General features: G+C 50.1%; 43 protein-coding genes and 3 pseudogenes (2 of these 46 running past the window's edge). 14 read left to right on the top strand and 32 right to left on the bottom strand.

What is annotated here, in order from left to right:
* Positions 1-375, top strand: the end of a protein-coding gene (locus tag SynBIOSE41_RS00750; RefSeq protein ID WP_186539258.1) for an iron uptake porin. 1,299 nt of this gene lie to the left of the window's left edge; only the last 375 of its 1,674 coding nucleotides appear in the window; its start codon lies beyond the left edge, outside the window; its stop codon occupies positions 373-375.
* Positions 376-781: 406 nt separating this feature from the next.
* The gene (locus SynBIOSE41_RS00745; RefSeq protein ID WP_186539257.1) at positions 782-2,722 is read left to right on the top strand and encodes a LysR family transcriptional regulator; all 1,941 of its coding nucleotides are present in this window, start codon (positions 782-784) and stop codon (positions 2,720-2,722) included.
* On the opposite strand, the gene SynBIOSE41_RS00740 is transcribed toward SynBIOSE41_RS00745, so the two are convergent.
* Genes SynBIOSE41_RS00740 through SynBIOSE41_RS00725 form a run of 4 tightly spaced genes read right to left on the bottom strand, consistent with a single transcriptional unit; the run spans position 2,712 to position 6,985 of the window.
* Positions 2,712-3,716 carry a YeiH family protein gene (locus tag SynBIOSE41_RS00740; RefSeq protein WP_186539256.1) on the bottom strand — a complete coding sequence of 335 codons (1,005 nt, stop codon included), beginning with the start codon at positions 3,714-3,716 and terminating at the stop codon, positions 2,712-2,714. The genes SynBIOSE41_RS00745 and SynBIOSE41_RS00740 overlap by 11 nt on opposite strands.
* A 60-nt stretch (positions 3,717-3,776) precedes the next feature.
* Positions 3,777-4,559 (bottom strand): ABC transporter ATP-binding protein, encoded by a 783-nt coding sequence (locus tag SynBIOSE41_RS00735; RefSeq protein ID WP_186539255.1) that lies wholly within the window; start codon positions 4,557-4,559, stop codon positions 3,777-3,779.
* A gap of 10 nt (positions 4,560-4,569) precedes the next feature.
* A complete protein-coding gene (locus tag SynBIOSE41_RS00730; protein ID WP_186539254.1) occupies positions 4,570-5,439 on the bottom strand; it encodes an ABC transporter permease in 870 nt (289 codons plus the stop codon).
* Between the two features lie 52 nt (positions 5,440-5,491).
* Positions 5,492-6,985 (bottom strand): nitrous oxide reductase accessory protein NosL, encoded by a 1,494-nt coding sequence (locus SynBIOSE41_RS00725; protein WP_222930562.1) that lies wholly within the window; start codon positions 6,983-6,985, stop codon positions 5,492-5,494.
* A 528-nt stretch (positions 6,986-7,513) separates the two neighbouring features.
* Here SynBIOSE41_RS00725 and egtD point away from each other — a divergent pair.
* Entirely contained in the window at positions 7,514-8,485 is a 972-nt protein-coding gene (gene egtD, locus SynBIOSE41_RS00720) for an L-histidine N(alpha)-methyltransferase (RefSeq protein WP_186539253.1), read from the top strand.
* Between the two features lie 98 nt (positions 8,486-8,583).
* Complete coding sequence (locus SynBIOSE41_RS00715) at positions 8,584-9,069, top strand: hercynine metabolism protein (protein ID WP_186539252.1); 486 nt, start codon at positions 8,584-8,586, stop codon at positions 9,067-9,069.
* Positions 9,070-9,081: 12 nt separating this feature from the next.
* Here the strand turns inward: SynBIOSE41_RS00715 and SynBIOSE41_RS00710 are convergent, their stop codons facing one another.
* The 7 genes from SynBIOSE41_RS00710 to SynBIOSE41_RS00680 form a co-directional block, all read right to left on the bottom strand.
* Positions 9,082-9,345: a hypothetical protein gene (locus SynBIOSE41_RS00710; protein ID WP_006042532.1), complete on the bottom strand. Its 264-nt coding sequence runs from the start codon at positions 9,343-9,345 to the stop codon at positions 9,082-9,084.
* Between the two features lie 68 nt (positions 9,346-9,413).
* The gene (gene lysS, locus SynBIOSE41_RS00705; protein ID WP_186539251.1) at positions 9,414-10,883 is read right to left on the bottom strand and encodes a lysine--tRNA ligase; all 1,470 of its coding nucleotides are present in this window, start codon (positions 10,881-10,883) and stop codon (positions 9,414-9,416) included.
* Positions 10,884-10,969: 86 nt separating this feature from the next.
* Entirely contained in the window at positions 10,970-11,779 is an 810-nt protein-coding gene (gene rpaB, locus SynBIOSE41_RS00700) for a response regulator transcription factor RpaB (RefSeq protein ID WP_186539250.1), read from the bottom strand.
* A gap of 122 nt (positions 11,780-11,901) precedes the next feature.
* Positions 11,902-13,209, bottom strand: coding sequence for a sugar ABC transporter substrate-binding protein (locus SynBIOSE41_RS00695; RefSeq protein WP_186540639.1), 1,308 nt, complete (start codon positions 13,207-13,209; stop codon positions 11,902-11,904).
* Positions 13,206-13,709, bottom strand: a complete 504-nt coding sequence (locus SynBIOSE41_RS00690; RefSeq protein WP_186539249.1) for a rod shape-determining protein MreD — start codon at positions 13,707-13,709, stop codon at positions 13,206-13,208. The genes SynBIOSE41_RS00695 and SynBIOSE41_RS00690 overlap by 4 nt, the downstream gene beginning before the upstream one ends.
* Positions 13,710-13,712: 3 nt before the next feature.
* The gene (gene mreC, locus SynBIOSE41_RS00685; protein WP_186539248.1) at positions 13,713-14,456 is read right to left on the bottom strand and encodes a rod shape-determining protein MreC; all 744 of its coding nucleotides are present in this window, start codon (positions 14,454-14,456) and stop codon (positions 13,713-13,715) included.
* 5 nt (positions 14,457-14,461) lie between these two features.
* A complete protein-coding gene (locus tag SynBIOSE41_RS00680; RefSeq protein ID WP_066910291.1) occupies positions 14,462-15,514 on the bottom strand; it encodes a rod shape-determining protein in 1,053 nt (350 codons plus the stop codon).
* 152 nt (positions 15,515-15,666) lie between these two features.
* Here SynBIOSE41_RS00680 and SynBIOSE41_RS00675 point away from each other — a divergent pair, with 152 nt between their 5' ends.
* Positions 15,667-16,047 carry a single-stranded DNA-binding protein gene (locus SynBIOSE41_RS00675; RefSeq protein ID WP_066910231.1) on the top strand — a complete coding sequence of 127 codons (381 nt, stop codon included), beginning with the start codon at positions 15,667-15,669 and terminating at the stop codon, positions 16,045-16,047.
* Positions 16,048-16,074: 27 nt separating this feature from the next.
* Here SynBIOSE41_RS00675 and SynBIOSE41_RS00670 read toward each other — a convergent pair whose 3' ends face one another.
* The 5 genes from SynBIOSE41_RS00670 to ahcY all read right to left on the bottom strand — a co-directional run bounded on the left by SynBIOSE41_RS00670 (position 16,075) and on the right by ahcY (position 22,431).
* Positions 16,075-16,734, bottom strand: coding sequence for a DedA family protein (locus tag SynBIOSE41_RS00670; protein ID WP_066910234.1), 660 nt, complete (start codon positions 16,732-16,734; stop codon positions 16,075-16,077).
* Positions 16,735-17,198: 464 nt separating this feature from the next.
* Positions 17,199-17,651 carry a hypothetical protein gene (locus SynBIOSE41_RS17900; protein WP_255475886.1) on the bottom strand — a complete coding sequence of 151 codons (453 nt, stop codon included), beginning with the start codon at positions 17,649-17,651 and terminating at the stop codon, positions 17,199-17,201.
* 583 nt (positions 17,652-18,234) lie between these two features.
* A complete protein-coding gene (locus SynBIOSE41_RS17895; protein ID WP_255475885.1) occupies positions 18,235-18,666 on the bottom strand; it encodes a glucosyltransferase domain-containing protein in 432 nt (143 codons plus the stop codon).
* A gap of 254 nt (positions 18,667-18,920) precedes the next feature.
* The gene (locus tag SynBIOSE41_RS00660) at positions 18,921-20,414 is read right to left on the bottom strand and encodes a hypothetical protein (protein WP_186539246.1); all 1,494 of its coding nucleotides are present in this window, start codon (positions 20,412-20,414) and stop codon (positions 18,921-18,923) included.
* A 586-nt stretch (positions 20,415-21,000) separates the two neighbouring features.
* A complete protein-coding gene (gene ahcY / locus SynBIOSE41_RS00655; RefSeq protein ID WP_186539245.1) occupies positions 21,001-22,431 on the bottom strand; it encodes an adenosylhomocysteinase in 1,431 nt (476 codons plus the stop codon).
* A 24-nt stretch (positions 22,432-22,455) separates the two neighbouring features.
* Between ahcY and tsaE the strand changes: the two genes are divergently transcribed.
* Positions 22,456-22,959, top strand: a complete 504-nt coding sequence (gene tsaE, locus SynBIOSE41_RS00650; RefSeq protein ID WP_255475884.1) for a tRNA (adenosine(37)-N6)-threonylcarbamoyltransferase complex ATPase subunit type 1 TsaE — start codon at positions 22,456-22,458, stop codon at positions 22,957-22,959.
* A 41-nt stretch (positions 22,960-23,000) separates the two neighbouring features.
* Here the strand turns inward: tsaE and SynBIOSE41_RS00645 are convergent, their stop codons facing one another.
* The 9 genes and pseudogenes from SynBIOSE41_RS00645 to SynBIOSE41_RS00605 form a co-directional block, all read right to left on the bottom strand.
* Entirely contained in the window at positions 23,001-24,035 is a 1,035-nt protein-coding gene (locus SynBIOSE41_RS00645) for a carbohydrate kinase (protein WP_186540629.1), read from the bottom strand.
* Between the two features lie 73 nt (positions 24,036-24,108).
* Positions 24,109-25,320, bottom strand: coding sequence for an 8-oxo-dGTP diphosphatase MutT (gene mutT, locus SynBIOSE41_RS00640; protein ID WP_186539244.1), 1,212 nt, complete (start codon positions 25,318-25,320; stop codon positions 24,109-24,111).
* Between the two features lie 425 nt (positions 25,321-25,745).
* On the bottom strand, positions 25,746-28,313 hold the full coding sequence (locus SynBIOSE41_RS00635; protein WP_186539243.1) for a tetratricopeptide repeat-containing sulfotransferase family protein: 2,568 nt from the start codon (positions 28,311-28,313) through the stop codon (positions 25,746-25,748).
* Positions 28,314-28,439: 126 nt separating this feature from the next.
* A pseudogene (locus tag SynBIOSE41_RS18275) lies at positions 28,440-28,766 on the bottom strand (hypothetical protein); the annotation flags it as partial.
* Positions 28,767-30,173: 1,407 nt separating this feature from the next.
* Complete coding sequence (locus SynBIOSE41_RS00625; protein ID WP_186539242.1) at positions 30,174-33,548, bottom strand: class I SAM-dependent methyltransferase; 3,375 nt, start codon at positions 33,546-33,548, stop codon at positions 30,174-30,176.
* Between the two features lie 126 nt (positions 33,549-33,674).
* A pseudogene (locus tag SynBIOSE41_RS18270) lies at positions 33,675-34,001 on the bottom strand (hypothetical protein); the annotation flags it as partial.
* 758 nt (positions 34,002-34,759) lie between these two features.
* Positions 34,760-35,212: a sulfotransferase gene (locus SynBIOSE41_RS00615; RefSeq protein ID WP_255476079.1), complete on the bottom strand. Its 453-nt coding sequence runs from the start codon at positions 35,210-35,212 to the stop codon at positions 34,760-34,762.
* A 10-nt stretch (positions 35,213-35,222) separates the two neighbouring features.
* Entirely contained in the window at positions 35,223-35,513 is a 291-nt protein-coding gene (locus SynBIOSE41_RS00610) for a sulfotransferase (RefSeq protein ID WP_186539239.1), read from the bottom strand.
* Between the two features lie 391 nt (positions 35,514-35,904).
* Positions 35,905-39,357: a tetratricopeptide repeat-containing sulfotransferase family protein gene (locus SynBIOSE41_RS00605; RefSeq protein WP_186539238.1), complete on the bottom strand. Its 3,453-nt coding sequence runs from the start codon at positions 39,355-39,357 to the stop codon at positions 35,905-35,907.
* A gap of 1,423 nt (positions 39,358-40,780) precedes the next feature.
* Between SynBIOSE41_RS00605 and SynBIOSE41_RS00600 the strand changes: the two genes are divergently transcribed.
* From SynBIOSE41_RS00600 to SynBIOSE41_RS00590, 3 genes are read left to right on the top strand one after another with little or no spacing between them, the layout of a single operon-like run.
* A complete protein-coding gene (locus SynBIOSE41_RS00600) occupies positions 40,781-41,944 on the top strand; it encodes an efflux RND transporter periplasmic adaptor subunit (protein ID WP_255475883.1) in 1,164 nt (387 codons plus the stop codon).
* Positions 41,945-41,951: 7 nt separating this feature from the next.
* On the top strand, positions 41,952-45,245 hold the full coding sequence (locus tag SynBIOSE41_RS00595) for an efflux RND transporter permease subunit (protein WP_186539237.1): 3,294 nt from the start codon (positions 41,952-41,954) through the stop codon (positions 45,243-45,245).
* On the top strand, positions 45,208-46,215 hold the full coding sequence (locus SynBIOSE41_RS00590; protein ID WP_186539236.1) for an alpha/beta fold hydrolase: 1,008 nt from the start codon (positions 45,208-45,210) through the stop codon (positions 46,213-46,215). Before SynBIOSE41_RS00595 ends, SynBIOSE41_RS00590 begins: the two co-directional genes overlap by 38 nt.
* Here the strand turns inward: SynBIOSE41_RS00590 and SynBIOSE41_RS00585 are convergent.
* The 3 genes from SynBIOSE41_RS00585 to mgtE are packed head-to-tail and all read right to left on the bottom strand — an operon-like array spanning position 46,160 to position 50,514.
* Positions 46,160-47,881, bottom strand: coding sequence for a methyltransferase domain-containing protein (locus tag SynBIOSE41_RS00585; protein ID WP_186539235.1), 1,722 nt, complete (start codon positions 47,879-47,881; stop codon positions 46,160-46,162). The two genes, SynBIOSE41_RS00590 and SynBIOSE41_RS00585, sit on opposite strands and share 56 nt — an antisense overlap.
* A gap of 52 nt (positions 47,882-47,933) precedes the next feature.
* Positions 47,934-48,992 carry an RpoD/SigA family RNA polymerase sigma factor gene (locus SynBIOSE41_RS00580; protein WP_255475882.1) on the bottom strand — a complete coding sequence of 353 codons (1,059 nt, stop codon included), beginning with the start codon at positions 48,990-48,992 and terminating at the stop codon, positions 47,934-47,936.
* A 52-nt stretch (positions 48,993-49,044) separates the two neighbouring features.
* The gene (mgtE, locus tag SynBIOSE41_RS00575) at positions 49,045-50,514 is read right to left on the bottom strand and encodes a magnesium transporter (RefSeq protein WP_186540624.1); all 1,470 of its coding nucleotides are present in this window, start codon (positions 50,512-50,514) and stop codon (positions 49,045-49,047) included.
* 74 nt (positions 50,515-50,588) lie between these two features.
* Between mgtE and SynBIOSE41_RS00570 the strand changes: the two genes are divergently transcribed.
* Positions 50,589-51,068 carry a glutathione peroxidase gene (locus SynBIOSE41_RS00570; protein ID WP_186539234.1) on the top strand — a complete coding sequence of 160 codons (480 nt, stop codon included), beginning with the start codon at positions 50,589-50,591 and terminating at the stop codon, positions 51,066-51,068.
* Here the strand turns inward: SynBIOSE41_RS00570 and SynBIOSE41_RS00565 are convergent.
* The 4 genes from SynBIOSE41_RS00565 to gyrB are packed head-to-tail and all read right to left on the bottom strand — an operon-like array spanning position 51,043 to position 54,139.
* Entirely contained in the window at positions 51,043-51,447 is a 405-nt protein-coding gene (locus SynBIOSE41_RS00565; protein WP_114990274.1) for a CrcB family protein, read from the bottom strand. The two genes, SynBIOSE41_RS00570 and SynBIOSE41_RS00565, sit on opposite strands and share 26 nt — an antisense overlap.
* Positions 51,440-51,811 (bottom strand): CrcB family protein, encoded by a 372-nt coding sequence (locus SynBIOSE41_RS00560; RefSeq protein ID WP_186539233.1) that lies wholly within the window; start codon positions 51,809-51,811, stop codon positions 51,440-51,442. Before SynBIOSE41_RS00560 ends, SynBIOSE41_RS00565 begins: the two co-directional genes overlap by 8 nt.
* Positions 51,812-51,833: 22 nt before the next feature.
* Positions 51,834-52,172, bottom strand: a complete 339-nt coding sequence (locus SynBIOSE41_RS00555) for an SH3 domain-containing protein (RefSeq protein ID WP_186539232.1) — start codon at positions 52,170-52,172, stop codon at positions 51,834-51,836.
* Complete coding sequence (gyrB, locus tag SynBIOSE41_RS00550) at positions 52,172-54,139, bottom strand: DNA topoisomerase (ATP-hydrolyzing) subunit B (RefSeq protein ID WP_186539231.1); 1,968 nt, start codon at positions 54,137-54,139, stop codon at positions 52,172-52,174. Before gyrB ends, SynBIOSE41_RS00555 begins: the two co-directional genes overlap by 1 nt.
* A 117-nt stretch (positions 54,140-54,256) precedes the next feature.
* Between gyrB and miaA the strand changes: the two genes are divergently transcribed.
* The 4 genes and pseudogenes from miaA to cysE form a co-directional block, all read left to right on the top strand.
* A complete protein-coding gene (gene miaA / locus SynBIOSE41_RS00545; RefSeq protein ID WP_255476078.1) occupies positions 54,257-55,189 on the top strand; it encodes a tRNA (adenosine(37)-N6)-dimethylallyltransferase MiaA in 933 nt (310 codons plus the stop codon).
* Between the two features lie 53 nt (positions 55,190-55,242).
* A complete protein-coding gene (gene infC / locus SynBIOSE41_RS00540) occupies positions 55,243-55,905 on the top strand; it encodes a translation initiation factor IF-3 (protein ID WP_066911332.1) in 663 nt (220 codons plus the stop codon).
* A 438-nt stretch (positions 55,906-56,343) separates the two neighbouring features.
* Complete coding sequence (locus SynBIOSE41_RS00535) at positions 56,344-57,333, top strand: GntR family transcriptional regulator (RefSeq protein WP_186540623.1); 990 nt, start codon at positions 56,344-56,346, stop codon at positions 57,331-57,333.
* A 63-nt stretch (positions 57,334-57,396) separates the two neighbouring features.
* Positions 57,397-57,671 (top strand): annotated as a pseudogene (gene cysE, locus SynBIOSE41_RS00530) (serine O-acetyltransferase) (its annotated part continues 481 nt past the right edge of the window); the annotation flags it as partial.

Here is a 57,671-nt window from a genome sequence, read left to right as displayed (position 1 = left end):
ATTTCAATAGGTTGGTCGATAAACACAGTCAATGGCAAAAGAATTGTTGATGGAACATACACCAACTCACAGAGCTGGTTCACAGGCCTGAAGTGGGAAGATGCGCTTATGGACGGTAACGCCCTTGGCATTGCTGTTGGCCAGCCGACCTTTGCCACAGCTCTCGAAGGCAGTGATACAGCATTCGATGGTAACTATATCTTCGAACTCTACTATAATTTTCAAGTCACGGATAATATAGCTGTAGCACCAGCTCTTTTTTATCTATCAAGGCCAATGGGGCAAAACACACAAAATCTAATTGACAATGGAGCTGGCTATGACGGACGATTTAACGTGTTTGGAGGTTTAATACAGACAACTTTTAAATTCTGAACAATCACCAATTAGGCCTCTTCGATGGGGCCTTTATTATTGCAAAAAAATCAATCAAGTGCAAACCAATCATACAAACCATAAACAATTGTTGAAATACCTAAGAAGACAAGTAATTAAGGCTCTCAAATTACAGACTGCAACCCTAAACACAAACCCTACGCGAGCCAAATGAACAATAAACTAATTCTCAAAACTTATTAAATATCTCAAAAGATAACTCAGCTGGCAACCTGCAACTGCTCAAAAAGGAGTTCAATCAATTTTAACCTTAACATCAGAGTACTTACGAAGTAATTCAAACCTGAATTGGCTTTCCTAATCCCTGCGCGTCAAATCATGATTGGTATCATTCGACACCCAAACAGTGATCGTAGTTACATATATTAGTAAAAATGGTTTGACGATGGACCTCTCTCAAATCAAGGCATTTTTAGCTGTTTCCGAATTTGGTAGCTTCACAAAAGCTGCAAAATTTTTACACCTGAGTCAACCCTCAATAAGCCTGAAGGTCATAGCACTCGAGAAACACTTAAAAACAACACTAATTCATCGCGAAAATAATAAAATTCACCTCTCAGAGTCTGGTCGTTATGCACAAGAGAAGCTGGAGCATGTCGTCAAACAAATTGAGGAGTTAGAGCATTACTTTGACAACCAAGAAAAACAAAATAAACTTAATTACACTATATATCACGAATCTGACGTTAGCATGAGCGCTCTTAAACAGGTCATATTACATATAGAGTCAACACTTGGCGAAGAAATAACAACTCACACATTTCAATGCAATAGCGAACAGGAAATTATTGATCTATTAAAAAAAGACACCAATGCCTTTGGACTCTCGAGATACAAAACCGATTCCAATGAAATTAAATCTCGCTTGATAACCGATGAAGAGTTTATGCTTGTATATTCAGATGATGATTTAAGCAACAAAGAATCTATTGATCTATGCGAGTTGCTTTCGAAGAGAGTATTTCTTCCGGAACTGCATTCTGAAAGCTTGCATTTGCTCGAAACAAGAATTAGACCATTTGGACTCGATATTACTGATTTCACAAAACGTTCCCACGTCTCGGAAAAACTGATGGAAGAACTAATTAGGGATGCTGGCGGAATAGGCATCAAGCTATGCAATACAAAAGTACCGAGCAATTGCAAACGCATTAGAGTTAATGAACTGTCAACGCCATATGGACTATTTTTACTCGCTCATAAAGGGAAACAAGGTGAACAGCCAAATAGTAATGATCTCGTATTCAGTGCAGATCTGAACTATCAATTCGAAGATAATTACCCACCGATTCTGCCAAGGCTTAGTAAGGCTTCTCAAAAACAAAGTAATTCACCAATTACTGTCAAACATTCAGAAAATAAGGTCTTAAAAATTGGAATTCAAAATAGAACTATTCAAACGGTGGTTTCGGGAAGAGCCATTCAAAAGCTTGGGCTTCTTGACTCTTTTATTGCGGAAATTAGCGACAGCTCTCAAAACCAGTTCTCAACAAAATGGATAGATTACAAATCAGCAGCTCCAATGCTTAAAGGTCTCAAGGAATCAGAGTTAGATATTGCAATCATAGGAGATTACGCGATTAGTCATATGGCTACAAATCAATCATATAACGATGAGAACGGGCCGATACTTATAAGCTTTGTGAGCATCAATCCTTACGGAAGTGGATCGAGTTTGCTTATTCGCAAGGATATTAAAGAAACCGAATTAAAAAACCTTAAAAATAATATAATTGCTGTGCCTTTTTTGTCTACGGCTCATGGAAGTCTTCTTTACAATTTAAATCAGAATAATATACTCAGTTCAGCAAGATTAATAAATATAAGTCTTGAGAACCAGAAAACTCCTTTTGATAATTCTATGGATGCTGGAGCAGTGGCATGTTTTACACCATTCGATCATATCATCTCAGCGGAACATCACTACCAAAAAGTAGAAGATGAAGTATCAACACCATTTGCATTTTATGGCGTTGTTGCAAGACGACAATTTGCTGTTCAACAACCTGATATAGTTATTGCATTTCTCAAATCAATGCTATGTTCAAATTATTGGTTTAAAAACACAACTTCATCGATTCAACATCTTAGCCGATGGACTGGTGTAGATATGTTCCATATTAATTACATCTTAGGGGAGCGTCATGGGAAAGACGGACATTATCAACCTGACATGAAGATTAGAGAAGATTGGATTGAAGAGTACACCGAAAAAATATTTATAGAAAACCAACGCAATAAATCAACAGTATCTAAAAGAAGTAGTATAGTTCAGACAGAATACCTTGATTCAGCAATGCGTGATCTAGGCATGACTAAATTCTAATTATAAAATATGAGGTAAATACTAATTGCAATGCCGTAAAAATAGCGAATATAATAGCCCGGCAATCACTTCGACTGAGATCAAAATTACATAAATATCCAATTGCAAACATAGCCAAGGACAAAGAGAATTTGGAAACTTGACCTAACAATGGTCTCAATTGAGAAAATACGGTATATAGAGAAAATTCAGGACCGTAAAGAATACCACTTAAATCAATCATTAGAGAAATGAAAGAAAGCATCAAAAATACGATCAAAAATCTGGGGAAAGTTCTAAGAAAAGAGTTTAGAGAAAATTGATATTTTCTAGCTTTTTTGGAATCAGAATATTCTATGGAATTTGGAGATGATAAAATTTTCAATAAAAACATTACTGGCAATAACATTATAATTCGTATAGATTTTATCATTAATGCAATGTCGGTTGATTCAGTCGAAAAAATAGAAGCACTTGCAACTACTTGTGCTGTAGATTGTAAGGATGAACCTGCCCAGACTCCAAAAGCTTCTGAAGAGAGATTAAGCAAATCTGCAAAGAATGGCAATAGAATCATCAATATAAAACCAATTAATGTGTTAATCCATATTGCTTTGGCAATATCTTTTTTTTCACCATTAAAGATCTGAGACGCAAATGATATAGCAGCTGGTCCACATATACAATTACCTGCTAAAAGCCATAACATGAAGGAGTTGTCAAGTTTAAGGAATCGGTTAACAACAGTTCCAACGACACATGTGAGAAAAATGCAAAACAAAAGAGATACAATTGTATGCCATGAAATAGCTAATAAATCAGATAAGACAAATTGAGCGCCCATCAGGGATAATGCAAAAGAAAGCGCTCGTGAAGATAACCAATCTGACTGACCAATCCAGGTTGAACGGCCATCAAGCGAATTACGAAATAAAAAACCTGCTACCAAAGACAGAAGGATTGGTTGCAAAAAAATTGATGATAATAGAGATTTTTTAATAGATGGATCTGGCAAAAAAATGAAGACAAAAAGATTAAAGACAATCCCTACAACTAAAAAATACATTATAATTGATTACGCCGCGATCATTAATTTGTCAGTCTCCTCGCGTATCGTACGAAGAATTCTGAGCTTAATATCTCTAAACTCATCTAAAAAAGTTGAATCAGCCGAGCGCGGCCTCTTTAGCGAAACATCAAATATTTCCTTAATATGGCCAGGATTAACTCCCATAACAACAATTCTGTCGGCCAACAAAACAGCCTCATCAATGTCATGAGTAACGAATATAATAGTTATACCTACTTTCGCCCATATACTCAATAACATCTCTTGAAGTATTATCCTTGTTTGAGCATCTACAGCTCCAAATGGTTCGTCCATCAATAAGACTTTTGGATTTGTAATTAAAGCTCGAACAATGCTGCCACGCTGTTGCATACCACCTGAGAGTTCGTGTGGAAAATTCTTTTTATAACCTATAAGGCCTACTAAGTCTAAAAAATGTTCTACTTTGATGTTAATTTGTTCCTTTGATAATCCCTGTATTTTCAACCCATAACCAACATTCTGATCTAATGTCATCCAGGGCAACAGTGAATTCTTTTGAAAAACAAAGCCGCGGTCAGGACCAGGTTTTGAAACAGGTTTGTCGTTAACAGTAATAATACCGCATTCTGGCCTATTAAATCCCGCAATTGCATTTAGCAACGTAGATTTTCCGCATCCAGAAGGTCCTAATAAACAGACAAATTCACCTGGTTGAATGCGCAGATTAATATTCGAAAGAACGCAGCGCCGTGAGTTTTTATCTCCAAAGAACTTACTTAGCTGCGTGATTTCAAGAAGATTAGACATTGGAAGAAAATCAGAGGGTACCTTTTGTAATTTGACGCCAAGGCATCATTTGATTAGTAAAGTATTGAATCAATTGAGAAGAAAATGCTCCTAATAGTCCAATTAAAATCATTCCCATGACAATGGGAGGATATTCAGAAATGACATAAGATTCCCAAGTTTTGTAACCTATGCCATATTTACCGGCAATAATTTCTGCGGTTACAAGGCAAAACCAAGCATTTCCCATACCAATTACAAGACCAGCACTTATACCGGGGAGCGATGATGGGATAATGATATCTCTAAAAAGCTGATAATACGATGCACCTAAACATTGTCCTACTCTAATCATTAATAAATCAGACAGCGATGACTCTACTGATTTTTGAGTGCTGACAAGAATAGGATAAAATGCTCCAACAAAAGTAATGTAAAACATCCCTATTTCTGCATTTGGAAACATTAGAATAGCTAGAGGTATCCAAGCAACAGCAGGAATTGGACGTAAGAGCTCTAAAGGAGTTGCCACTAGTTCCTCAACTAAATGGGATGAACCAATCAGCAAACCAATTGCAATGCCTAATATTGAACCTGCAGTAAAACCACAAATAACTCTGAAGATGCTTGATCTTAAATGTATCCAAGGGTTGGCTTGTACAAAGGAAACAAATGCAGAAACAACTTCCGTAGGTGCTGGCACGAATTGAAAGTTAATGATGAAATTAATTTTCAAAACACTTAAGATTTGCCATAAACAAAGAAAGAAAACTAATGACAAGGTTCGACGGCTCAGTGAACCACCGTGGTTTGTCAGGAAGCGACGAAATGATTTTCCTCGCTTCCTGACAGTGACTGTTGAAGGTTCGTGGGAAGTACCTGAAGACGCGGTGACTGCCATGAAATTTAATCGAAGATTTGTTAGTGAAGCTCTAAACTATTTCCTCCTATACTCATCCAAGTGATTGAAGCTGAGCGAAATCGATTACCTTCCCTCCAGATTTCTGGGCATATGCATCAGCATCATCCTTCAACAAAAATGCAGTAACCTCGCCATCGTTTTCAACAAAAAACGCTGTGTTTGCAAATAGTTTCCAACCTTTATTCATGTCATGAACAAAAACAACACTTGGGGTCTTACCATTTTTCTCAAATTCCTTTAGAGCCTTCACCATGCTGACAGGGCTTGAATAGTTCTGAACTTTTTCTTCACCCTCAATCCAAATTTGACCAGCATTCTTTGGATTAGTTATTGGAGTATTATCAAAAGCATCAGAACCTGATATCTGATAATTCTTACCTTTTTCAATCTGCGCATCAACAGAAGAATTTAGTTTTGCTGCTGCATTTTCTAAATAAGTGTTATCAATCCAACCACGTACATCTGATGGTTGAATGTTTTCGTTTTCAATTTTGCCCAAGCTTTTTAAAGTTGCAATACTGTTTTCAAGTGCTTGAAGCTGGACTTCTTCTATTTCTGGAGAAAGATATTGCAGCCCAGATGGTCCCAAAAACATATAGACGACTTCCTTATCAATGCCAGACCATTCCTCAATCTGCGCCGAAATTATTTCAGGACTATCAAAAAATTTATTATTTGCCACAAGAACTGACTCCATAAAAGCTGTAACTACTTCAGGACAAGCTTTTGCAAAATCTTCACGTACAGTTATGCCGTGAAGGGTTGGAACACCCGTCTGAGCTCCATCAAATATTTTTTTTGCAAAACCCCGGTAAGGGAAAAGCTCGCCAAAAGGAACGAAGTCCCCATGCGCTTCAATTTGATTTTTTTGGAGAGCAGAACCCCCAACAGCTGGAGCTTGGCTTATGAGGGTGAGATCTTTTTCAGTATCAATACCTTCATCTTTTAAAGCTTTCAGAACCATTCCATGAGCTGCTGAGCCGAAAGGCACAGAAACAGTTCCACCCTTTAAATCCTTCAAGCTTGTTGCTTTGCTATCGACTGGGACTACTACAGCATTGCCTGCACCATTAGGACTATATGCCAGAGTGCCGATATAGACAGTTTTAGTATCGCCTGATCCTTCCCTGCCTTTAATGAGATTAATGACAGCAGGGAAATCCCCCATCAGGCCAATTTGAATTTGTCCAGCCATCATTTTGTTTGTAATTGGAGGACCTGATGTATAACTCGACCATTCAATATTATAATCTAGATCTTTGTATTTTCCATCTTTAGGCAGCTTATCCTCAAAGAATTTTAATTCTCGAACTGTAGCGCCACCAACCGCTGTATTAATAACTTGGTCTTGTGTACCAATATGGATGTTTTCACACATTGATGCGTCAGACGTATCTTTAGAAACTGAAGAATTATCAGTTCCAGCACAGCTAATCAATGTGGAACCTACCAATCCAAGAGAAGCCAAGCGGCCAAAACCCTTGAGGAAAGTTTTGCTGGTAGCGGAAGAAGATCTGTGAATCATTGTCGATATAAGTTCAATTCAATCATTCAATCCAGAAATCTTAAACGCTGTAGCTATTGCTACAGAGATGACTTGCCTCCATGAACGAACTCAATGGGAAAACTGACTATTAATAACCTCAATGACGAACTAGCGTATACCTTATGGATGAAATTTAAATCATTCCGAAAAATTTTCAAGGTAAAATATTTTTAGCTTTTATGTACATTTCGCGCTAGCCCTCATTTTAACGCATAATTTAACCATTTAACATTATGACCACTCGAGCGGTATTTCGACTGATCCAAGCAATCCATGTCGTTGGTTAATTCATTTGAAAACCCTGATGAGAGCAGTGTCATGAGCAAAGTGAATGCTTACAAGCAACAGCTCTTTTGCAGCAATTAAAAACATATTACCATAGGAACTAATTGAAACGACTTACAAGCAAACTTTTCAATTCATACACCGCAGGCAATCCCGCGATAATCAGCGAAACTAGTTAACTTCTGCCAGCTGGTAGCTGGCGGGTGTTCTACGCCTGGCCCAATGACAACACAAACGCCTGCGCGTCCTCAACTGATCGACCTGCATCCACCCAATGCAGATATGCAACGGCTTGTGCATAACGGTCTACAACGCGAACCCCGCCAGCTACCAGCATGGTTTCTGTACGACAACGTGGGATCGCGACTGTTTGACCAGATCTGCGAGCAACCGGAGTACAGCCTCACCCGAACAGAAATCAGCCTGCTGGAGTCATCAGCAGCAGACATCGCCCGTGCCATTGGATCAGGGGCGATCGTTGAATTCGGAGCAGGCAGCGCCCGCAAGGTGGGACCACTGCTGGAAGCGATGCAACCTTCCGCCTATGTGGCTCTCGACATCAGCGCGGACCACCTGCGCCAGTCGATGGCGTCACTTCAGGCCCAACATCCCAGCATGCCAATGCTGGGAATCTGCTGCGATCACAGTCAGCTCGATGCTCTTCCAGACCATCCATTGATCCGTGGGGAAAGGCGAGTGGGGTTCTTTCCTGGTAGTTCCCTCGGCAACTTCACTCGCGACGAGGCCATTGCGCTGCTGCGCAGATTCAGGCGACTGCTCGATGGGGGACCGCTGTTGCTGGGACTTGATCAGCCCAAATCAAGGTCCAGGCTGGAGGCCGCCTACAACGATGCAGCAGGGATCTCCGCCGCCTTCGCCCACAACCTGCTGCAGAGACTGAACAATGATTTAGGCGCCGACTTCAATCCAGACAATTTCCTTTACGAGGCTGTCTGGCAGGAGACAGAGAGCCGTGTGCGCATGGCCCTGATCAGCGAAGTCAATCAAACGGTCTCGGTGGGTGGTGAACCATGGACCTTCAGCCCGGGACAGCCCCTTGTGACCGAATACAGCGTCAAATACTCAGCAGAGATGGCCCGTGAACTGGCCAAAGACGCAAGCTGGCACTGGCGCCACCGCTGGCACGATCCTGCCGATGACCTCTCCCTGCACTGGCTGGAAGCTGCAGACTGAGCAGAGACCCGTCAAGCCCTGATCAGCAGCATGAACGTGAGCAACCACTCGCCTTCCGCGGGCACGCATGGCGACTTCAGAGCAGGCAGGGATCTCTGATGTCGCTTACATGGCTGGATCAGCTTGAACGGAACCTGGAAGAGCGGTTGGATGCATTTCTGCGCTCCAATCCCAACCAGGACCGCCTCGTGCGGGAGCAACATCTGCAGGATCGACAGCGCGATCTGAACAGTCGACGCGATCAGATGCAGATCCAGGCGAAAGACCTACGACGCCAGCTGCTTTCACTGGCAGAACAGGTTCAGGCCTGGGGAGAGCGCACCAAGAAGGCTCGCAACGCCGGAGCTGATGACCTGACATTGCGCGCTGAAAAGCATGTGAACAACCTGATGGATCAGGGCAGGGATCTCTGGAACGAGCTGGATGAGCTGGGTCGGAATTTCCGAGACCTCGATCAACAGATTTCCAATCTCAATCAGAAGGCTTCACAGCAACGCGGACGTCGCAGCCTGGATGAAGACTGGGCCTTGTTTGAAGCCCACCAGGAATTGGAGGACCTGAGACGTCGCCAGGGACTCAGCTGATCCAGAGTGCAATCAGGCCTTGGGAGCCGGCGGCTCAAGACTGACGTTCTCGGGCGGTGGAGTCGGATCAGGATCAGCAATCAGCATGTGCTGAAGAACGATCTCAGGACGCTCGCTGTCACGCCAGCGAATGCGATAGGCGGGCATCTTTGTGCCTCGGCTGGTGGTCTGCTCAACGGGCTCCATCACCCAGCCGCGTCGGGAGCGCCCCTGGGGATTGCGCTTGACCACCGCATCGGCGTGCTTGAAGCGGAAACCTACGCGCTCACCACTCATTGGAAAGGGACCATGCCACTGTGTTCCATTATCCACCCTGAGGGCACAAGGCAACCTCCCCCTCACATTCAAATCTCGGGGCGGAGCAGCGGGAAGGCAATCACATCGCGGATGGAGGGGCTGTCCGTGAGCAGCATCACCAATCGATCGATGCCGATGCCAAGGCCACCCGTAGGAGGCATACCCACCTCCAGAGCATTGACGAAATCCTCATCCAAACCCTGCGCTTCCAGATCGCCAGCAGCTTTGCGCTGCTGCTGTATTTCCAGGCGCTGACGCTGATCGACAGGATCAGTGAGCTCACTGAAAGCATTGGCATGCTCTCTGCCGACGATGAACAGTTCAAAACGTTCAACCAACCCAGGCTTGCTGCGATGCGGACGAGCCAGAGGCGAAATCTCCAGGGGATAATCCATCACGAACGTGGGCTGGATCAAGGTGGGCTCCACCGCCTGTTCAAACGCCTCATTCAGAAGGCGTCCCACCGAATCGGCCAACGCAGGAACATGCAGACCCTTGGTCTCCATAGCCGCTGCGGCTTGCTCCCGAGTGCTGAAGCCATGGAAATCAAGGCCGGTGGCGTCCTGCACCAACTCATGCATGGTTGCCCGCCTCCAGGGAGGGGTCAGATCAATCTCGGTGCCCTGATAGGTGATGGTCTGACAAGCGCAAACCTCCTGGCAGACAGCACTGATCATCTGCTCCGTGAGCTCCATCATCCCCAGGTAATCGGAGTAAGCCTGGTACACCTCAACTGTGGTGAATTCAGGGTTGTGTCGAGTGCTGATGCCCTCGTTGCGGAAGATCCTGCCGAGCTCGTACACACGCTCAAAGCCCCCCACCACCAGCCTCTTGAGGTGCAGTTCAGTGGCGATTCGCAACGTCAGTGGCAGGTCCAGAGCGTTGTGATGCGTTTCAAAGGGCCGCGCATCAGCCCCACCAGGCTGGCTCTGGAGAACGGGTGTCTCAATCTCCAGGAAGTCGCGATCATCCAACCAGCGTCTGATGGCGCTCACTGTTAACGCACGCCGCCGGAACGTTTCCCGCGCCTGAGGGGTCACGATCAGGTCGAGATAGCGTTGCCTGTAGCGCTTTTCCACATCGGCAAGGCCATGCCACTTATCAGGCAAAGGCTGCAGCGATTTGGTGAGCATGGTCCACTCGGCCACTTTCACCGAAAGCTCACCGCGATCGGTTCGGCGCAGGATGCCACGCACACCGATCAGATCGCCTGCATCCACAAGCGCCGTGATCTGTGCAAATGACTCACCCAGAGTCGACTTCTCCAGAAACAGCTGGATCGTGCCGGTCTCATCAGACAGGGTGAAGAAAGCCAGTTTGCCCATCACCCGTCGAGTCATCACCCGACCCGCAACGGCCACCTTGAGATCCCGCTCTTCCCCCTTGGGTAGGTCAGCATGGGCATCCTGCAACTGAGCCATTCGATCGGTTGGATCGAAATGGAGGGCATAGGGCTCCATACCCTGTTCTCTGAGGGCATGCGCCTTCTCCAAACGGGTCTCTCGCAGTTCAGACACGGCACAGAACCTCACTTGGGCGCCATCCTGCCGCTCGATGGTGCCGACAAGCGAGCAATCGGCGTCAGAACATCAACAGGAGGATCTCAACTGGCTATGGCAGCAGGAGCGTTATCGCCCATTCTCTGAGAGGAGTAACCGATGCCGCGCACGGTGAGAATCAGTTCAGGGTTGCGAGGATCCGGTTCAAGCTTGCCGCGCAGGCGCGCAACATAAACGTCAACCACTCGCAGGTCCGCAGCACGACGCGGCGGGTAACCCCAGAGCTGCTCAAGAATTTCGGCACGAGGAACAACCCGCCCTGGTTCCCTGAACAAAAGCTCCAGAAGACTGAATTCGGTGTAAGTGAGTGAAATGCGCTCACTGCCACGAGTCACCTGACGTCGATTGGTGTCCACCACAAGGTCACCGACGCGAACAACGCCCTGACCTGTGGGCAGTTCCCGAGGTTCAGCTGCAGCTGAACCTCGGCCCACGCGACGGAGAATCGTGGCAATCCTGGCTTCCAGTTCCTTGGGGCTGAAAGGTTTCGGCAGGTAGTCATCTGCACCGAGGTCAAGACCAGCCACTCGCTCGGAGATGGCTTCAAGTGCCGACAGGAAAATGATCGGCACACAGGACTCAGCCCGAAGACGTCGACAAACCGCGAAACCATCCAGTTTCGGCAACATCACGTCGAGAACGACGAGGTCAGGCGATTCGCGATGGAAGACCTCCAGTGCCTCCTCACCATCCTCTGCACAGACAACGCGATATCCGGCTAACTGAAGTCGCATCACCAGGACACGACGAACAGCTGGCTCGTCATCCACAACGAGCAAAGTGGCTTTGACAGACTCTGGAGCTCCCTTGAGAGACCCATCGCCATCAAATTGGTGGGATGGGGCTTCGGGCATACACTCCATCGGGTAAGAATTGCAACCCTACCGTTCGACGGGAACCGATCGAGCTCTGGGATCCAAACCGGGAAGAGGTTTTCGCTTCTTTTAAGAATTGAAGCAGTGGCCAACCCTTGATTTCAGGGCCAACGGGCACTGGCGTAACGGTTCCATTGCTGCTCAGCTTCAAGCACGGCCTGATCACTGCTGATCTGGCCCAACATGGCCCGCTGCAACTGGGTGTAGATGATGCTCTGCAGACGCTTCACCCCAGGGGTCGCAGGCACAAGCACCCGGGCACTGTTCAAGGTCTCAGCCGACAACAAACGCGCATCACGGATTTGCGCTTCGGCCGCATCGGATGGCTGCTCCGCCTCAAGCTCCGCACGAACAACCGCCAATGCCTCCAGAGAAGACGGCAGCACTCTTGCCTCGCGGGCGAAACGAGCCTGATTGGTTCCGTTGGTCAGAAACAGGGCCAGTTCAACAGCAGCATCGGCATGCTGACTCTGACGAGGCACGGCCAGGGTCATCAAGGCCACATTGGCCGTACCGTCCGAGCCGGTCAGAGGGGGCTGAGGCGAGGTCACAGCTGCCACACCAGGGGCATTGGTCTGAATGCTGCGCAGAAACTCCGCACCACTGGCGAGCAATGCAAGTTCACCGCTCTGGTACAGCTCGACGGCGCGCCGTTGGCCCTGACTCACCACTTCCCGAGGCAACAAGCCGTCGCGATACAGATCCGTCCAGAAAGCAAAGGCCTTGCGACCGACCGGCGTGTTGAACGCGGCTCTCTGACGGGCGTCAAGAAGGCTCACACCCATCTGCACGAACGACTCCAGAAGCTCTGCGGAATCGTCGGGAACAACGGTGACAAAGAGACCGTAACGACCGGTGCGCTCTCGAATACTGCGGGCATAGTCAGGCACCTCCTCCCATCGACGCGGAGCCCTGGCGATGCCGGCCTGACGCAGCAGGTCATTGTTGACCAGGCTTAAACGGACGGTCAGATACCAGGGGATGGCGATCTGACCCGCCTCAGAATCCCTGGCTGCCTCCCAGACCGATGGCAAATAGCTCTGCTGTGCATCAGGCGGCAGTAGGGGTGTGAGATCGGTCAGGCCTCCCTTGCTGGCCAGATTGGCCGCAAAAGGGGGATTGAGGTTCACCACATCAGGAGCGGTGCGTGCAAACACTGCCGCCAGCAGCTTGCGCTCCACCGATCCCCAGGGAAGGTCTGTCCATCGCACCGGCGCCTCTGGATGGAGGGTGTCCCAGGCCCCGAGCACGTCGTCCATGTACGGATTGAACTTTGGAGCAAGCTGCAACGTCCAGAGCTGGAGAGTCCCCTCGGGAGCCGAACTGGGTCGACAGCCCCAGATGAACACCGACAGTCCGGAGAGAGCCAGGCCGGCAAGAAACCGGCGCCGACGCAAAGAAACAATCATGCTGGTGCTCGACGACGCCACAAAAGCAACTGCCAGGATCCGACCAACGGTGCCAGCAGTCCAGTGATCAAAGCCTGGGCGAGGGTGGTGTGCAGCGCCCATGACTGGATCAGTCCAGCGGATGGTCCCAGCACCAGCCACTGGAGCCACAAAGACAGACCCAGTACAAGCGAGCCGATCCAGGCAAGCAGTCCCAGATTGAGGCTGCGCTGGATCGGCGGACCGCGGCGTCCCATACGCCCCCACCACCAACCCATCAAGACCAGAGCCGGGACCTGACTGACATCCCCAAGGCTAAGACCATCTAGAACAAGCCCAAGCGCAGCTCCTGCAACCGCACCGGCAAGCGGACCATCCACCAGGGACCAGGGAAGCAACCAGAGAATCGCCCAGCTGGGCGGAACCCCATCCAGATTGATCCAGGAGGGTGCTGCCATCTGCAACATCGGCACCAGAAGGGCGGATGCCACACAGATTGGTTGTCGGTGCAGGCGCATCATCCGTCAGCGCACCTTCACCTGGACCCAATCGATGGCATCCGGCGGGGCGATCAGCTGCACAACAGCGGTTGGCGCGGGGACTGATCTGGAATTGAGCGACTGCACCACTGCCACGGGCAGATTGGGGGGCAACAAAGTGCTGGCCGGAGAAGTACTGACCAGATCACCTGGACGGACCTGGATGTCCTTGTCGAGAAACTGCAACTGTGGCCGGGCTGTTCCAAGGCCCACCAGCAGCCCATGCTGCTGGGTGCGCGGCAGCCAGACGCCGATACGACTGCCAGGAGCCGTGAGCAGTCGGACGTTGCTGGTGGTGGGTGTCACGCTCTGGACCCTGCCGACCAACCCTCCGGGACCGATCACAGCATCATCCTTCGCCACACCTTCAACGGAGCCTTTGCCCAGCAGCAACTGCTGCCACCAGCCCGATGCTGTGCGTGAGATCACGGCAGCCTGAAGCCAGTCACCGGATGACTGTTGATCCAGCGCCAGAAGCCCTCTCAGGCGTGCATTGTCCTGCTTCAAAAGCTCCAGACGGGAGAGCTGCTCCTGCTGTTTGGCAGTCTCAATCCATTCGCTCTGAGCAGAGCCTGGCCAGAAAGGCCTGCTCAACAAGGCGAAGGCATCAGCAAATCCAGCCCCTTTACTCAGTCGCACCAAGCCAAGAGCCAGCAACAACAGCAACCACGGCCACAGCTGCTGGATGGAACGCAGCCTTGCGCCCTGGGGCCTCTGGGAGGAGCCCATGGCGATCAGAGAGCAGCAGCGGATCGAACAAACTCAGGAGTGTCGAGCACCCTCTGCAAGCGCTTGTAATCCTCAAGCACCTGACCACAACCCTTGACTACACAAAGGAGTGGCTCTTCGGCGATATGGGTGAAGATCCCTGTCTCATGGCTGATCAGATCACTGATGCCACGGACCAATGCTCCACCACCGGCCAGCATGATTCCTCGGTCAACGATATCGGCGGCCAGTTCTGGCGGAGTGCGCTCGAGGGTGCGCTTCACAGCCTCCACAATCACGTTCAGAGGCTCAGCGATGGCCTCACGCAAATCCCCTGCCTGCAACTGAATGGTGCGCGGCAGCCCAGAGAGCAGGTGAAGGCCACGCACATCCATCACCGACTGATCGAACTCATCGTCGGGGAACGCCGAACCGATACGGATTTTGATCTCCTCAGCGGTGCGCTCGCCAACCACGAGGTTGTGCACTTTCTTGAGGTAAACGCCGATGGAGTCGCTGATTTCATCTCCAGCAACCCGCACAGATTCACTGAGTACTGTTCCACCGAGACTGAGCACCGCCACCTCGGTGGTGCCGCCGCCGATATCCACAATCATCGTGCCGACAGGCTCCGTGACCGGCAGACCGGCACCGATCGCAGCAGCGACAGGCTCATCAATCAGGTGAACTTCACGTGCTCCAGCAAGACCGGCCTCACGCACGGCACGGCGCTCCACACCGGTGACCCCACTGGGAATCCCAACAACAAGGCGAGGAGCCACAATCCCGCGGCCTTCATTGCCTTTCTGGATGAAGGTTTTGAGCATCTGCTCAGCCGCATCGAAATCGGCGATCACACCATCGCGGAGGGGGCGAACAGCACGGATATTTCCAGGGGTGCGGCCCAGCATCAGCTTGGCTTCGTCGCCAACGGCCATGGTCACGCCGCGTTCGAGATCAAGCGCCACAACGGAGGGTTCCTGCAGAACGATCCCCTTGCCCGAGACGTAAATCAGGGTGTTGGCAGTACCCAGGTCGATGCCGATATCGCGGGACAGCTGGAAACGGCGGAACAGCACTGGCGAGAACACATTTCGGCGAATCATAGGGGCAGTCTCAGGCCCCATCTGTTACAGATTCGTTTGACGGTGGAACTTCTAGAAGGCAGCCACGACAACCGTCAGTTTTGACAGCCGTGGCGCATCATTGACCCACAAACAGGAGAGATTCAATGGGTGTCAACTCCGTGACTTTGGTTGGCCGTGCCGGCCGAGATCCAGAAGTCAGGTATTTCGAATCGGGAAGCATGGTGGCCAATCTCACCATCGCCGTGAACCGCCGCAGTCGCGATGACGAGCCGGACTGGTTCAATCTCGAAATCTGGGGAAAACAGGCTCAGGTGGCAGCGGACTATGTGAAAAAGGGATCCCTGCTCGGCATCATCGGCAGCTTCAAACTGGATCGCTGGAACGACCGCAACAGTGGAGAAGAGCGCAGCAAACCCGTGGTTCGGGTTGATCGGCTTGAACTTCTGGGCTCGAAGCGAGACAACCAGGAAGCTGGCGGCAGTTTTGGAGGCGGCAGCCCCAGCGAAGAGGAAGTGCCCTTCTGATGTTGGTCTGATCAGGTCAGTCCGCCGTCAATCGGCGGACTGACGACGCCTCCAAATTCGCAGTCCCACCCAGATAGCCCCTGCCAGCACAGCGACCACCAGCAGCACCTTGATCACCTTGCTGACCGGATCAATCCAGGCCTCCACATTGCTGTAGCCCTCACCAAGCACCATGCCGGCAACAGTCAGCAACAAGGTCCAGATCAGACTGCCGGCAGTCGTCCAGATCAGGAACGGAGTGATCGGCATCAACTCAATACCAGCAGGCACCGAGATCAGAGTGCGAATGCCTGGCACGAGGCGCCCCCAGAACACCAGAGCCGTTCCATAACGGCTGAACCAACGGCGACTGCGAGACAACTCCTCAGGACTGATCCCGATCCAGCGACCATGGCGACTGAGCCACTGCTCGATGCGTTCTTCATTGATCAGACGGCCAATGCCATACCAGGGCAGAGCGCCCAGGACGGTGCCCAGCAAACCCGCGATCACAACAGGGAGCAACTGCAGCTGGCCTTGCTGAACATAAAAACCTCCCAGAGGCATGATCAGCTCTGAGGGAATCGGAGGGAACAGGTTCTCCAGAAACATGGCCGCAAAGATTGCGGCGTATCCCGCCCAGGGATTGGACTCCACTGCCTGGCCAATCCACTCAGGCAGCTGTGAAACAAATTCGGTGAGCCCCATGGACCGCGCTGAAGTCGAGGCAAGTCTTCCATGAAGTGGTGCATCCGACGTCGTTTGAGCACAGAAACACTGCTCGTCAACGAGCAAAGCGGCTTTTGTCGCCAACTGTCGGCTCAAAACTCAGGCAGCAAAAGAAACAAGTTCACCGAGAATGCTTGACAGATGATTTTTGACGTCGTGAATTTTTAATTGGCAATCGCTGTCATGAGCACGCTGGCGCGATTCACACGAAAGAGCTGACACTGCGTTCGACCAAAAGCCGAAATAAAAGCTCTGCTTCAGCAAACTGGACAAACAAAAGCTTCATTACTTAAAGCGATCAAGCCAGCAACAGCAACTGAGCAAAGTCGATGGAGATACTTTGTACACTGAAAAGGCTCTCAGAAGTTAGAAAAATTTGGGAAATTCATTATTTATGAAGTCATCGGGATAATCCTGATCTCATGAAACCAATCAGTGCCTGGTCAAGTGCGAGGGCGTTTCGAAGCGAGTTTCGGGTTGAGCTGCAGCAGCAAATCGCGATCTCCAATGCGTTGCAGCGAAAATTCACTTGTGCAAATCGCATCAATAGACAGTTCACATTTATCTGAACCTGAGGTTTTCAATTGACTTTGCCTGCGTTGCTCAAACTGCAAACCATGTAGCCGCAGCTGAGTCATCGAAAATATGGTATTGCCATCCAACAAAGGCGGAATCAATCGATCAATCAGGTGGAATTTCTTCGCCGGATTTTGCAAAACTGTGGAGCGGGGCATTGTGCCTTCCACCGCCACGGCGCGCAGGTGTTTCTCAGGTGCACGAGCTTGAAGCACGGAGGCTGCGCCGACGATCCGCGATAGACGACTCTGCTCAAAACGACCCTGAGCAGCAAAAGCATGGCCGTAGGCATATGACACAACCACCATCAGCCAGATCATCGGGATTACTCCAAGTCTCCAAAGAGGACGTTGCACCAGTCGCGACAGCGCCAGCAACTGGAGAATCACGCTGTTGAGCACAGACCGAAATAGAGCAAAACACGCGGATGTCGCACAAACGATTCGCTTAACAGCAGCATCCCTCCAGGCGCAACAAGAGCCACCAAAAACGCGGTCACAGCGCTGAGAGCCACCTTCCAAGATCTCCACTGGATCACTCAAGCCACATAGACAAAGCCAAGCAGCAGAAAAGGCAGCACGAGGGGTCAATGGCCAAAATTTCTCAGCAACTGCTGCAATGGCTCAATGGCGGACTTGAATACTTCCAGCGGTAAGGAAGCATCCAACGGCTTCAATTCAGCCGAACTGATGGCATACCCATTGAGCCTGTGCTCAAAAAACAGCGCAATCAGAAAGCGATAAGTGCCATATCCACCGCATCAACCAGTGCACTCATCCAAAGACGTCGAGGCAGCGAAAGCGCCTGCCGTGGCCGATTCAAGGTATCCAGCGCAGAAGCAACACAGAGACAACCGGTCATCACCAGAAATCCATTGGCTCCTGGTTGATAAAGATTGAACGACTACAGCTGCAAGATCCAAGCTCCGCCCACGACGCGCCAATTGCAGTTCAGATTCACAAGCAATACAGCTGTTACTGCACAGGCCAGAGACACCGCCATGAACAAGGAATCGAAGCCATACGACAGCGCTTGCAACGCATAGGGCTGCGCCATCAACGGCAGGCTGGCAAGAGCCGTCCAGAGCGGAGAGCGAACGCCATAAGCGCCGGCGCAAACAACTCCAACATCGGACAACACAGCGATGGTCAGCAGTGTGTAAAGAGGAGAAACTGCCGTGGCAGGACGAGCGAAATTGAGCCACTCCACCAAGATATCAGCGCCAGGGCGGCCTACATGCACCCACGAAAGACGCCCATCCATGGCCCGCTCGAGGTCATCGAAATAAAGATCGACCCTAAGAATCAACGGCAATAGCGTTATCAATCCCGCCATAAAAGCAGCCGAGCACTGACGCTGCAGTGCAGGCTCCTGGAGAAGTCCAAACCAATGATCAAAAAATCTTTGTTGCGCCATTGCTCAGACAATGAACATAAAAAAAGCTTGCCGCGCAAGCACCCTGGCAGAAAGGAATGACACAGCAGTGCTGGTCAAGAGCAGATCAGTAAAGATATTGATCTGGCTTATAAGCACCTTAAACCAGCACATTGACAATCAATGAACTACAAAACAACACGAGACAGAATCAATCAAAGCTCATTAAGCTGTTCACATATTTTTTCGGCTGTTCTGGATTGGGACAACACATCATCTGAACACGCATGAACTTTTATCCATGCACCAAGCGATTCGTAATTAGGATAAAAGCCTCTACTACAAAAATAGCGTCGTTCAGAATCAGGCATATTCTTGAAAATAGATGGACTCAAATAAGAATCTTTGAAACATTTTTCTGCACGCTGCAAGCGCACTCTTTTGGAATAAATGATGTCATACCATTCAATATTTGCAGCGGTTCCAGCAACTAAAGTCAAGGCAGACAAAGCCGAGAAGAAAACTCGGAAAGAATTAGACAAGCCAGGAGCTGATACAAGATAAAAAAGCAAAAATAGAGTGATACAGCCATACAAAATCGACATTGAATTATATCTTGTCTCCAAGGCATAGTCCACACCTGCTCCGCTCCTGCCAATTGAACTAGCGCATGCCAAGCCCAGTAAAAAGATTAGTTGAGCACTGTAAATCAGAAAAACCTTAGGACAGCAGTTAAATCTTTTTACAAAGTAAATGCCTGCCAACAGAATCAAGACAGGGGGGGAAAATGCAATAAAATAAGAAAAAAGAGACGAGTTAGTTATTGTTTGATAAAAATTCCCAAGAAACAATGCCACATACTCGAGACTCAATCCGCCTCTCAAAGAATCATGATGAGGGGGACTGACCCAACCGACAAAAAAGAACAAAACAGACAAATAAATTAAAAATAAGCTACTGACTGACCAAAGAAAAGAAGGGCTACGCAAGAGAAAACTAATATTTGCTTTCTGCTTAAAATTAAACACTATTCCACAGAATAGCAAAACAGTGCAAACAACCGAGAGAGCAATATTTCCAGAAAAAGAGAATATTGAGAGCCACGAAAATACTACGGAATACATTGAAAGTGCATAATTACTAGACCAAAATTCGACTGATCCCTGAAATGAGCCATCATCAGATTGTCCATTAATAGCATTAGGAGAAGAAAACCTAAAAACCATACTGGCAAAAAAGCTAATAGCAAGCATGGCAAATAAAATGCCTAAAAAGAAACTCGTCTGAACCTCCCATAATCCATTCCATAGATTTGCAGGCCCGCACGCATAAACAAATAAACCGTAGCCAACAATCAAGTAAAATAAGAAATGGGATTTATTCTTGAAAACCGAGTCACTGCTGGATTTTCTCAAAGTCCCAAACAGTGGAAAAGCCATGATTAGTATCGTGAACGCACGTATTAAAAACGAAAACAAGTGCCAGGCAGGCCCAAACACGGGCATTATTGAATCGACTGACAATGCAAGCACCTTAAGAGTTACTTTACGACTCTCATTGTGTTGACTAAAAACGGTAGCTACAAATTCAGAAAATTGTTGAGATAGCGATTCTCCCAAAGGATTGGCTGTTGGCTGGGCTTTAAAGGCAAGAACCCACCTAACTGGTGTATCCCAGGTATCTCCATAAGGAAGTGTAAGCAAAGGCAACGTTGAACAGATCGCCAAAAATGTGATGAAACTGACCAGTACTAGACTTAAACAAACAATGAAATGCCGCTGGTATAAACGCAAAATCAAAGCTTAAAGAAGTAAAACATCTTAGCATGATTCCAATATGCTTTAAAATTCAAAACTAATAGATTAAAGCAAAACAAATTTGTTAGACAGTTTTTCGATGCGAAAACAATACTTTTCTATAGTTGAATTGATGTAATACAAAATTAATTGACTCAATTGGAAAATTAAGCACTATGCTCAGCAAAGCGGGATCAGCGTTGCAGAGTCAACTGAATAACCATTCAGGCTGTGATCAAGAAATACTGGAATCACTAAGCAATCAAGTCCATTGCCTCATGTATAGCCCAAAACCTTGATCAACATCGGGAAGAGCATCATGCCCCCACCACAAAGGCAGCCGACCACTAACGCTGCAGTGCAGGCTCCTGGAGAAGTCTAGACCAATGATCAAACAATCATTGTTGTGCCATTGCTCAGACAATGAACATGAAAAAAGCCAGGACGCGCAAGCATCCTGGCTGAAATGAAAGACACAGCAGTGCTGGTCAACAGCTGATCAGTAACGATAGTGATCGGGTTTGTAAGGACCTTCAACCGGCACATTGATGTAGTCGGCCTGATCCTTGCTGAGCTCGGTGAGCTGGGCACCGATGCGACCCAAGTGCAGGCGAGCTACCATCTCGTCGAGATGTTTCGGAAGAACGTAAACCTCTTTTCCGTACTCTTTGCCCTTGGTGAAGATCTCAATCTGAGCCAGCACCTGGTTGGTGAAGGAGTTACTCATCACGAAGCTGGGGTGGCCCGTGGCGCAACCCAGGTTCACCAGACGTCCTTCTGCAAGAAGGATGATCTTGTTGCCGCTGGGCAGGGTGATGTGATCGACCTGGGGCTTGATGTTTTCCCACTCATAATTTTTGAGTGAAGCCACATCGATTTCATTATCAAAATGACCGATGTTGCAGACAATCGCCTCATCCTTCATCTTCACCAGGTGCTCATTGCGGATCACCTGGTAATTGCCGGTGGCCGTCACGAAGATGTCCATCTCTCCGACGACATCCTCCAGACGGACGACGCGATATCCCTCCATGGCAGCCTGAAGGGCACAAATGGGATCCACCTCCGCGATGCAGACGGTGGCACCCAGTCCACGCAGGGACTGGGCCGAACCCTTTCCCACGTCGCCATAGCCAATCACAAGCGCCTGCTTGCCTGCCACCATCACATCGGTGGCGCGCTTGATGCTGTCAACAAGCGATTCACGACATCCGTAGAGGTTGTCGAATTTGCTCTTGGTGACCGAGTCGTTGACGTTGATCGCGGGGAACGGGAGCTCACCGCTTTTCTGCATCTTGTAAAGACGAGCCACACCAGTGGTGGTCTCCTCAGTGACACCCTGAATCTGGGCTTTGGTGCGGCTGTAGAAGCTGGAATCCTGTGCAAGCTTCTTTTTGATCGAAGCGAAGAGGTAGGTCTCTTCCTCATTCGAAGGGTTATCGAGAACGGTGATGTCCTGCTCAGCCTTGCTTCCCAACATCACCAGACCGGTGGCATCGCCACCGTCGTCGAGAATCATGTTGGGTGAACCACCATCACCCCACTCGAGGATGCGGTGGGTGTATTCCCAGTATTCCTCAAGAGTTTCGCCCTTCACCGCGAACACTGGGATTCCCTTGGCTGCAATCGCAGCTGCAGCGTGGTCCTGCGTCGAGAAAATATTGCAGGACGCCCACCGCACGTCAGCACCAAGCTCGACCAGAGTTTCAATCAGAACCGCAGTTTGAATGGTCATATGCAGTGAACCGGCGATGCGGGCGCCCTTCAAAGGCTTTTCGCTGCCGTATTTCTTGCGCAATGCCATCAAGCCAGGCATCTCGGTCTCGGCGATATCGAGTTCCTTGCGGCCGAAATCAGCCTGGTTGATATCGGCAATAACGCAATCGACGCCAAGCTTCAGCTCAGCCGCGGACGTGGGCGCTGCCACCATGGTTTGGGTGCTCCCTAAAAGAATGTGGAGTTGAATATCTGCGGAGACGCCGAGGCTTCGGGCTCGCTGATTAAGCAATCTACCGATTGGAGCTGGATCCTGAAGGACCTGGAGGCCACTCGTGCTCTGGGTAGGTATCTCGTGCAACAAGCTGAACGTCCATCACTGCTGCTGCTTGAGGGCACGCTCGGTGCGGGCAAAACCTCACTGGTGCAAGGCATGGCCTCGGCTGTGGGCATCGACGAACCGATCACCAGCCCAACCTTTGCCCTTGCTCAGCACTACCCCCAGGGCAAACCACCACTTGTTCATCTGGATCTCTACCGGCTGGAGTTGCCAGCAGCAGCCGATGACCTGTTCCTTCAGGAAGAGGAAGAAGCTGTGGAGATGGGCGCCATCCTGGTTGTGGAATGGTCGGAACGACTCAGCCTGGACCTTCCGGATGCCTGGCGGCTGAAGCTGTCTCACCGGAGTGAGGGAGGCAGGCTGGCAACTCTGAACAAATGCGATCCGTCAGCTGATGTCTGAGCAGCCTGATGAACGAAGGGTCAGATCAGGGCCCTGAACAATCAGGGGTCGAGTTGATCGAGAAACTCCATCACCATGCTTGGCAGAGGCTGCGGATCAATCGCCCCGGCACCGGCACAGACAAGTGCACCACAGGCGGCCGCATAGCGCACAACCTGTTCCACAACCGCAGCACTGAGCCGAAGTGGCTGGCCCGTTGAAGGGGTCAGTGTCACCAGTTGATGCAGCAGTCCTGCCGTGAAAGCGTCTCCAGCTCCCGTGGTGTCAACAATCTGAGGCGGTGCCAGAACCGGCATCGAGCCGCGATGGCCGGCCATACACCAACGCACCGGATGACCGCCATCGGTAACCAGAACATCGGGCTGCTGCGACAAGGAAGCACTGATCTCTGCTGGGTCACTACTCCTGAACAGCCACTCGGCTTCTTCCCTGGCCAGTTTGATCAATCCGGCTTTCTCGAGAAAAGGTTGCATCAGAGCCAGCGCCTGCGGGGAAGGACCTGCAACCGGGTCCGCAGACGGATCCCAGAACGTTGGGCGCCAGTTCACATCAAGGGCAATCCGCACACCATCCCGCTCGGCTTGACTGACCGCAGAGCTCAAGGTTGCCGCAGAGGCCTCTGTGGCCAGAGGAATGGTGCCGATCAAAAGCCAGCGAGCTTCCGCTGCCAGAGCACACCAGATCGGATCAAGACTGCTCTGATTCAAGGACTGATCGGCAAAGCCTTCGCCGCGGTCGCCAGCAAATCCCTGAAAGACCCGTTCACCAGTGGAATCACGGCGCACCAACACCACCCGACTGGGCCGTTGAGGGTCAATCTGAAGACCGCGCAGATCAACTCCGCGGTTGCCCAACATCTCCTGAAAGTTATTGCCGATGACATCGGCACCCAGTCGACCGATGAAGGCGACCGGTGTGCCAAGACGGGCCAACGCGCAAGCCACGTTGGCAGGAGCGCCACCAAGACGGTCGTCACAATCCCGTGGCGCAGCCAAGGAAGGGTCACACCCCAGTGGTCCGAGCCGATCCACAAGGGCCTCTCCAAGACACAGCACCTGCGGAGCGGAATCAGACATCAGATCTGCAGCGGCTACCAGCAGCGTGGCCAGAAATTCGACCAACGTCAGGCAGCGCAATCGCTGTTCTGCGTCAAGGCCCCTTCAGAGATCCAGCAAGCCGCTCAAGCAGTGCAGCGATGATGCGCACATTGGCAGCCGGGAAGGGGTAATCAGCCAGGGCGGACGGCTTCACCCAGCGCACCTGTTGACTAGCCAGGGGTTGGGGATCTCCTGAAAGCCAACGACAGAGATGAACTTCAAAGCGCAGCTTTTTATGGCTATAGGCGTGATCCACCGTGATCAACCTGTCATCAACACTGACTTCAATGGCCAGCTCTTCGCGCAACTCGCGGCGAATAGTGTCTTTTATCGCTTCATCAGGCTCCTGCTTACCGCCTGGAAATTCCCATAGACCGCCAAGCAGTCCCTCGTTCAGGCGCTGGTCAATCAGAACCTCACCAAGGTCATTCAGGACCACACCCACACCAATGACCTGGAAAGGAATATCGCGAGGGGCCTCTTTCACGGGATAGCGCTGAGAAGAACCGGAAGCGTAAGCAGCACACTGTGCATCCCAGGGACACAGCTCACACGCAGGACGACGGGGCGTACAGACCGTGGCACCAAGATCCATCAGTGCCTGATTGAGATTGCGGCTCAGGCCTGGAACGGCATCAATCAACCCTTCACTCCAGGCCCAGAACTGACCCTGGGACCGCTGGGGGGGCTCGGAATAGGCATGCAACCTGGCCAGCACCCGACGAACATTGCCATCAAGGATGGCCATAGGGCTATTGAAAGCCGAGGACAGGATTCCAGCGGCTGTGCTGCGGCCGATGCCGGGCAATGCCAGCCAGGTCTCCGGGTCGAGAGGCCAACGGCTGAACGGCGTGGAATCGTTCACATCCCCTGGATGACGGCGCAGTTCAGCGAGCAGCAACCGAGAAGCAGCGTGCAAACGACGGGCCCGTGAGTAATAGCCAAGGCCCTGCCAGAGCAGCAACACCTGCTGTTCCGACGCCTCGGCAAGCAGCTCAAGCCTGGGGAAAGCCTGCATCCAACGCTGCCAGTAAGGAAGCACCACTTGCAACTGGGTTTGCTGCAGCATCACCTCGGCGATCCAGCACTCCAAGACATTGAGAGGTTCATGGGGGTCTGGCCACCTGCCGTCCTTGGTGAACATCCAAGGCTTCAACGCAGGATCCTTGCGGCCATGAACCTCCCACCAGGCCAAAAGGGATTGACTGAGGTCAGGCGCTAGCGCGCAGATGTCCCGATTCTCTGCGCTGCTTCGTTGACTCATCAGGCAGGAAACCAAACCTGGTCACTGCCCAGATACTTTCCTGACAAACCCAAGCGCTGCAGGATCCGACCCATCTGCGCCGGCGCGATAGGACGCCCTGTACTGCTCAGCTTGCCAACACCTGCAAGCGCATCAACCATGGCTCCGTAACTTAAGCCTGCACGAACCAATGGCTCAAGGCCCCTTCGCAAAACCTACTCCTCAGCAATGGCCTTCTTCTGCGGCTCCGAATCCCTTTCAGCAACACCTTGCCGGTTCCCCCGAGACAAACGCTTTAGGCCATTGCCAAGACTTCTTTAGTGCGCGCGACAATCAATCGAAAAGTCACTGATCTCTGGCTATTTAAAAAGTTATGGCGCGACTTATGTCTAGAAAATCGAAAAATCAGAATGAGGCAAGCCTTACGATTTCAATTATGTACTACTTTAGGTATATCGCCATTGCTTGATCCATGGATTTAGCAATGGAAAATACTCTTCGAAATGTCCTCGATAATTTCTCCACTTCCCTATTGAAGTCCTATAAAGTGGCTGTGCTACTTGTGTGGCTGACGGCGTGTTAAAACTTCCCCTTTTCAACGCTGTTCTTCTATAGTCTTTGATTGAATCATTCCATTCAATGTCCAAATAATCTAATACTTTGGTCATTGATCCATTGAAATCTTCTACTAAGTCTTCGTACCTTATTATGTGGTGATCAATGGGAAAACTATTGCAATATTTGTTCCATGCTGTCATGACTTTGCTATAAAAAATAATCGATCCCTCCAAGGAATTGAAATTCGCCATTGAAGGGTTAGGTTCAAATGTTTGTTGAAAGCAAGACAATACTGAGTCGCAAGGATGTCTAATTGCAAGAATCATCTTTGCATTTGGAAATAAAATCTTAACTAGGGGAGTCTTCACGATATTTAGAGGAAGCTTGTCAATGATTGTTTTTACTGGATCTTTGACTTGTGAATGCAGCCGTTTCAAGTATTCGCGCCTAAGTCTCTCTAGTTGTGCTTTCTCTAGATCAGCAAAGTCCTCTATTTTCTTCCCGAACTCTCTTATTGCCATCTTTTCAGCAATAGCAAGCTGGTCTTTCTCTTCTACAACTTCTACTGAGGGGTGACTCCTAAGCACTGTATCCAAAAGCGTAGTTCCTGATCGTGGGAAGCCTATTAAAAAGACTGGACTGTTGATCGGATAAGGGCAGGCTGCCAAGATTGGTTTTATTTTTACTGCCAAGGTTTTGTAAGACTTAATGCTGTCCCATGAACTTGTAGGAGTTATATTTCTGTATCTTTCGTCTTTTTGTGCAAGTATAAAATGATTGAAAGCTTGTTCATGTAAACCAAGCTTTTCCTCTGTCAAGCCTCTAAAAAAATAATATCTAATTGACGAGTAAGCGCTAACGAGGCTTGTCACGTCAATTGCCTCAAGAGCTTCTAGGCTAGCTTTGTACTCTTTATCATGAAACAATAATCTAGCATTGTAAATAGCGGATGCAGTGTTGTGGCTCCCAAACAATTTGTTGGCGTTTTCTATCGCTTGCTTAAGTTTTTCTGTCTGATTGCTTGAGTCGTAATATTCAAAGCCTTGAATTGCTAGGGACAATGTTAGCTTTTTGGAGTCAAAACTTCGCCCGATTGCTTTATTGGCCTCTTTGAAATTACCAAGTTCTTTATAGATCCCGCCCAAGTTCATGAGAGCATCGGGGATATCAGGCTTGAGCTCGAGGGACTTCAGCGTTGCTGCAAGGGCTTGATCGAGCTGGCCGAACTCTTTATAGATTCCGCCTAGGTTCATGTAGACCGTGGGGTTATCAGGCTTGAGCACGAGGGACTTCAGCGTTGCTGCAAGCGCTTGATCGAGCTGACCGAGCTCTTTGTAGATCCCACCCAGGGTCATGAGGGCATCGGGGTTATCAGCCTGGAGCTCGAGGGACTTCAGCGTTGCTGTAAGCGCTTGATCGAGTTGACCGAACTCTTTGTAGATACCGCCCAGGTTCATAAGTGCATCGGAGTTATCAGGCTTGAGCTCGAGGGACTTCAGCGTTGCTGCAAGCGCTTGATCGAGTTGACCGAGCTCTTTGCAGATCCCGCCCAGAATCATGTGGACCGTTGGATCACCAGGGTCTAGATCGAGAACTTTTTGTATTGTTGTTAGGGCTTCTTGATGCCTCCCTTCATTCATAAGCGCAGTCCCTATATTTCCCCAAGCGGGAGTAAATGACTTATCTAGCTGAACTGCAATTTGGAATACTTCTATGGCATCAATGTTGTTGCCAGTCTTGAGCAAGCAGAGTCCAAGATTGAATGGAATCATCTTGTTCTTAGCTCGGCCGATATCTAGTTTTTTATATTCTGCAATTGCTTCTTTGAATTTTCCTAGGTTTTGATATGCCTGCGCTAAAAGAAGAAAACAGTGCTCACTTGGCGCAAGGGTTGATGCTTTTGAGAGCGATTCCACCGCTGCTGCAAACTGACCTTTTTGTAGTAATAAAGCTCCTAAATTGAGAAGTGAGTTACTAGCTTTGGGATTGATTTCTAATTCTTTCTGATAGTACTCAAAGGCTTGACCGGGATTACTTTTATTTTGGAAGACGATGCCCAGGATTTCGTTTATTCCTGGGGTACTTGCATTGATTGCCAAGGCTTGTTTTGCGAATGATGCGGCATGATCTAGATCTCCAAGTACAACAAAGCTTATCGCTGCTCCTTTGTACGCCTGTATTAGTTTTGGGTCAATCTCTATAGCCCTTTTGTACATATCAATTGCCTCATGATTGCTGCCTAAATCTCTCTTTATATTAGCGATATTATTAAGTGCGGGTGCATAGTCATTATCTATTTCTAACGCTTGTTCGTACCATGCAAGTGCGGTATTCTGATTGCCTAGACGCAAGAATATGCTACCAATATCTTTAGCTGTTTCTGGATCGCTGCCGTCAAGTTGATAAGCTTTAACCAGGCATTGCTGTGCTTTTTCGAATTGCTCTAGAGCGAGCAATGATTTCCCCGCGAACTTCCATCCTAGAGAATTCTCGGGCTCGCTCTGGAGAAGTTGTTGGCAAGCGTTTAGGCACTCCTGATGGCAACCAGTGGATGAAAGCTCTCGAACAGTCTTTAGATTCATTTACGGCTTCCACCACCCCTTATTTGAAGAGCAATTTACATCGTCTGAGCCATTTTTCTGCTGCATGCTAAGACACCTCGGAAGCCGCTCTGAGTCCCTCATTTGTCCAATTCCGCATCTGACTCGCTGCCGTTCCAAACTTCGATGTGTTGATGGCCTGATCCTTAGCTCGGCATCGCGCCACATGCGATCCATACCTTGGGTGCAGAGAGCACCGAGCTTGGGTGAGCCAATGAACAGCACTGTTCCGTCGTTGGTGTGAGCGGCCATCTGATACAAGTTAAAAATGCCGGTAATGACTGTTTTGCTATCGATCATTGCGAACTTGTGATGAAGCTTATTGTCATATGATTAGTGAGGTGTGCCCTGAAATGGTGGCCTTGAGGCATGGCTGGATTTCTGCTGATCAGCTAAAGGCTTTGGCTGAACCTTTGAAAAAGAGTGGTTATGGAAATTACTTAATCCAGCTTCTGGAAAATGCATGCTGACCACCTTCAGTTACAGGTCTCCTGTGGATTCGAGCTCAATATCTGCTGCTGATTTTTGCTAATCCACTGATATTTTATCTGCTTCTAGAGGGTTGGGCTCATGAGTGTATGATTGATTCTTTGAAAATTTGTAAGGCTCTTTCATGGTCGCTGAACATTTTTCAATTGTTGCCAGGAGTCCGAGAGCAAAACTATTTGCCTGAAATGTTTCCATTTTTCTAGTGGCAGAGTCTTAGCTTTTTAAAGTCTCACTTTTTCTATAACAATAAGTGATTGTCTGATTGCTTCTTGACTTCTTGATGCGTTCGTTTGGCGTTTGATCTTTTGCCTTCGATGAAGTTTGGCAAAACATGCCATTTACTGCGAGCCCTTTTCAGAACTTGGAGTTATGTTTTGGCTTTCTCAGGTTCTTTTTATTCCACATCTACACTTGGCCTGTTACCTCTTAAGTTTATTACGAATCCTTTTTGAACTATCCATCTCAGCACTTCATATATTTGGTTCATCTTGCGTGTCAAGTGAACCGTCAACTTGGTTGAGTGAACTTCTGCAGCTTTCATTATTGGTGTTTGCTACAGCCTACGACCATTTAAAGCCGTCAGTGATGGCTATTTTGTGGTCGATCACTATGACTTGTGATGCAGCTTGTCTCCCCTTGCCAGTTCCGACGGTTCGTGATGACGATATTAGGAGTCGATTGCTCATTTTAGTTTTCAATAGCGACATGGTGGTCGCAATTCGAGCAGATCCACTACTTCCGAAAAGTACCTCCTTGGGAAGCTTGGATCCCATCAGCATTCGAATATCGACAACAGTATTCATTCGTTTCGCCAGAACACTGTTCAGTGTTTGAGCTGCAGATTTTATAGCGTTAGGCCGATCCTTCGCTTTGCTACAGCCAGCTGCTCAGCGATCAGGCCTAATCCATGCTCCGGGAATTGATTTGAGTGTGAAGCGAACAGCACTTCGATACCTGTATGTCATTGACTTGAATGGCTTGCATTCCTGGGCTATTTTGCCACTCCCGAATCGACTATTTCGTTCGCCTATAGAACATCTCCCTGAAGCTGACAGAATTCCTACCGTAACAGTCATACAAGTTCGGGTCTTCTGCTGGTGAGCAGTTGATTCACAGATAAAGGTAGTGTCAAAGCGGTATGAGCTCGATTTATGAGCATTGATAATTGGCTTTGTGGATAATATTTGATTAATAATTACATCTTAGGGTGTTGCTCTGGTGGTTTGTTTAGGAAAGCTTGTATGCCCAAAACTGATACATGCCCGCGAAGGTTGAGGGATGTTTTTCTTCAAATTTCCCCCAATTGGCGAATGAAATCATATCACTATCTTCTGGATATTGCTCTTGATAGAGATTCTTGACGTTTCTTGATACCATAAAGCCACAGAAAGTTAGACCGTGAGAATCTAAAAGGCTTCGGAGTTTTTCTGTTGTATAGCGATGTTCTTGAACGTGAAAGCAGAGGTCGCGGCACGTCGAGAGTGAATAGAAATCACCCCCAGAGCTAGGCAGATTAGTTAGATCTTTGAATTCTCCCTTTAGGACTTTTTGGCGAAACTTTCTGATGCTGTCTGCTGTACTTTTCAGGCCTAGCTGCTTAATTCGTTTTCGTGCAATCACAATATCTTTCCTCGCGATATCGCTATATAATCCAAGCTTGATATAGCCCCCAGGCTTTAGTTGTTTTGTTAACGCTGAAAGCCCTTTTGCGGGATCTTCCATGTGATGTAAAACACCACTGCATTCAATCGTATCGAATGCTTCTTCAAGAGCTGCTACGTCTAATAAATCCATTTTTCTGAAGTCTACGTTTTCCATCCCGTAATCTCTAGCTTTCCTGATAGCGTATGCCAGGCTGCTACTGCTTAGATCGATAGCTGTAATCTGTGCATTCTTATAGCGACTAGAAGAAATAACTTGGCTGCCAGTACCGCAGCCTGCAATCAGTATCCTTGGTAGCGAATGATTGCTAGCGAGTGCTTCTGAGAATTGAAGATTCTTCTTAGTAGATTCGATTCCAATTGCTTTAGATATGCTCTTTGCTAATTTCTTATCTGTAAAGTCTGCATATCGATATCTAGGATATGGGTTCTCTTCATACATGTTTTGTACCTTTTTTGAGACGGCATCGGATATCTCTGAATCATCTTGGATTGTGGCTTTAATCCTCTTCTCTTCTTGAGGTTGCTGCAGTTGACTTTCGATGAGCGTTTTGCTTTCATATGTAGCGGTTGGGTAATCTTCTATCCAACCTTGATTGAAGCTTAGCTGATAGATGGGCATATAGCAGGCGACAATAGCTAGGAATTGATTGATTGCCTCCTCCTGATTTGAGCCTGAGCCAGGCAGCAGTTGATTTACTAGTTCTTCTTCTACTGGTGATTGCTCGTATACGTATTCATTCAGAAAGCACTGCGTGGCTAATGCTTCCGTGAGCCCTTTTAGGTTCTCTGGAATCTTCTTCTGATTAGATGCTAGTCCTACTAGTTCTTTTCTAAGGCGTGTCAAAAAGTGTTCAATATCTTGATGAGGCGGGATAAGCATTGTAAGAGACTTTCTTAGTCGCCAATCTGCAGCGAGATTGGTGAGAGCATTATTCTCCGCTGAGATAATGGGCTCAAATTTTGCAGCCTCTTGAATGGCTGGAAGGAAGGCTTGAATGAAAACTGTTGAAAGTTTGGAGTGGGAGATATTCTCTAAATTAATCAGTAGTTCGTAAGCTTTTGTAAGATTCTGTGCATTAGCTGAGTTGAGTGTGAGCTGGTCTATAAACCCTTTTAAATTGTCCAAAGCGCCGGGGTTATCAGCCTCGAGCTCTAGTGATTTGAGGGTTGAGCTAAGAGCCTGATCAAAGTTGCCGAGTTCTTTGTGGATACCGCCTAGGTTCATGTGGGCATCTGGATTATCAGGATTGAGCTCTAGGGACTTGCGAGTGGAGGCAAGAGCTTGATCAGTGTTGCCGAGGTCTTGATAGATGCTGCCAAGGTTCATGTGCGCATATGGGTTATCAGGATTGAGCTCTAGGGACTTGTGAGTAGAGGCGAGAGCTTGATCAGTGTTGCCAAGGTCTTGATAGATGCTGCCAAGGTTCATGTGGGCAGTGGGGTTGTCTGCTTTGAGTTCAAGTGATTTGAGGGTTGAGACAAGCGCCTGATCAAGGTTTCCGAGTGCTTTGTGGATGCTGCCCAGGCTCATGTGGGCAGCGGGGTTATCTGGTTTGAGCTCTAAGGATTTGAGATTGGAGGTGAGAGCTTGATCAAGATTGCCGAGATCCATGTAGATACCGCTCAGGTTTATGTAGACAGCGGGGTTATCTGGTTGTAGCTCTAGGGAGTTGAGAGTGGAGGTGAGAGCGTGGTCAAGGTTTCCGAGGTTTTGATAGATAGTGCCCAGGTTCATTTGGGCAGTGGGGTTATCAGATTTGAGCTCTAAGGACTTCAGGGTTGCCGCAAGTGCTTGATCGAGCTGACCGAGCTCTTTGTAGATCCCGCCCAGGTTCATGTGGGCAGCAGGGTTATCTGGTTTGAGCTCTAGGGATTTGAGAGTGGAGGTGAGAGCTTGATCAAGGTTGCCGAGGTCTTGATAGATGCTGCCCAGGTTCGCGTGGGCGTCTGGGTTATCAGGCTTGAGCTCTAGAGATTTAAGAGTGGAGGTGAGAGCTTGATCAAGGTCGCCTAGATTTTTGTAGATTCCGCCCAGATTAGTGAGTGCAGTGGGATTATTAGGATCTAGGTCAAGAATTTTTTTTGTTGCTGCTAGAGCTTCTTGATGCCTCCCTTCATTGATTAGAGCGGTTGCAATACTCCCCCATGCAGGAATAAACGACTCATCAATCTTAATGGCGATCTTAAAGGCCTCTATGGCATCAATATTGCTGCCAATGTTGAGTAAACAGAGCCCAAGGTTGAATGGAATTATTTTGTTCTGAGATTTGCTTAGATCTAGCTTTTTGTATTCAGTAATTGCTTTTTTAAATTCCCCGACGTTTTGATATGATTGAGCAAGTAGAAGTGAGCATTGCTCGTCGGGATTAATAGCTGCTACTTTCGAAAGTGGTTCAATTGCTATTGCTGCCTTTCCTTGCTGTAGGAGCAGTAAGCCAAGGTTTAGAAGTGAGTTACTAGCTTTAGGATTGATTTCTAATTCTTTCTGATAGTACTCAATGGCTTGACCGGGATTACTTTTATTTTGGAAGACGATGCCCAGGATTTCGTTTATTCCTGGGGTACTTGCATTGATTGCCAAGGCTTGTTTTGCGAATGATGCGGCATGATCTAGATCTCCAAGTACAACAAAGCTTATCGCTGCTCCTTTGTACGCCTGTATTAGTTTTGGGTCAATCTCTATAGCCCTTTTGTACATATCAATTGCCTCATGATTGCTGCCTAAATCTCTCTTTATATTAGCGATATTATTAAGTGCGGGTGCATAGTCATTATCTATTTCTAACGCTTGTTCGTACCATGCAAGTGCGGTATTCTGATTGCCTAGACGCAAGAATATGCTACCAATATCTTTAGCTGTTTCTGGATCGCTGCCGTCAAGTTGATAAGCTTTAACCAGGCATTGCTGTGCTTTTTCGAATTGCTCTAGAGCGAGCAATGATTTCCCCGCGAACTTCCATCCTAGAGAATTCTCGGGCTCGCTCTGGAGAAGTTGTTGGCAAGCGTTTAGGCACTCCTGATGGCAACCAGTGGATGAAAGCTCTCGAACAGTCTTTAGATTCATTTACGGCTTCCACCACCCCTTATTTGAAGAGCAATTTACATCGTCTGAGCCATTTTTCTGCTGCATGCTAAGACACCTCGGAAGCCGCTCTGAGTCCCTCATTTGTCCAATTCCGCATCTGACTCGCTGCCGTTCCAAACTTCGATGTGTTGATGGCCTGATCCTTAGCTCGGCATCGCGCCACATGCGATCCATACCTTGGGTGCAGAGAGCACCGAGCTTGGGTGAGCCAATGAACAGCACTGTTCCGTCGTTGGTGTGAGCGGCCATCTGATACAAGTTAAAAATGCCGGTAATGACTGTTTTGCTATCGATCATTGCGAACTTGTGATGAAGCTTATTGTCATATGATTAGTGAGGTGTGCCCTGAAATGGTGGCCTTGAGGCATGGCTGGATTTCTGCTGATCAGCTAAAGGCTTTGGCTGAACCTTTGAAAAAGAGTGGTTATGGAAATTACTTAATCCAGCTTCTGCAAAATGCATGCTGACCACCTTCAGTTACAGGTCTCCTGTGGATTCGAGCTCAATATCTGCTGCTGATTTTTGCTAATCACCTGTGATTCAGCTTGCTAGTAGAGAGTTGGGTTTATGAGCATCTACTTGATTCATTGAAAAGGTGTCGGGCTCTTTCATGATTGCCGAACGCTTTGTTGACTTTTGCTGGGAGTTCGAGAGCAAAATTATATCACGCATGACTTTTTCAGCATCTGAATTTGTGTTTGGGCTTTCTCAGCTTCTTTCCACTCTGTCTGTTGCCCCCTCAGCTTGCGAAGGATTCTTTTTGTTGCTGACAAACGCATAATTATTATGGTGTTACGCCATTGATCTGATTGAAATCTGCATAGATATGCATCGATTGGTATGATTTAGTTTTTGTTGAAAAACATAGCCGTTGCTATTCTCTCCCTTTGAGATTTTCTAATTGATAAGAATTGATTTACGCCGTCGCGCGCGAAGCGTTCTGGCTTGCGAGTAAGCAACATTATTGGCTGTAAAATAGATTTGCAATTTTTTCGAATTGTCTTTGGTTAATTTGTTTTGAATTCAGCTCGTCTTTGCCTTTTCATTGTTCAGAAGACCGCTTTCTAGAAAAATTTTTTTGCGGGCTTTAGTAGGTCTTTATAGTTTTTCCAGTTCCCCACAGATTTATTGCTGATAGGTTTTCTTGCTTGTAAAACACACGCTGTGTTTATGCTTATTGCGCTTATTGTGCTTTTTTCCGGATGAAGATAGCTTTGACTAAAGTCTAGCTCCAACCATCTCAGAAGTTTTGTGAGGGTTTCCTTGGGTGCATTGACAAACTCGTCGTAACCAAAGGCAAATATTTTATCGGGATGGATTCTCTTGTGGATTTGCATTGTTTGCTCTTGTGCAGTAAGCACATTTGCGGCATCTTCAATGTTGGATGTCCCGTTGTTTGTGGGGGTAAGATTACTTCTATGCATGGAAAGTATGTTGCCCATTGGGTTCTTGCGGCAGTGGATAATCTTAGCTTCTGGCATGTAATTAGTGATCCAGTTTATATAGAAAAAATATATAATCGTATGTCTACTGTGTATGTAATTGGATATTGTCGATCGGCTCTAATTTTGAACCAAGGTCATTGAGTTTCTGTCGGCTGGATTCAGGTTCTGGAAGTTGTTCGATATTAACAATTGCCTTTTCGAGAGATCGGCTTTCTCCTAGATTTTTGATTGCAGGGTTGGTGCTCAGGATTGTTTCTAGCAGCGTAGAACTGCTTCTCGGCATACCAACAATAAATATTCTTCCTTTGCCGCTATTAGTATTTAGTGGGTTGCTGTCAAGATATTCTTGACGTGTAAGATTATCCTCTAACATTTGTAGAAGCTTGTGAGCGTTAGAGGTGAATGTGATTAATTTGTTTTGATTTGCTAATAATAGCTGTTTGGTTGATTTTTCGAAATCCTTGAGTTTGTGAAAGCAGTGTGCTTTTGCAAATGCTATTTGTGTTTTTGCTTTTGGTGTCGCTCGAGATGTGTTGACTTGCTTTGTCGACTCAAGGAGTGCTTGTGCCTCTTCTGTTATATCTGTTGCCTGGCTTAATATGAAATAAGCGGTGTATTCTTCAGTATTATGTCTAATAGATTCAACTAATTTTTTTACCTTCTTCGATCTACCTCAGTGCTATCTTAATTTGGCTGACATCGTGCTTGATAGCAAATGGGGAAACCGCATGGCAATTATTTTTTTCAATTGTAGCTTGATTGCATTATATTGAAATTCCGCTTTCTTGTATAATTATTATTGCTGGCTTGAGCAGGTTTTTATAGCTTTTCCAGCCGCCCACGGATTTATTATTAATGGGTTTCCTTGCTTGCATAACACTGGCTGTATTTACGATTCTAATGCTTTTTTCTGGGTGAAGATAGCTTTCATTGAATTTTAATCCTAGCCATTCTAGGAGCTTAGCTAGATTCGCTTTGGGTGCGTTGACGAATTGATCATAATCAAAAGTAAATATTTTTTCAGGATGTCTCTTTTTTTGGTCTTGCATGGCTTTCTCTTGTGTAATTAGCACCGTTGCTGCGTCTTCTAGGTTCGCTGTGTAATTGTTTCCAGTGGAAAGATTGCTTCTGTACATTGAAAGGATGTTGTCCATTGGATTTCTTCGGCAGTGAATGATTTTGGCCTTAGGCATGTGGTGGACAATCCAGTCGATGTGCATGAAATTGTACAAGTTTTTGTCGGTCGTGAACTTGAAGTCTGTGTTGCTTATGCATTCCATCTGTGCGTACAATTTGTCGAGACTTAGATTGTCAGATTTGCATCGTTTCTGTTGCTTGAATTTTGCAATTGCTTTTGTTAGAGATCTGCTTTCTCCAAGATCTTTGATCTCTGGGCTCATGCTTAATATTGTTTCTAGTAATGTCGAACCGCTTCTGGGCATGCCAACAATGAAAATCCTTCCTTCCCCGCAATTTTTATCCATGGTTGTTATTTCTAAAGGCTCGAAGTTCGTCAGATTTCTCGATATTTCGTTTTGGATGAATTCGGAGTCCGAAGGAAGTAATTTTAATTTGTTTTGATTTGCTGCTTTCAGGTGATTTGTTGCCTCATCGTATCTTTTTAGCTTGTGGAAGCAGTTTGATAGTGCGAATTCGATAAATGATCTTGTCTTCGGAGTGAGGCGAGATGTATTGACTTGTTTGATTAATTCAATGAGCGCCTCTGCGTCTGTTTCTTTCTCCAGCATATGGCTTAGTGAGAAGTACGCTTCGCACTCTTGAGTGTTATGTGAAATCGCCTCGAATAGATATTTTCTTGCTTCTTTGGTCTGCGCTAAAGTCATCTTAATCAGGCCAAGTTTGCATAATGCTGCTGAGTTTTCACGCTTTAGTTCTAGGGACTTAAGTGTGGAGGCAAGAGCCTGATCAATGTTGCCGAGATCTTTGTGGATACCGCCTAGGTTCATGTGGGCATCTGGATTATCAGGATTGAGCTCTAGTGATTTGAGGGTTGAGCTAAGAGCCTGATCAAAGTTGCCGAGTTCTTTGTGGATACCGCCTAGGTTCATGTGGGCATCTGGATTATCAGGATTGAGCTCTAGGGACTTGTGAGTAGAGGCAAGAGCTTGATCAGTGTTGCCGAGGTCTTGATAGATGCTGCCAAGGTTCATGTAGGCACTTGGGTTATCAGCTTTGAGCTCAAGGGACTTAAGGGTTGAGGCAAGCGCCTGATCAAGGTTCCCAAGTTCTTTTTGGATGCTGCCAAGGTTCATGTGGGCAGTGGGGTTATCAGGCTTGAGCTCAAGGGATTTGAGAATGGAGGTGAGTGCTTGATCAAGGTTGCCGAGTTCTTTGTGAATACCCCCCAGGTTCATGTGGGCATCTGGGTTATCAGGATTGAGCTCTAAGGACTTGCGAGTGGAGGTGAGTGCTTGATCAAGGTTGCCGAGTTCTTTGTGGATACCGCCTAGATTCATGTGGGCATCTGGATTATCAGGATTGAGCTCTAGGGACTTGCGAGTGGAGGCAAGAGCTTGATCAGTGTTGCCGAGGTCTTGATAGATGCTGCCAAGGTTCATGTGCGCATATGGGTTATCAGGATTGAGCTCTAGGGACTTGTGAGTAGAGGCGAGAGCTTGATCAGTGTTGCCAAGGTCTTGATAGATGCTGCCAAGGTTCATGTGGGCAGTGGGGTTGTCTGCTTTGAGTTCAAGTGATTTGAGGGTTGAGACAAGCGCCTGATCAAGGTTTCCGAGTGCTTTGTGGATGCTGCCCAGGCTCATGTGGGCAGCGGGGTTATCTGGTTTGAGCTCTAAGGATTTGAGATTGGAGGTGAGAGCTTGATCAAGATTGCCGAGATCCATGTAGATACCGCTCAGGTTTATGTAGACAGCGGGGTTATCTGGTTGTAGCTCTAGGGAGTTGAGAGTGGAGGTGAGAGCGTGGTCAAGGTTTCCGAGGTTTTGATAGATAGTGCCCAGGTTCATTTGGGCAGTGGGGTTATCAGATTTGAGCTCTAAGGACTTCAGGGTTGCCGCAAGTGCTTGATCGAGCTGACCGAGCTCTTTATAAATCCCACCCAAGCTAATGTAAGCATCGGAGTTTTCAGGCTCGAGCTCTAGGGACTTCAGGGTTGCTGCAAGCGCTTGATCGAGCTGGCCAAGTTCTTTGTAGATCCCGCCCAGGTTCATGTAGGCACCTGGGTTTTCAGGACTTAGATCAAGAACTTTTTGTGTTGTTGTTAGGGCTTCTTGGTGCCTCCCTTCATTTACAAGAGCAGTACCTATATTTCCCCAGGCGGGAATGAATGACTCATCAAGCTGAACGGCAATCTTAAACGCTTCAATTGCATCGATATTATTTCCGATATTGAGCAAGCAGAGTCCAAGATTGAAAGGAATCATCTTGTTCTTGGATTTGTTAATATCTACTTTCTTATATTCAATAATTGCTTCTTTGAATTGCCCTAGGTTTTGATAGGCCTGCGCCAAATAAAGTGAGCACTGCTCGCTTGGAGCAAGAGCTGATGCCTTTGAGAGTGATTCCACCGCTGCTGAAGGCTGTTCCTTCTGAAGCAGCAGAAGCCCTAAATTGAGCAATGAGTTACTAGATTTGGGATTAATTCTTAACTCGTTCTGATAGCACTCAATAGCTTGATCGGGCTTGCTTCTGTTTTGAGAGATAATGCCAAGAATTTCATTGATTCCTGGGGTGCTTTCGTTGATTGCTAGGGTTTGATTTGCGAATGCTTCGGCTTGATCAATATCACCTATCGCCAGAAAACTGGCTGCTGCTCCTATGTATGCCTGGATCAATTTTGGGTCTGACCAGATGGCTCGCTTGAATAGATCGACAGCTTCTTGATTGTTGCCTGACTGCCGTTTGAGATTGGCGAGATTGTTGAGAGCAGGAGCATAATTATTATTGACTTCTAACGCTTTTTCGTACCATCCAAGTGCGGCGTTCTGGTTGCCAAGCTTCAAGGCTATATTGCCAATGTCTTTAACAATTTCTGGATCGCTCCCATCGAGTTGATGAGCTTTTACTAGGCATTGCTGTGCTTTTTCGAATTGCCCTAAAGCCAGTAAGGACTTACCTGTGTATTTATAGGCATAGGCCTCTTCTGGATTAACCTGTAAGGCATTTTGGCAAGCCTGTAGACATTCCTGATGACGACCAGCCGCTGAAAGCTCTTGGATTACGATCAAATCTGTCATGTCGTCAATCATCGGATTAACAGGATTTTACTGGTGATTTAGAGCTGTCCTCCAAGGAGGCAGAACATCTCTGGAGCGTTCTCCAGCCTTGCTTGAACCCACTTCCGATCGATCCAGCGGCAATAAGCAATGGAGCCATAAAGAGATCAGTTCCTTGGACTCACCGTCGCTATTGATGTGGCTCACCACAGACCGATAACCCTTGAATCATCATTTGCGCTTCTCTGACCTTGGCGGTCAACGGGGGGCGTCTTCCAGGTGGGGTTTACAAGAGGTATTGGCGTTTGTGATTGGAAGAGTCAGCGCCCCATCAGTTCATCAATGAGGCATACCGGTTCAATCCTTCGCCCGGAAGACCTTATTGGATAGAAAGATCTTCAAGCAGTCCCGCCACTCCAAGGGCCCTCGCCTCGATGTTCATGGGAGCTTCCAAGGCTTTGCAGGCCGCGGCCATCACCACGGAGGGGAGCTCTCGTCCTTAGAGAACTGTGCCGGCTTCCAGGTGATTCCTCACGCTGTTCTCGACGATGGCAAGAAGGTCTTCGGATCGATCTACACCAGTTCGCGCTGTGCAAGCTGCTCTTGGCCAAAGAGTGGCAGTGAGGCTTATCACAGTCTGATTGCTGCTTCTTTCATGCTTTCGATACCCGCAGCAAGACCCCTAAGTCACAGGAGGGGGGATGAGCAAGGCACTCCATCCTGTTCCACTCTCCCGCTCGGCTACGGAGGGTCGCTTCAGAGCAACACACAACATGCGCTAGTTGTTGGATCGGTCCTTCAAAGCATGCAGAACTCGCAACGGAACAGAACGCCGAGGTCATGACGCACCACCGACGGTTGCAACCCTGCTGAAACAAGCATCCTGCAATGGCAGCCTGCGCCAGGGCGTGACGACCATCCGACGCCCAATAATTTTCCACACTGACGAGGACGGGCATCGCATCCGGGGTCTCGCGCAACTCAGGCCATGAGCTGTCAACCCCTTCATCAGGCCACGCCAACAAACGAACTGTGAAAACAGCTCTTTTTTTTTCAAGCAAAAATACGGATCGCAAGAAGCATGTGCTGCATTGGCTTTTGCCTGAATACGCAAGCAACAGTTCACAAGCAGAAACGACTGGCGCAGCTGTCAGCAAGCGAGGAAAGGACTTTTCCCCTGCCTCAACCAAAAGCCAGTCCCGCAGCTGAGATCTGCTGCTGCAGTCCTGTGGAAAAACTGTGCAAAACAGTCTGATCAACCCGACAACAATCTCTTGCTCAGGTCTGCTGATCCACCATCTCAATCGGATCAACGGAATCATCCATTGCTTCCTGCCCGATCACCGGCCAGCAGAAATGTGCAGGCATGCCCTCTGATGCGCTGCGGACTGAGCAAAAACCGGTAAGGTCCGGCCTATCTGAGTGGGTTTCTGTGCGGCGAACCGTGTTGTGCACTCTTGCCGCCGTGGCACTGGTCACAGGCTGCGGCAAGCCCAAGCAAGCTGCGCGATCGATGCTGACAGTGCAGACGGCAACGATCAGCGACGCCACCTTTGAACCCAACATCCAGGCCATCAGCATGCTGGAGTCCACCACCACTGTGGCTCTGAAACCTGAGACGGAGGGTCGTGTGGTCCAGGTGCTGGCTAAGGAGGGTCAGCAAGTCAAAGCCGGTCAGCCGATTCTTGTACTCGACAACGTGCAGGAAAGCGCTGCATTGGATGCCGCCAAGGCACAAGCCCTGACCGACAGGCTCAATGCCGAACGGTACGAATTCCTCTTCCAGAACGGAGCGACCTCAGCCGAACTGCGAGACCAGTACGCCACCCAGGCGATCACCTCTCGCGATCAGGCACGCACCGCTGCAGCAAACCTCGGATACAAATTTGTGCGTTCACCGATCGACGGCGTCATCGGCAATCTCGACAGGGTGAAGCTCGGCGATTACATCGAGACCGGGCAGGACATCACCGGCATCGTGAATAACTCAAACCTTTGGACCTTGATGGAGATACCAGCCACTCATGCAGGAGACGTGGCGATCGGCCAGAGCGTGAAGGTGGTCTCACAGGGAGATCCCCCTGTGCAAGGAGAGGGTTCAGTGGTGTTCATCTCCCCCTACTTCGGGACGAGCAGTAGTTCCAGTGCACCCAACACCGTGCTCGTGAAAGCGGAGTTCCCCAATCTGACCGAACAGCTGAAGACCGGACAATTCGTGAAAAGCGCAATCATCACTGGAAGCAAGCAAACTCTCGCTGTGCCTGTTCAGGCGGTGATGATGCAAGCGGAACAACCTTTCGTTTACAAGTTGATCCCGCTGAGCAGAGCCCTGCCGGGGATCAAAGCCTCAGCGAATGTTCCAGAAGCAACTAAGAAAACACTGGAAAAGCTGCCCCCCGCAACACCAATCGTGATGCAGACCAAGGTGAAGCTGGGTCAACTTCAAAACAATTTCTACCCCGTGCAATCCGGGCTGAACCGAGCGGACAGAGTGGCAGTCAGCAATACCAGTCAACTGCGCAGCGGTATGCCAGTGAAAGTGGCGCCTGCCAGCTCATCGCAACAAAGCGCCCCGACCACAACAACGACAACCACAACGAAGGACTGAACCAGCGATGTCCTTCTCAGACAAGTTCATTAAACGGCCGGTTCTGACAACGGTCTGCAGCATTCTGATCGTGCTGGTGGGTGTGATCAGCATCCCTACGCTTCCGATCGCCAGCCTGCCGAACATTGCCAACCCAGTGATCCAGGTCAGCTCTGGATACAGCGGTGCCAATGCGGAGGTGACCGAGCAGGCAGTCACCAATCCACTGGAGCAACAAATCAACGGCACGCCCGGGGTCAGTTACATCACCTCCAACAGCGACATGGAGGGAAACAGCTCGATCAGTGTCTATTTCGATGAAACAACAGATATCGATATCGACCAAGTCAATGTTCAGAACAGGGTGAGCCTGGCGCTGCCCCAGCTACCGAAACAGGTGTCTGACACAGGTGTCTCTGTGAAGCAGAGCACCCCCTCCATTCTTTTGGCTTACCAGGTGGGTTCGACCGAAGGCCAGTTCGATATCAGTTATCTCAATGGCCTGATCTACGAGCAGCTTTATTACCCCCTTTCCAGAGTCGAAGGCGTGGCGACGGTGACCGTCTACGGCGGAGCCACTCCTGCCTTCTGGCTGTTTGTGGATCCAGACAAATTGACCGCCAACGGGCTGACTTCCGAGGATGTGATTTCGGCGGTGAAGGCACAAAACAGTGTGGCGATCGGCGGACTCATCGGAGGACCGCCAGCCTCCGGCGATCAGACATTCACCTATCCAATCCTGGTTGAGGACAACGGCAATCTGATCACGATTGAACAGTTCGAGAATCTGATCATTAGCCGTACAGAAACCGGAAATCTTCTCAAGCTCCGTGATGTCGGAGAGGTGCGCTACGGGACCAACACTTACACCATTCAGGCCACCGACAAAAAAAGCCAACCAGCTCTCACCGTGGCCGTGTTTCAGACGCCAACCAGCAATGCCCTGGACGTCTCCAAGGCTGTCGTTGAACAGATGAACAAATTCGCTGCAACTGTTCCTCCGGGCGTGAGGGTCGATCAGATCTACGACATCGGCCAGTTCATTGAAGCCTCCGTTGAAGGTGTGATCGATGCGCTTGGCCTGGCCATCATCCTGGTGCTGGTGATTCTGTTTCTTTTCCTTCAAAACTGGAGGGCAACCATCGTTCCCAGCCTCGCCATCCCGATTTCACTGGTGGGCGCTTTTGGCTTTCTGAAGGCCTTCGGCTTTTCAATCAATCAGTTGACTCTGCTCGGCCTAGTGCTTGCCACCGGTTTGGTCGTGGACGACGCCATCGTTGTCATCGAAGCGGTCTCAAGCAACATCGAAAAGGGAATGCGGCCCCGACAGGCAGCGATGGAGTGCATGGGGGAGCTGTTTGGTGCATTGGTGGCAACAGCCCTGGTGTTGATGGCCGTGTTCGTTCCCGTGGCCTTCTATCCAGGCAGTATCGGCATCATCTATAAACAATTTGCTTTAACAATCGCTTTCTCGATCGGAATCTCTGCGTTCAATGCCCTCACCTTTTCACCCATGCTTTCGGGTCTGATCCTTCCAAAAGAGCAGCCGAGACAACCGAAGGGCTGGGGCTGGATCGTCGCCGGAGTGATCGTCGGGCTGGCCTTCGGCAAATTCAGTGCCAATTCCTTCGGGAGCTGGACTTATGTCGCCGGAGTACTGATTGGTGGCTTCGCCGGCGCCAATCTATCCCGGATTTTCGAAAGCTTCAATGCCGGATTTGGTCGACTTCAAAAGGCTTACGCCAATCTTCTTCAACAGTTGATCAAAGCCAGAAAACTTGTGATGACAGTTCTGGTGGCCGGCATGGTGCTGACTCTGCTGGCCTTCAACGCCATCCCGGGTGCATTCATTCCTGAAGAAGACCAGGGGTATGGGATGGGTATTTTCCAGTTGCAGAACGGTGCATCCCTGGTCGAGACCCAAAAGGTCGGCATTCAGATTGCTGAAATTCTCCGAAAAGAAGATGACATTGAAAACGCATCAGTGATCAACGGGGCTGGCTTCAACGGTTCAAGTCCCGATCAAGGTCTGTTTTTCTATGGTTTCAAACCTATCTCGGAGCGAAGAAACTCCAAGGACAGTGCCGACGCGATTATTGAACGTCTGAATGCGCAGTTGATCGAACTGAGCAGCGGTCTTGCCATTGCCATCGCGCCACCGGCAGTTCCTGGATTTTCTCCATCGGGTGGTTTCTATTTCCAGTTCAACGATCTCAGCAATGGCACCTTCGGTTTCAACGAGTTCTCCGAGATGGCAGGAAAGCTGATCAAGACAGCCAATGCCAGCGGTGATTTCTCCAGCGTTTTCACCCAGTTCAATCCCAGTTCTCCCGCCGTCGGTCTGTCGATTGACCGCGATGTGATGGGTGCACTCAACGTCGACTACCAGGAGGCAATGAACACCATCGCAATTGTGACTGGTGGCAACTACTCAGGAATCACCTACGAAAGCGGACAAGTCCGCAACATCTATGTGCAGGGAACTCCTGATCAGCGTAAGAACTTCGACGACATTCTTGATATCTACGTTCACGACAGAGAAGGAAACCTGGTGCAGGTCTCCCAGTTCGCCAGCATCGATCTCAGCAGCGCCCCACCTGTGATCAATCACTACAACCTATACCGATCGATTCTGATTCAGGGTTCTGAGGCCGCCGGCAAGAGCAGCGGTCAGGCGCTTGACACCATGCAGCAGATCTTCAAGCAGGAAAATTTCACCAACATCGGTTCTGCTTTTACTGGTCTCGCAGCACTTCAACTCTCCTCCGGAAACGCCAGCCTGGTGGTCTTTGGACTCGGCCTGCTGTTCGTTTACCTCGTGCTTTCAGCCCAGTACGAAAGCTACGTGACCCCAGTGATCATCCTGGCGACGGTTCCTCTGGCGATGCTCGGAGCGCTGGCTTTCCTGAGTATGCGCTCGATTGATCTCAATATTTACGCGCAGGTTGGGCTTGTGACCCTGATCGGCCTGGCCGCCAAAAACGGAATTTTGATCGTTGAGGTCGCCGAACAGCGACTTCAACAGGGCAAGTCTGCTGTTGAAGCGGTCATCGAATCTGCTGAATCGCGTCTTCGTCCGATCCTGATGACAGCGATCGCGGCCCTCGCCGGTTTTCTTCCACTGGTGGTGGCCAATGGAGCCGGCTCTCACAGTCAGCAGTCGCTTGGAACTGTGATTTTCGGTGGCCTATTGGTTGCCACAGTGCTGTCTCTGGGTGTGGTGCCACCCTTTTATGTTGTGATCAAAGGTCTGGAGGCACGGTTGTTCAAGCAAAAGCAGCAGGATGGCAGCGACGACGCATCAATCGCTGGTGCCAGCTGAATCAATCTGGACCTGGAAACAAGCCGACGGCAGCAGCCTTGAGGTGGCCTGGCAGTGCTATGCAGACACTTCAGAGCACAAGCAGAACAGCACTGTTCCCTCTGTCGTCCTGGTGCACGGCTTCGGCGCCAGCAGCAATCACTGGCGTCACAATCTGCCTGTGCTGGGGCAACAAACCCCTTCCTATGCCCTTGACCTGATTGGCTTTGGCGGCAGCAGCCAGCCTCAGGCACTGCTGGCAGGCGAACAACCTGCTCTAGACCAAGCAGATCACAGTCAAGCCCTCGTTTATAGCTTCGATCTCTGGGGCAAGCAGGTTGCCGACTTCTGCAAGGCAGTGGTGCAAGGTCCGGTGCTTTTGGTCGGCAACTCGATTGGCGGAGTCGTGTGCTTACGCGCCGCGCAACTGCTTGAAGAGCAATGCAAAGGAGTGGTGCTGATCGACTGCGCTCAACGGCTGATGGACGACAAGCAACTGGCAAACCAACCAGCCTGGATGGCCTGGATCAGGCCGCTCTTGAAGACACTGGTCAGCCAACGCTGGCTGAGCACAGCCTTATTCCGCAATGCTGCACGCCCAAGAGTGATCAGAAGTGTTTTGAAACAGGCTTACCCCAGTGGCGACAACGTGGACGATCAGCTCGTTGAGCTTCTGTACCAGCCAACGCAACGCTCTGGAGCAGCGGAAGCTTTCCGAGGTTTCATCAATCTGTTTGATGACTACTTAGCACCCGAGCTCATGACAAACCTACCTATTCCTGTGCATCTGATCTGGGGAGAAAAAGATCCCTGGGAACCACTCGCAGAGGCTGAACGCTGGACTAAAACATTTAGTTGCGTTCAATCATTAAAGATCATCGACGGGGCAGGTCATTGTCCTCACGATGAAGCACCAGATCGAGTGAATACTGCCCTCAAGAAGATATTGAGGCCTTCAATTGAGGAACTCTCGCGAGCAACTCTTGATTGAGCTGCTGCTGCCGATCGGCAAGCTGGCGGTACCAGGCTTCACGTTCAGCCACTTGATAGGCAAACATCCGTTCTTCTGCAACCCACCTACGACCATTGAAACCCATTTTTTTGACGAGATCAGGATTTCGTCTCCAAGCTGAAAGATGCGCAACCATTTGACTAGGTGAATCAAACAATTCACCTGTAATACCAGGCCGCACGGAAGATTGATAGACGACAGGGCTTGCCAAGACCGCCAGGCCATTTGCAGCTGCTTCTAAGGCTTTGAGATCAGATTTAAACTGATTAAAACGATTATCGAGCAAGGGTAAAAAAACAAAATCACAGCGCGACATCTCTTCTATATAGGTGGAATGAGGGCAAATAGGAACAAAAGACTTTCGAGAATTGGGCAATTCAAGCGAATCATAGAATTTCCTGTCGTGAACAACAGAAACGCTCCAAAAATCATGATCTGAACTCAAAACTTTATTCAAATCTTCGATGAGCGGCTCCCAATCATTTTCACGATTAAGGGCTCCAAAAAACATTCTCAGACCCGAACCAGCCCTCTTCACGCCAGGCGACGCCAAAGGCGCCAAACGTTCAATCATATTGGGGAAAACAGCCACATTGGGATTCCATTTTTTTATCATTTCAGCAAGTTCAGGCTTGGAGACCTGAACAGCATGCACCATTTGGAAACTAACATAGTTATCTTGAGCAAGAACTGGCCAATGATCTGGATCATCATCCCAATCAATGACCAAGATATAATCACTTTTGAGTAATTTTTGTATATTGTCAAAATCAAACTGCCGCAAACGAAAAATTGGTCGTTGCCAGATCAGAATACGTTTCACATGTCCAGCATTTGAAGGCAACTGCATTTGATTCATATGAACTGTTGCCTGCACACCGGGACAGCTGCAAAGAGAACGCAGAGGCTGAGCCAGGCGAACTTCCGCCATTGATGTGGGCTGAAGAGTACTGAAGCCCTCTACAAACAGCGGAATTTTTGGCAAGCGGCCTGCGGTAACCACATATTGCAACGGGGCCATGCCCGCATGGACGACTTGGGGTTCTAACTCAAGATTGTTCAAAGCAGGTAAAAGCTTTGAAACAAATTCTTTGGATTGATCGAGATCAAAAATTCTGGGGTAAAGCTCATAAATGGAAAGATTTAGCGATCGAAACCGTTCCAGAATTGTATTGCGCGTGAACCAACTCAAGTGAGTTCTGCCGAACAGACCTTGATCACTCAAGGGCCGGTTACCATTCAATAAATCCGCCAGAACACTCCAATGCTGAACATTGGGAACACAAGCGAGAATTGTTCCTTCATCAGCAAGAAGGTCCAGATGACTTTCAAGAACAGACCATGGTTCTTTTAAATGCTCGAGCACATTATTATAAATAATGCAGTCATATTTTTTATCATTAATCAATGGAATACTTAGATTTAAATCTTCAATATCCCCACAAATTACTTGATCTAAGCTCTGGCTTGCTACTTGAACGTTTTCCGGAGCAAATTCAACTCCAACATATAATGAAGTTGGCTTGAACGATTTAAAAGCCAACCCGAGCGATCCGTCACCACAACCAATGTCCAGAATCCTTAAACCCGTTCGAGGAATTCTGCTCAACAAGTCTTGATTGACATTGCTGCGATGGCTTGGCATTGGGATAAACGGCTTTTACAAGCCGACCCAGAATCGCACTAACCGGAATTTTTTAACAGGCAACGTATGCCTCAACCTGATCGCTGAGTCGACGCAAACCCGCCAGACCATCCCGCTCCAGATTGCGGACCCGATCGCGGCTAATTCCGATTACCCGACCGATGCCGGTGAGGCTCATCGGATCCTCGCCGTCCATCCCGTAGCGCATCCGCAACACACGCTCCTGCAGTTCCGGCAGCTGGCCCAGCAGATCGCCCAGATCTCCCTTCAGGCACTCGCCTTCCACCTGCTCACTCGGCAGTTCGCCATCACCCGCCAACAAGTCCAGCAGTTCGGTGTCATCGCCATCGCCCACCTTCATCTCCAGGCTCACAGGCTGACGCGCACGGCACATCAAATCCTTCACCTCCTCCTCAGGCAGCTCCACAAATCCAGCCAGTTCCGTCACCGATGGCGTCCGGCCAAGCTCCTGACTCAATTCACGCTGACCTTTCTTCAGCTTGTTCAGCATCTCCGTGATGTGGATCGGCAAACGGATCGTCCGGCTCTTCTCCGCAATCGCACGCGTGATCCCCTGACGGATCCACCAGTACGCATAGGTGCTGAACTTGTAGCCACGGGTCGGGTCGAACTTCTCCACACCACGCACCAGGCCGATCGTTCCCTCCTGGATCAGATCCAGCAGTTCCATATTCCGCTTGGTGTACTTCTTGGCCACACTCACCACCAGTCGCAGATTCGCCGCCACCATCCGTTCCTTGGCGCGGCGACCAGCCTGAAGCTTGCGCTTCAGTTGCGCTGCACTCAGTCCTGCTGCCTTGGCCAGCTCCGCCGCCGGCACAGTCTCTCCGCCGCGTTGATCGCTCAGCTCCGCTTCCTGGGCTTCCAGATCCATCAATTCCTGCACCTGACGCCCCAGCGTGATCTCCTGCTGATGGCTCAGCAGCGGCACACGTCCGATGTCCCGCAAGTAGGAACGCACCAGGTCAACGTCGGCACCTGCTGAACGAACAGCTACAGGCTTACCGACAGAAGCCTTGGAGGGTGCTGCTTTTGAAGGAACAGCTTTGAGAGGAGTCGCTACGGGCGCAGCGGCGATAGCAGGTGCCATGACGCTTCATTGAGTTGTGTAAAGCGTACTCCTAAGAAACGTAAACGTCCTCTCAGAAATGGGCTGCAACGAGTAATTGGGTAGAAATACCTGTGGTTGTGAGCAGCTGGGGCATGTTGAGCAAGAGCCACGCAGCGGTTTTTAGATAAATCAGAGTGCCCACTACATCAGTGCAGGTGGTGATGAACGGCGTGGACATGAGCGCCGGATCCCAGCCCAGACGGTTGAACAGCAGAGGGAACGCAGCACCGGCCGTTGCAGCCAAGGTTGTGATGGCCAACAGACTTGTCCCCACCGACAACCCCACCAGCGGGCTTTGACCACGCCACCAAGCAAAAGGAACCACCAACAGCATCATCAACAGTCCCAGCAAAAGCCCTGCGGTCGCTTCGCGCGCAACAGCCCTGAACTGGCCAAGGGAGGTGATGCTCTGCGTGCTCAAGCCCCGGATGACCACGGTGGAACTCTGGGCACCGACATTGCCGCCGGTTCCTGCCAACAGCGGAATGAACGCCGCAAGAAGCACGACCTGCTTGAGCACCTCTTCATTGAGAGCAATCACCTCTGAAGTGACAAAGCTGGCCACAACCAACACCGACAGCCAAACAACCCGGCGTCGAGCGACGGTGAACAGATTGCTCTGGAAATAATCGTCCTCATCACCGGCCTCCACTGCACCTGCGGCGTAAAGATCGCGGGTGGCCTCCTGCTCGATCACATCGATCACGTCATCCACGGTGACGATGCCCACCAGACGGCGCTCCCGGTCCACGACCGGCACAGCCAGAAAGTCGTAACGCTGAATAGCACGGGCAACTTCCTCCTGATCGGTATCGGTGTTCACGCTCACGACATCCCTGGTCATGACATCGCCAATCCGGTCCTCGGGGTCTGCTGTGACGAGGTCCCGCAGCGACAGGATCCCAGTGAGATGGCGCTGCCCATCCGTGACATAAAGGCTGTAGATCGTTTCCGTCTCGCGGGCGCGGCGTCTCACGATCGTGAGTGCCTGGGCCGCGCTTTGAAACTCCTTTAAATCGATGTATTCGGTTGTCATCAGACGACCAGCCGTTTCGCTGGCGTAACCCAGCAGCTGAGCAGTCACACGGCGCTCCACCGGACTGAGCTCCGTCAACAGTCGACGCACCACCTTGGCAGGCAGTTCATCAAACAGCCGTACCCGATCATCGGGAGACATCTCCTCCACCAGCTCCAGCACCTCACCGGAACGCAAGCGCTCCAGCAAGCTCTGCTGGATGGGCGGCTCTAGATACTCATAAACCTCGATCGCCTCATCTTTGCCGAGCAAACGAAACGCCAGGGCCTGCATCGTGCGGGGCAGGCTGCCAATCGCCTCAGCCACATCCACGGGCTGGACTGGTGCCAGAAGAATCTTGACTCCGTCGTAATTGCCCACACTCAGCATTGACTCCAACTGGCGAGCGACCACTTCCACGACCTTCTGATGGGAAGGAACATCGCTCAAAGCGAGGCTTTCACTGGAATCCGGTGCCTGATCCATGCCCCGTGCCCAGCGCACTCAAGTGTATGCCGATGCAAGCCAGTTATCGTCTGCGCCAATCCTCATCCAAAGCCATGGCTCCCAGCATCAGCAGCGTTTCCGTGCGCACCCCAGACGGCAGCGAAAAATCACTTGGCGCCTACGCGGGCAAGGTGCTGCTGATCGTGAACGTGGCCAGCCGCTGCGGCTTCACCAAGCAATATGCCGGTCTCCAGGCCCTGCAAGACAAGTACGGCACAGAGGGCCTTTGCGTTCTGGGATTTCCCTGCAACGACTTCGGAGCCCAGGAGCCCGGCAGCCTGGATGAAATCAAGAGCTTCTGCTCAACCACCTACGGCGCCAGCTTCGAATTGTTCGACAAGGTGCATGCCACAGGCAGCACCACGGAGCCTTACACCACACTCAATCAGTCAGAACCTGCGGGAGATGTGGCCTGGAATTTCGAAAAATTCCTTGTCGGCAAGGACGGTACCGTTCTCAATCGATACAAGAGCGGCATTGCTCCAGAAGATGCTGAACTCAGTAGCGCTATCGAGGCGGCGCTGAAGGCTTGATCGCCAGCGCATAGACCCTGCGGCCGATCCACAAACCAAGGGCTGCGCCACCAAGGCCCAGCCCCAGGGTCATGCCAATCAGCCCAAAGGCCGCAAGCGTCTGACCCGAATAAATCAGATCCACGCTGCTCACCATCCAGCTGCTGAAGGTGGTCAACGAACCGCAGAAACCAATCCCAACCAGCAGCTGAACCCTGGGCCGATACGGCAAGCCCAGCAACAGGCCCAAGATCAGAGAACCGACCACGTTGACCAGCACATCTCGGTCTTGCAAAAGCACTTCAAACTGCCAGCGCAGCAACGCCCCTGGGACTGCACCGACCGCAACCAACATCAGCTCCTGCAGCTCCGTACGCAGAGAAGGTGACTGTTCAGGCATCGACGAGTCCCAAACTGAAACCTGCAGCAGCCACTAACAGACCAGCAATCACCGAGCCAGCGGTGAGCAGCACAGCTTCGCCCCAGCGATGTTCACGCAAGGTGGCAAGAACCTCCACCGCAAAAGTGGAAAAGGTGCTCAAACTGCCAAAAAAACCCGTTCCAACCAGCAAGATCAGCGCAGTGGAACCTGCGGAACTGTCGCAACGACCCGCACGCTCTAAACCGAGCACTAGACCCAGGGCGAACGCAGCCACGAGATTTACCACAAAAGTTCCCCAGTGTTTGCGCGGAACCAACGGTTCAAAGTGGTTGACCACCCTCAGGCGCAACCAGGCTCCAGGAATGGCACCCAGCCCAACCATCAGGGCCTGATAAGAACTGAAGTCAGTGATGAATCCAACCTCGCTGCTGCTCTAGAGAATCACTGGGCACAGGTCCAGAGGTGACCTTCACCTGGATCCAATCACTGCCATCCTCACTGCGCCAACGACGCAACAATTGCAACGGGGTCCCGATCTCAAGTCGCCGCAAAGCAGGAGCTGCTACCAGCGGACTGGAATGGAGCACACAATCACTGCCACTGAGCAGAGGGCCACTGCCCTGCTGGCGTCGAACCTGGGGTAAGCGTCGCTCCGCTCCACCTGCCGGCAAAGCGACAGGACCAAACAACGAAACGACAAGCAACCAGCTCCAACGCAGCACCACCGTTGTGGAGTGATTCATCAGATGTCGAGTGCTGACATATCGAGCTCAGCACTGTGGGTTTCGATGAATTCACGCCTGGGCGCCACTTTGTCGCCCATCAAAATTGTGAAGATGCGATCTGCTTCCAAGGCATCTTGAACTTCCACGCGCTTCATCGTGCGCGTAGAAGGATCCATCGTGGTTTCCCAAAGCTGCTGAGGCATCATTTCGCCAAGACCCTTAAATCGTTGGATGTTGTAATTGGCTTTTTCGCCAAAACCATCCAACGTTTTTTGCAATTGCTGCTCGTTGTAGCAATAAGAATGTTTTTTGCCGCGCTCAACTTTGTACAAGGGAGGGCAGGCAATATAAATATATCCACCTTCCACTAACTCCTTCTGGTATCGATAGAAGAAAGTCAAGATCAGGGTGCGGATATGGGCGCCGTCAACATCAGCGTCTGTCATGATCACAACCCGGTGATAACGCAGATTTTTGGCATCAAAATCTTCACCTTTAATGCCCAGACCCAGGGCAGTAATCAAGGCCTGAATTTCAGTGTTTTTATAAATCTTGGCGTCATCAGTCTTCTCGATATTGAGGATCTTGCCTCTCAAGGGCAGGATTGCCTGGAAACGACGATCACGACCCTGCTTGGCGGAACCACCAGCAGAATCTCCCTCAACGATATAGATCTCGGATTCAGCAGGATCGCGGGAACTGCAGTCGGCAAGCTTGCCAGGCAAGGTTGAACTTTCTAAGACGCTTTTACGCCGCACCAGTTCGCGAGCGCGTCGAGCAGCTTCCGCTGCATTGAAGGCCTGGATCGCCTTCTCGAGGATCATATCGATCACCCCCGGATTGAATTCCAGGTACTGACTCAGTGCCTCACCGACGAGATTGTCAACAATGCCGCGAACTTCCGTATTGCCCAGCTTGGTTTTGGTCTGTCCTTCAAATTCAGGCTCGGGCACCTTGACCGACAACACTGCTGTTAAACCCTCACGAATATTCTCGCCGGCAAGATTGCTATCTGCCTCTTTACGTTTACCTCGCTTACGCGCAAACGTATTAAGTGTTCGAGTCAGAACAGTCTTCAGACCTTCGATGTGGGTGCCACCATCCACAGTACGGATATTGTTGGCGAATCCAAGAATGCTGTCGGAATAAGCGTCAACGCACCACTGCAATGCTGCTTCAATCGAAACACCATCCTTTTCGGCATTCACATAAATAATTTCGGGATGCAATGCATCTTTTTCAGCATTCATATAAGCAACGTATTCTTTGATGCCGCCCTCATAGAAATAAATTTCTTCGTGAGGTTGGCCTTCGGCATCGCGAGCAGACTCTCGCTCATCGCGGAAGACAATTTTCACTCCTCCGTTGAGATAGGCGAGTTCACGCAGACGAGCCGAGAGTGTTGCGTAATCGAACTCGATACCACCAGTGAAAATTTCAATGTCGGGCTTGAAGCGCACACTGGTACCGGTCAGTCCCTTCTCAGAGGCGGGCTGATCTTCAGACTCAAGACTGCCGATGGGAGCGCCACGCTCAAAGCGCTGACGATGCACACTGCCCTGACGGCGAACAGTGACCTCCAGCCATTCGCTCAGGGCGTTGACCACCGACACGCCAACACCATGCAAACCTCCTGAAACCTTGTATCCACCTGTTCCGAACTTTCCGCCAGCATGCAACACCGTGAGAACTGTTTCTAAAGCGCTCTTGCCGGTGCGGGGGTGAACATCTGTGGGAATACCTCGTCCGTTGTCAGTGGTAGATACTGAGCCATCTTCGTTTATTACAACCAGAATTTCATTGCAATGGCCTGCCAAAGCCTCGTCAACTGAATTGTCAACCACCTCATAAACCAGGTGATGAAGGCCCCTGGTCCCCGTTGAGCCGACGAACATGCCCGGGCGCTTGCGAACGGGTTCAAGACCTTCCAGCACCTGAATCTGTTCAGCGCCATAGGCGTTCTCTACCTTCTCGGCTTCGCTCATGCGATCTGGGTCGGCCAGGCTTCTTGTCAGGCTGAATCTACCACCGGCATGCCAGAGGCGCTTGCAGAGGCCTCTGAGACGTCATTTTTTCAGGGGGTCCACCCCCTATTCCGCTTCATGTCTGAACACAGCCCACCGGCAGCGCCAGGATCAGCGCAGCTTCCACCACTGGTGGTGGTGCTGCTGGGACCCACCGCCAGTGGCAAAACGGCTCTGGCCCTCGAGCTGGCGGAACGCTTTGAGCTGGAGATTGTGAATGTTGATTCACGGCAGCTCTACAAAGACATGACGGTGGGCACGGCCAAGCCGACCACAGAGCAGAGAGCACGGGTACCCCATCACCTGCTGGACCTGCGCCGACCTGATCAGCCAATCACCCTGCGCGAGTTTCAGGACGAGGCCCTGACAGCGGTGAACCGCAACCTGGAACAACGGGCTGCGGCTTTGCTGGTGGGTGGAAGCGGCCTTTATCTCAAAGCACTCACCGCTGGGCTGAAGCCACCCTCGGTTTCACCTCAGCCGGCACTGCGTCAGCAACTTGCTCAGCTAGGCCAGGAAACCTGTCATCAACTGATGATGGACGCAGACCCTGAGGCAGGTCGCCGAATCGCCGCGGCGGATGCAGTCCGCACCCAACGCGCCCTGGAGGTGCTGTATGCCACGGGCAGGACGATGAGCTCGCAGACCAGTGCCAGCCCACCTCCCTGGCGTGTGCTCGAACTCGGCCTCAATCCAGCCAATCTGCGCCAGCGCATCAGCCAGCGCACCGAACAGCTCTACGCACTGGGGTTGATTGAAGAAACCCAGCAACTGAAAGAGCGCTACGGAGCTGACCTGCCGTTGCTGCAAACCATCGGCTATGGCGAAGCACTGCAGGTGCTGGAAGGGCAGCTCGATCGAACTGGCGCCATCGCACAAACCACCAAGCGCACGCAACAGTTCGCCAAGCGCCAGCGCACCTGGTTCAGACGTCAACACCAGCCTCACTGGCTCAGTGATACCGATCCGTTCAAGGAAGCCAGTCAGCTGATCGAAGCCGGTCTAGGGTGAGCATTGAAACCCCGCCGGGCCCATTTGTTCTCCGGCAGCCTCTTCATCACTGAATGCCACCACGTCCCCGTTTTGACCGCCGTGCTCCTGTCAGGGAGCTCCCCAACATCAACGATCGCATCAACTACCCACAGCTGCGTGTGGTGGATGCAGACGGCACTCAACTTGGAGTGATTGATCGGGAAGAAGCTCTATCAGTGGCCAAAGAACGGGAACTGGATCTTGTTCTGGTCAGCGAAAAAGCTGATCCGCCGGTTTGCCGGATCATGGATTACGGCAAGTACAAATTCGAACAGGAGAAAAAGGCCAAGGAAGCCAAGAAAAAATCGCATCAGACCGAAGTTAAAGAAGTCAAGATGCGATACAAAATCGATCAGCACGATTACGACGTGCGGATCGGCCAGGCTCAGCGTTTTCTCAAGGCCGGCGACAAGGTGAAATGCACTGTGATCTTTCGCGGCCGCGAGATCCAACACACCGCCCTTGCTGAGGTTCTGCTCAGGCGGATGGCCAAGGATCTTGAGGAGCCAGCCGAGATCCAGCAGCCTCCCAAACGCGAGGGTCGCAACATGATCATGTTCCTCACGCCGCGCAAGACGCCTCTAGCCAAGCAAGACGAAAAGGAAGAAGCGGCTAACAAAGCGGTACGCACGATCACTGCACCGCCGCGCACGGCGGCAGCGCGGCAGATCAGCAAACCAGGAACGAACGGTTGAACCAGCGACAAGCTCCGAGAGCTTGCACTAACGCTTACAGCTGAAATTGTGTCTGGAACCAGGGCGTCTGAGCCGTGGCATTCCTCCATGAGCGCAGTTCACTCTGTCTTGACAGGCTGTCTTGATCCCCAGCCGGAGAGTTGGCGGCAACCGATCCAAACAACTGTCCAGCAAACCCTTTCAAAACTCCAATCAGCTGGCTGGAGGTCAGCTCAAACTGGGTTGAGAGACCCTCAGCGAACGAGCAAGAAGCTTGAGTGAGCTCTTGAAAGGGACTGAAGCCCACACCTCTGAGACGCAAGAAGCTTGTGTGAAAGGCACTCACAAGCAGACATTGATCAGCGAAACAGAACTGGCATAGGGACACCAACCACACCAGCAATTGTCACCGAGCCAATCAGTCTTTAAGGTGGCCGCATCTTGATCTGGCCCACCGGCGTGCGATTCCACATCCAACAGGAAAGCGACATACCGGCTTCAACCCAGCTTTACAACCAAATCTGTTTCGCAATCGCAGCACGGCACTACCCGCCGGGTCACCGACTGCCCAGCACACGGCAGCTGGCCATGCAGACGGGATTGCACCGCAACACCATCAGCAAGGTGTATCGCCAACTGGAGACCGATGGCGTGGTGGAAGCCATGGCCGGCTCCGGCATATACGTGCGTGATCAGCAAAAGCCAAGAGAACTGCGCACACCCACCAACATGCGCAACCGCGGGGTCACCGATGTGGACCGAGAAGTGCGCAAGTGTGTGGATGGCCTGTTGAATGCGGGCTGCACCCTGCAGCAGACCAGGGATCTGCTGACCCGGGAGATTGACTGGCGCCTGCGTTGCGGCGCCAGGGTTCTCGTCAGCACCCCGCGGGAAGACATCGGTGCTTCGATGCTCATCGCTGAAGAACTCGAACCCTGCCTCGATGTACCGGTGGAAGTGGTGCCGATGGAAGAACTGGAAAGCGTTCTGGAAAGCGCCAGCAACGGCACCGTTGTGACCAGCCGCTATTTCCTTCAACCAGTGGAGGAACTGGCGAAGCGGCATGGGGTGCGTGCCGTGGCCGTGGACCTCAATGACTTCCGAGAGGAGCTGGCCATGCTCAAGGAGCTGCGACAGGGAAGCTGCGTGGGGCTCGTGAGCATCAGCCCCGGCATCCTGCGGGCTGCGGAAGTGATCCTTCACAGCATGCGCGGCAACGAGCTGCTGCTGATGACGGCCACTCCTGATGTAGGCAGCCGACTGCTGGCCCTGCTCCGAGCCTCCAGCCATGTGCTCTGCGATCGCCCCAGCATGCCTCTGGTTGAGCAGAGCCTGCGCCAGAACCGATCCCAGCTGATGCGCATGCCTCAGTTGCATTGCGCAGAGAGCTATCTCAGTGGAGACACGATCGAACTGCTGCGCAAGGAAATCGGCCTGCAACTCAACTAGCCAGCCCAACCGGTGCCGGCGACGGGTGATGATGCCTGAACCAGGCAAGCGTGCGGTCCGGACCGAGTCATGTTCAAGTCGATCCGAGCCGACCTGGCCCTCATCCGTGAACGCGACCCTGCAGCCCGCGGCGCCCTCGAGATCCTGCTCTGCTATCCAGGGTTTCAGGCCCTGACCCTGCACCGCCTCAGCCACCGCATGTGGCACTCACGCTTGCCGCTCAAGCTTGCGTCCAGATTGCTCAGCCAACTGGGCAGAGGCCTGACAGGAATCGAGATCCATCCAGGAGCCCAGATCGGCAGCGGAGTGTTCATCGACCACGGGATGGGGGTGGTGAT

Source organism: Synechococcus sp. BIOS-E4-1, from assembly GCF_014279995.1.
GTDB lineage: Bacteria > Cyanobacteriota > Cyanobacteriia > PCC-6307 > Cyanobiaceae > Synechococcus_C.
The sequence above is the reverse complement of the archived record's forward strand: the minus strand, read 5'-3'. Positions and strand labels throughout refer to the sequence as shown.

Coding starts and splice junctions, on each gene's coding strand:
- SynBIOSE41_RS00745 (WP_186539257.1), top strand. CDS start 782: ATGGACCTCTCTCAAATCAAGGCATTTTTAGCTGTTTCCGAATTTGGT.
- SynBIOSE41_RS00735 (WP_186539255.1), bottom strand. CDS start 4,559: ATGTCTAATCTTCTTGAAATCACGCAGCTAAGTAAGTTCTTTGGAGAT.
- SynBIOSE41_RS00730 (WP_186539254.1), bottom strand. CDS start 5,439: ATGGCAGTCACCGCGTCTTCAGGTACTTCCCACGAACCTTCAACAGTC.
- SynBIOSE41_RS00725 (WP_222930562.1), bottom strand. CDS start 6,985: ATGATTCACAGATCTTCTTCCGCTACCAGCAAAACTTTCCTCAAGGGT.
- egtD (WP_186539253.1), top strand. CDS start 7,514: ATGACAACACAAACGCCTGCGCGTCCTCAACTGATCGACCTGCATCCA.
- SynBIOSE41_RS00715 (WP_186539252.1), top strand. CDS start 8,584: ATGTCGCTTACATGGCTGGATCAGCTTGAACGGAACCTGGAAGAGCGG.
- SynBIOSE41_RS00710 (WP_006042532.1), bottom strand. CDS start 9,345: ATGAGTGGTGAGCGCGTAGGTTTCCGCTTCAAGCACGCCGATGCGGTG.
- rpaB (WP_186539250.1), bottom strand. CDS start 11,779: ATGCCCGAAGCCCCATCCCACCAATTTGATGGCGATGGGTCTCTCAAG.
- SynBIOSE41_RS00695 (WP_186540639.1), bottom strand. CDS start 13,209: ATGATTGTTTCTTTGCGTCGGCGCCGGTTTCTTGCCGGCCTGGCTCTC.
- SynBIOSE41_RS00690 (WP_186539249.1), bottom strand. CDS start 13,709: ATGATGCGCCTGCACCGACAACCAATCTGTGTGGCATCCGCCCTTCTG.
- mreC (WP_186539248.1), bottom strand. CDS start 14,456: ATGGGCTCCTCCCAGAGGCCCCAGGGCGCAAGGCTGCGTTCCATCCAG.
- SynBIOSE41_RS00675 (WP_066910231.1), top strand. CDS start 15,667: ATGGGTGTCAACTCCGTGACTTTGGTTGGCCGTGCCGGCCGAGATCCA.
- SynBIOSE41_RS00670 (WP_066910234.1), bottom strand. CDS start 16,734: ATGGGGCTCACCGAATTTGTTTCACAGCTGCCTGAGTGGATTGGCCAG.
- SynBIOSE41_RS17900 (WP_255475886.1), bottom strand. CDS start 17,651: ATGATCTGGCTGATGGTGGTTGTGTCATATGCCTACGGCCATGCTTTT.
- SynBIOSE41_RS17895 (WP_255475885.1), bottom strand. CDS start 18,666: ATGGCGGGATTGATAACGCTATTGCCGTTGATTCTTAGGGTCGATCTT.
- ahcY (WP_186539245.1), bottom strand. CDS start 22,431: ATGGTGGCAGCGCCCACGTCCGCGGCTGAGCTGAAGCTTGGCGTCGAT.
- SynBIOSE41_RS00645 (WP_186540629.1), bottom strand. CDS start 24,035: ATGTCTGATTCCGCTCCGCAGGTGCTGTGTCTTGGAGAGGCCCTTGTG.
- mutT (WP_186539244.1), bottom strand. CDS start 25,320: ATGAGTCAACGAAGCAGCGCAGAGAATCGGGACATCTGCGCGCTAGCG.
- SynBIOSE41_RS00610 (WP_186539239.1), bottom strand. CDS start 35,513: ATGTTAGAGGATAATCTTACACGTCAAGAATATCTTGACAGCAACCCA.
- SynBIOSE41_RS00605 (WP_186539238.1), bottom strand. CDS start 39,357: ATGACAGATTTGATCGTAATCCAAGAGCTTTCAGCGGCTGGTCGTCAT.
- SynBIOSE41_RS00595 (WP_186539237.1), top strand. CDS start 41,952: ATGTCCTTCTCAGACAAGTTCATTAAACGGCCGGTTCTGACAACGGTC.
- SynBIOSE41_RS00590 (WP_186539236.1), top strand. CDS start 45,208: ATGGCAGCGACGACGCATCAATCGCTGGTGCCAGCTGAATCAATCTGG.
- SynBIOSE41_RS00585 (WP_186539235.1), bottom strand. CDS start 47,881: ATGCCAAGCCATCGCAGCAATGTCAATCAAGACTTGTTGAGCAGAATT.
- SynBIOSE41_RS00580 (WP_255475882.1), bottom strand. CDS start 48,992: ATGGCACCTGCTATCGCCGCTGCGCCCGTAGCGACTCCTCTCAAAGCT.
- mgtE (WP_186540624.1), bottom strand. CDS start 50,514: ATGGATCAGGCACCGGATTCCAGTGAAAGCCTCGCTTTGAGCGATGTT.
- SynBIOSE41_RS00570 (WP_186539234.1), top strand. CDS start 50,589: ATGGCTCCCAGCATCAGCAGCGTTTCCGTGCGCACCCCAGACGGCAGC.
- SynBIOSE41_RS00565 (WP_114990274.1), bottom strand. CDS start 51,447: ATGCCTGAACAGTCACCTTCTCTGCGTACGGAGCTGCAGGAGCTGATG.
- SynBIOSE41_RS00560 (WP_186539233.1), bottom strand. CDS start 51,811: ATGGTTGGGCTGGGTGCCATTCCTGGAGCCTGGTTGCGCCTGAGGGTG.
- SynBIOSE41_RS00555 (WP_186539232.1), bottom strand. CDS start 52,172: ATGAATCACTCCACAACGGTGGTGCTGCGTTGGAGCTGGTTGCTTGTC.
- gyrB (WP_186539231.1), bottom strand. CDS start 54,139: ATGAGCGAAGCCGAGAAGGTAGAGAACGCCTATGGCGCTGAACAGATT.
- miaA (WP_255476078.1), top strand. CDS start 54,257: ATGTCTGAACACAGCCCACCGGCAGCGCCAGGATCAGCGCAGCTTCCA.
- infC (WP_066911332.1), top strand. CDS start 55,243: ATGCCACCACGTCCCCGTTTTGACCGCCGTGCTCCTGTCAGGGAGCTC.